Origin of the sequence: Chelativorans salis (assembly GCF_025336525.1) — a bacterium.
Taxonomy (GTDB): Bacteria; Pseudomonadota; Alphaproteobacteria; order Rhizobiales; family Rhizobiaceae; genus Chelativorans; species Chelativorans salis.
Window position 1 is genome coordinate 1 of record NZ_JAOCZP010000012.1, and the last position, 57,671, is coordinate 57,671.

A 57,671-nucleotide genomic window follows, 5' to 3' on the forward strand; every position below is an offset into this window, starting at 1 on the left:
CTTCTCGCGCACGGACATGGTAACGGAAGTGCTGAAGATGACGCCCGCCAGGACCGAAAGGGCCGAGGCGGGCCTGACACGCGGCGTGCCGATGCGGCGCCTGGCGGAGGTGGACGAGGTGGTGAAGGTCATCCTTTTCGCCGCCGAACCGGGCAACAGCTTCATGACCGGACAGGCGCTTGCCGTAGATGGGGGGATAACGGCGACCTGACGGCTGCTAAAGCAATTCCAGGAAAAGAGGAAACCGCTTGGCCTGCTCTCCCATTTCGAGCTGCACATCTATAGCGCCACAATGGCGGCGAACGGCAAGCCGGCGCCGGACCTTTTCCTCCACGCCTCAAACATGATGGGCGTGAAGCCGGCCAACTGCATTGTCGTTGAGGACAGCCCCGCCGGCCTCAAGGCCGCATTCGAAACGGGCCCGATCGCATCTTTGATAACATGCGCCACCTGCCCGCCCTGTCGGTGATGCGCGGAAGGGATGAGTGGCGCGCACGTTCCTACCCACCGCATCCTGAAGGACAAAAGCCACAATCATCAGAGAGCTGGCGCGGAGATCTCGCAGATTAGCGGCTCGATCCCAGGATTGGGGAAGACGAAGGGTGCGCCGTCGACGGATAACCCTCGCACATAATCGAGCGAAAGTGCCGCCCTGCCGGTGCGGGTGAGCGTCGCGCGCGTGGCGCCGGCGTCGAATGCGAGGGAGGTGCCCGCTAGGGTTCTTGCGACGGCAGAGGCGTCGGCACCCGGCGGCAGTTCTCCCACCAGCGCCGCCCAGGCGGCCCTCGTCCCATACGCACGGTACTCGCGCCCGGCACCCGGCCCCTCCCTCACCGGCTTGATCGGCGCAGAGGCGGTAAAGGCGGCGAAGCCGCGGCCGGCGCGGAGGATGAGCCAATTGTCTTTCAGAATACGTTCATCGAAGCCATCGTCGGGCGCATAAACGTGGCTAAAATTCACCCGCGGCGTCTCACCGAGGTCATAGAGCATGAGGGCTGCGTCCTCGTACTGTGCGACGCGTGGCATCACGCCATTGCCGGCCCAGTAGGAGGGGCGCTGGTGGCCCCAGGGATCATCCTCGCCGGGATGGTTGATCCAGGCGCGCGCGAAGGGATGATGCGCGAACAGGACGTCCAGCACGTGCTGCTGGTGTCCTTTGTGACCTGGCTGACCGTCGACCGAAATGGAAAGCTGCACGGAGGCGCGTTTGTAGAGGGCGAGTTTGGCTCCGCCATCGTAGCCTTGGACGTAGTGCGCCGTCAGCGCTGCGCCTTCCGGCGGCGAGACGTAGCGGGAAAGCCCCTCGGGCGGCGTATAGTCGCTCGCGGCGAACATCGGCAGCGCAGCGACGCCGTTGTTGAGCCAACCTTCACCGAAGACGACCGTGGCAAATGGGGAAAGTTCGGTGAGCGGGCCGGCGCGCAGCTCCTTGTCGTAGGCGCGGCCCATGGTGCCGGCCGACACACCGCCCAGCGTGTGCAGGGCGATCATAGTGAAGAGCCGGTCGAGAAGCTTCTCCGTGCGTGCCCTAAGCTCGCCGTCCGCCCAATACTGGAGTGCCATCAGGCCGATGAAGTCGATCGGATAGTAGGCGGCAGAATTCCATTCCGCGAGGCCGTGCGCCTCCACAGAATCGAACCATTTGCTGAGGCGCTCGGTGGCGAGTGCAGCCTGTTCACGGCCGGTGCGGCCGGAGGCGGTGAAGGTGTCGCCGGGGAAAAGTCGTCCCGCCATATATTGCGAAACGTGGAAGCACAGCACGTGGTTCTCGCTCCAGAACCACATGACGTCGTTGCCCGGCTCGTCCACCCAGTAGCGGTACTCTAGGACGGAGCGGCGAATGCGCTTGGCAAGCTCTGTCGGCAGCTGGTCGTTGTAGGCGCCATAGAGCCAAAGCAGCGGCACCATGACGAAATCGGAGCAGTCGCGCCGCTCCTCGATCATGGCCAACGTGTCGAGGATGATCGCTTCCAGAGTCTGATCGGACGCAGCACCGGTCGCCAACATTGCGAGCGCCCGCCCGGCGCGGAGATCGCCATGAGCGGCGGCGAAGGACAGTGCCTCGCGCTTGCGGGATTGCAGGTCGGGGGCGTGCGGTGGCGGTGTCGTCTGTCGCAGGAGAGCAAAACCGATATGCCGCTCCACACGCGCATCGCCGATTTCGAAGGTGAGGTCGAGCGGATGATAGGCATCGGGCAGCCCGTCGATGCCCGCGAGCGCCACGCGGTCGGTTCCCGCCTTCAGCACCGCCTCTGCCGTGAAGAGAGGCGGCTTGTGGCGCATATGGACGCTTTGCTGGACGCGACCGGTGATTGTCACGTCGGTCGTTGCCGGCTGGTCGAAGGCGAGCACCAATTCGCCGCCGGTGAAGAATTCGTGCTCGGGGCGGACGCTTTTGGCGAGGGCCATCAGGGTGGCCATGTCCGCCTCGCTCGCCCCGCCCGGCACGCTCGACTGGAGCGCCTCGCCTGAGAGCGATGTGAGCTCGACATACCAGTTGGTGTCGCGCTCGGCTAAATCCTCCGTCAGCATGACGACTTCGCTGCCACCCGGCTTTAGCGGCAGTGCGATCTCTATCGTATGTTCGGTGTTTCGGGTGAAGGGCTCGAACTTCGCCGCAAGTTTGCCGTCCACCCAGATGTGGATCCCGCCGCAGGTGGCAAGCCGGAACCGGTAGTCCCCGCCCTCGGGCGGGACCAGAAAGCTACGGCACCAGCGGGCAAGCCGCGTCGGGCGGTGCCAGAAGCCGGAAAATTCCAGCCGCCGGTTGAAGCCTGGGAGATTGATGCTTTCCACGGGCCAATCAGTCTCGAGCCTCACTTCGCGAACCTTCACCTCGGCCCACCAGGCGAGGCGGCAGGGCAGGTCTCCCACATCGACAAACCCGTTGATGAAGCGGTAATTGACGCGGTCGGCGGCGGGGGCGGCAGTGCCTGGATAGTAGGCCGCCTCGAGCGGCGAAACCTCCCAGGTGGTCACCGTCTCTCCGGGACCCACGGGGAAGGAGGCCATGCCGTCCCTGCCCTTCGCGAGCGCGCTCACGCTTCGGCTCCTCCAGCTTTGGGACGTTCCGCCAGAACTTCTTGCTGCATAGCCGCTTCGATCTCGTGAAGCAGGGGGGGGACGTCTGCCGGTGTGAAGACCGAAAAGTCGGGCCGCTCGCCGTCTTCGGCAGGCTCGTGCGTACGCCGGCGCGACCAGCCGAAGAAGATGCTGGTAATTCTGAAGGCGTTGGCACCCTTGATGTCGCGGGAGAGATTGTTGCCAATCATCACCGTCGATCCGGCTTGCGCCTTTTCGAGACCGAGCTGTTCGAAAGCGGCGGCGTACATTTTCGGCGACGGCTTCGGTTCGCCCACGTCACCGGAAATGATGTGCGCGTCGAAAAGGTCCCAGAGGCCAGCCGGCTTCAGGATGTTCTCGAAGGTTTCGCGCGGACCGTCGGCGACAAGCGCGAGGCGGTAGCCGGCTGCCGCCACCTGGCGCACCATTTCCCCTGCCCCAGGGATAAGCTCCGCACGCACCACTACCTCGCTGCCCGGCAGCTTCTCCTCGGTCGCTTCGTCGGCGATTGTATCGCCGCAATCGAACAGGACGGCACGGATGTGGGGGATGTCTTGCGGAAGCCGGACGATCAAGCTGGCGATCCGCGCTGGTATCCAGCGTTCAAGAATGCCCCACGGGACGAGAGAGACGCCCTGCCCTTGGTCACTGTTCCCGGTAAACGCAAAAGAGGGCTCGAAGGCGTCCGCCTTCATCTTGAGCTTGGCCAGCCTGTGGTCGAAGGCGGTGGGCGTGATCCTCCCACTTGTCGCGAAGACATTGCCGAGGTGCACGCCTTCCCATGCGGAGAGTTCGTTGCACAGCGCGGAGAGCAGCCGCCCGGTCTTTTCCTTCATCTCGGCGGGATCGACCCAATGAGCGTGCTTGCCGGCTTCGGCATAAAGCACCGGCCGCGATCCTTGCATGCGGCAGAGCCCGCCATCTATGGTCATTTCGAGGCGCTTGCCGTGGCGGGAGGCTTCCACCCGGATGACCTTGCCAATCTCGTCTAGATAGACCCACACATGCTCCAGGTCGTACATGTGCTGGATGTCCCAGTCATACCAGACGGCATATTCGATGGCCGGGCCGCCAAGCGGCCTGACCTGGAATTTCGAGGAGGGCGACTGGCCTGGCTCCCGGAATATCGTGTAGCCCATGGCGAGCGGCGGATAGGGCTCGGCCTGGTCGAGCATCAGGAGAGGCGTGTGAGCGCGCGCTATGGCGTGGTCGGCGCCGTGCGCGCCGGCGTCCAATTCCTCAAGCTCACCCTTGAAGGCGAGGGCCACCGTCATGCGCCTACCCCGGCAAGATCGAGCTCTTCGGCATAATGGCAGCGTACCTGACGGCCGCGCACGGGGCGAAGTTCGGGAACCTCCTTCTTGCAAAGGTCGGTGGCATAGGGGCAGCGCGGGTGGAAGGTGCAGCCCGTGGGTGGGTTGGCCGGGTCGGCGATCTCGCCTTTCAAGACGATGCGCCGGCCGCTTTCGCGGCGGCGCGGGTCCGGTTGCGGCACGGCTGAAAGCAGCGCTTCGGTGTAGGGGTGCAGCGGCTTTTCGAAGATTTCGGCTGTGTCGCCAAGCTCTACCAAGCGGCCCACATACATCACGCCGATGCGGTCGGAGATGTGCTCGACCATGCCGAGGTCATGGGTGATGAAGAGATAGGTGAGGCCGAACTTCTCCTGCAGATCCTGCAACAGATTGATGTTCTGCGCGGCCACGGAAACATCAAGCGCGGAGACCGCCTCGTCGGCTGCGATAAAGCTCGGGTTGAGGGCGAGCGCGCGGGCAATGCCGATGCGCTGGCGCTGGCCGCCGGAAAAGGCGTGCGGATAGCGCACGGCATACTCGGGCCTGAGGCCCACGAGCCCCAGAAGTTCGCCCACCCGGTCGCGGATTTCGCCCTTGGAGCCGACGCCGTGGATGACCAGTGGCTCCCCAACGATATCGAGCAGCGTCATGCGCGGGTCGAGCGAGGAATAGGGGTCCTGAAAGACCATCTGCATCTCGCGCCGGACCGGGCGCATCTCGCGGTCGGAGAGGTCCGACAGATCGACCACGCTGCCGTCGCCGCGGCGGAATTTGATGGAGCCGCCGGTGAGCATGTAGGCGCGGAGGATGAGGCGGGCGACAGTGGACTTGCCCGAGCCGCTCTCGCCCACAAGGCCGAAAGTTTCGCCGCGCCTGATGTTGAAGCTCACATCGTCGACGGCCTTGACCTCGCCCACCTGCCTTTGCAGCCAGCCGCGCGTGACGGGGAAGTATTTCTTGAGGCCCGAGACGGAAATCAGTGCATCTTCGGGCATGCTGGGCATTGTCTCGGTCCTGCTCATAGCACCACCTCCTCCGGCAGTTCTCCGGCAAGATGGCAGCGTGCGGACTGATCATCCGGGAACCGCTTCACGTCGGGCGCATAGACGTCGCAGCGCCCGGCGACCGAATAGGCGCAGCGCGGGTGGAATGAGCAGCCGCGCGGTGCGTTGAAGGGGTCCGGCACCATGCCGGGGATGGTTTTGAGCCGATGCACCGGCGCCTGGCCGAGCCGCGGGATCGATTGCAACAGCGCGCGCGTGTAGGGGTGCTTGGGCTGGTAGAAGATGTCGTCGACGCTGCCGGTCTCGACGATGCGCCCGAGATACATCACCGCCACGCGGTCCGCGATGTCGGCCACCACGCCGAAATTGTGGGTGATGAAGACGATGGCCATACCCATTTCCTCTTGAAGAGACTTCAGGAGTTCGAGGATCTGGGCTTCGGTGGTGACATCAAGCGCGGTGGTCGGCTCGTCGGCGATGAGCAATGCCGGGTCGCAGGAAAGCGCCAGCGCGATCATCGCCCGCTGACGCATGCCGCCGGAAAGCTGGTGCGGGTAGCGGTCGACCATCTCGGAGGGCTTCGGCAACTGCACTTTCTCCAGAAGCTCGATGGCGCGGGCGCGGGCGGCCTCCTTGCCGACGCGCTTGTGCAGCATCACCGTGCGCATGATCTGCGTGCCGATGGAGTGCACTGGTGAGAGCGCGGTCATCGGCTCCTGGAAGATCATGCCGATATGCCCGCCGCGCAGCTCGCGCATCTTGCGGCCGTCACGGGGGAGACTGGAAATCTCGACCTCCTTGCCCTGCTCGGGGCGGAAGCGGATGTGGCCGCTGGCCTGGATCGCGTTCTTGGCCAGAAGCCGCATGATGGCGCGGGCCGTCACCGACTTGCCAGAGCCCGACTCGCCGACGATGCCGAGCACTTCGCCTCGGTCGACATGATAGGAGACGCCGTTGACAGCCTTCACGAGCCCCTCGCGCATGGAGAAGTGCACGTGAACGTCATCGAGCTCGAGGAGGCGTTCGGGAGGCATGGGGGTTGTGTCTATCGTCATTGCTTGCCTCCTCACCGGCCGTAGGGGTCGGCTGCGTCGCGCAGGCCGTCGCCCATGAAGTTGAAGGCGAGCACGACGAGCACCACCGCGGCACCCGGCGCGAGCAGCCAGGGCGCGAGCGAAATGGTGCGCAGATTCTGCGCTTCCTGGAGAAGCACGCCCCAGCTCACGACGGGCGGGCGGAGCCCCAGGCCAAGGAAGGAAAGCGCCGTCTCGCCAAGGATCATCTCCGGGACGGCGAGCGTCATGGCGGCGATGATGTAGCTCGTCATGGCGGGCAGCATGTGTTTCGTGATGACGCGGTATTCGGAAGCGCCGGCAAGGCGCGCGGCGAGAACGTAGTCCTCCGTCTTCAACGAAAAGAAACGCCCGCGCACTACGCGTGCCAGATGCGTCCAGCCGATCAGCGACAGGATGATGGTGATCAGGACATAGACGAAGAGTGGATCCCACGCGATGGGGAGTGCGGCGGCAAGCCCCATCCACAGGGGGATGGTGGGGATCGAGCGGATGAACTCCATCAGGCGCTGGATTCCCGCGTCCAGCCAGCCGCCGTAATAGCCAGAGATGGCGCCCAGCGCTAGGCCGAGCACGAAGGAGAAGGCGACGCCGACGAGACCTGCGGAGAGGGTGACGCGGGCGCCGTAGAGCAGCCGCGTGAAGAGGTCGCGGCCGAGCGAATCCGTGCCGAGCAGGTTGACCCGCTGTCGCCGGTGCTCGACGCCGAACAGGTGCAGGTCCGTCGAGAAAAGTCCGAGGAGGTGATAGGTCTCGCCGCGTACGAACGAGCGGATCGGGAGGATTTCGTCATGGTCTGGCTCGTAGGTGACGCGTGCGGTCTCCGGGTCGCGTGTGCGCTTGAGCGCATAGACGAACGGCCCCTTGAACGCGCCCTCGTGGAAAAAATGGATCGCGCGCGGCGGCGAGAATGTGTTGAGCCGGTCGATTGAGGACGGTGTGTAGGGCGAGATGAAATCGGCGAAGATCGCCGCCACGCACAGAAGCACGAGGAAGATGAGCGAGGTGAGCGCCAGCTTGTGCTGGCGGAAGCGCCACCAGATCAGTGTCCAGGGTTTGGCGGTATAGAGCTGCTCCTCGCGGCCGGGCGCGGTCTCGGTGACGGGAGCTTCCAATGTCTCGATGGCCATGGGTCGATCCCTCACGAATACCGGATGCGCGGATCGGACCACGCCAGAAGAACGTCGGAGACCAGCGTGCCGACAATCGTGAACACGCTGAGGATGAGGATGAAGCTGCCGGCCAGATACATGTCCTGCATCTTGAGCGCCTGGAGCAGAAGCGGACCGGTGGTCGGCAGGTTGAGCACCACCGCCGTGATCACGTCGCCGGAGAAGAGCGCCGGCAGGGCCCACCCGACGGTGGAGATGAAGGGGTTCAGTGCCACGCGCACTGGGTAGCCCCAGACCACCTGGCGCTCGCTCAAGCCCTGTGCGTAGGCAGTCTCGACATAGGGCTTGCCCAGTTCGTCGAGCATGTTGGCGCGCATGACGCGGAGGAGGCCGGCCGCGCCGCCTGTGGCAAGGACCACCACCGGCACCCAGAGGTGGGAGAGGAGGTTGAGCACTTTGTCGATGGTCCAGGGTGCCGACTGATAGCGTGGCGACAAGAGCCCGCCGACATCCATGTTGAGCCAGGTGAAGCCGAGCCACATCAGGACGAGCGCCAGCAGGAAATCCGGTATGCCTTTGCCGAGGAAGCCGAAGATGGTGAAGATATAGTCGAAGAACGAATACTGCCGCGTTGCCGCATAGACGCCGATGGGAATGGCGATGATCCAGGTAAAGACCATGGAGAGCGTCGAGATGGCGAGCGTCAGGCCGAGGCGATCCCAGATGAGGGAGGAGACCGGCGCGTTCCATTCGAGCGAATGGCCGAAATCGCCGCGGAAGACAATATTCGTGATCCAGCGCAAGTACTGCACCAGCACCGGATCGTTGAGCCCGAACTGCTCCCGAAGTGCCGCCTCCTGTACTTCGGTCAGGTACTCGCCGCCATGGCGGAGTTGTGCTGCATAGGAGGTAACATAGTCGCCGGGCGGAAGCTGGATGATGACGAAGGCGATGAACGACACGAAGATGAGCGTCGGGATCGCCCAAAGGGTGCGTCTGACGATGTATCCGACCATATCCTTCGCTTCCCTCAATTATTTGTCAGCCGGAGAAACCGCAGCCAGAGCGTGGCACCTGATGGGCATGCATCCCGCCCTCGCCCTTCGAAAAGCTCAGCATGGGGGCTGGCGTTCGTGCCCGCTCTCGAACATCGAGGCTTGAACGATGCCGGGGTGGCTTTGCCGCCATGGTCGACCCTCCGGTAGGCTTAAGCCCACCATCAGGGCTGGCGTGAGAGCTCGACGTCGCAGGCTGTACAGCCCGGCCATGCCTCCGTTCTCATCGTGAGCTTGTCGAAGGACGAGGGCACGACCTTTCGGTTCCACCTGATATCTATCCCGTTTTGCTCCGGGAAAGACAGCCACGCCTCTCCCGGAGCGGGATTAAGCCTACTGCTTGATCCAGAACTGCTGCGGGCGGCTCAGGCCCACGCCGCGGGTCACGTCGTCTTCGACCTTGCCATTCTCGAAGTTCATGAAGTTGTTGGACAGAACGGCAAGTGCGGCCTGTTCGCCCACGAGGCCGATGACCCAGCCCTCCGTGACGAAGGTCTCGATCATCTCGTTGACGGCCGCGTCAGCTTCCTCGACCGTGCCTGCGGTCGACGCCTTGTCCCAGGCCGTCCACACCTGCCGGATCGGATGATCAGCCGGCGGCTCGATGCCGGATTCACCCTTGGTTCTGTACCAGACGTAGTACTGGTGGGCGTAGCTGTCGTTGCCCATCATGAGACGCGGGTCGGCCGGCACGATGGAAAGGCGGCTGAACGGATAATACTGGACCTGGAACTCGTTGTTGTCGCGGTTCGAATCCCACTGCGTGCGGTCGATGATGCGGGGAAGGAGCTCGATGCCCACGTCGCTGAGATTATCGGCGATCAGTTCGAGGACGGTCGAGTATGCCCCGTCATTCGCCTCGACCACAATCGCAAGGCGCTGCCCATCTGGTCGCAGACGAAAGCCGTCGCTGTCGCGCTCTGCAAGCCCTAGCCCATCAAGCAGCTCGTTGGCGATATCCGGGTCGTATTCAGTCCAGTGCGTCTCTAAATCTTCCCGGAAATAGGGCGACCCGGAAATGGGTGCGGCCTGACGCCCCTCTGCGAGGCCGGAGAAGCCCAGCTCGTTGATCAGTTCGCGATCGATTGCGATGCTGAGCGCCTGACGGAAGTCCTTCTCTTCGAAGAGCTTGCGCAGCACCTCGTCCTTCATGTTGTAGTTGGGCACGAGCGACCATGTCGTCGCGGCGATGCCGTTGCCCACGTGGTAGTTCCCCTTCTCTTCGTTCTCCTTGTAGAAGGTGAAATCCTGGGCTTCGGCATAGCGCATCTGCATGTCGATCTGTCCCTGGACGATCATGAGATTAAAGCTCTCCTGATCCTGGAACAGCTTATGCTCGATGCGGTCGATATAGGGGAGCTGATTGCCGTCCTGGTCGACGGCATAATAGTACGGGTTGCGCACCATTGTGACCGTCTCGCTGGGGGCCGGCTTCTCGATCTTCCAGGCGGTGATGACCGGCAGCTCCGGGTTCGACCACCAGGCCGTCACTGCGCCCTTGGAACCCCAGAGGTCCTGCCACTTGGAAACGCCGAACTTCTTGGCGGCCGCGTCAAGCTCTTCCTGCGAGGCGTACTTGTTGTTGAATTGGGCGAGGTAGTGCTTGGGGAACAGGAAGCTGGGCCGATCGAGGCTTGGCTCGCCGGTCGAATCCTTCGCCAGGATCTGCAGGAAATACACATAGGGCTCGGCGAACTTTACCTTAAAGGTCTGCTCATCGACGATCTCGACCTCCATCGGCTTGCCGCCGGGCGCGAAGGTGGGATCGATCGATGGGACGATCTCCGGATTGAGGAAGATGTCCTCGTACCAAAAGCGCACATCCTCGGTCGTCACCGGCTCACCGTCCGACCATTTCAGGCCCTTGAGCAGGGTAAAGGTGAATTCCGTCGAATCCTCGTTCACCTCGTAGGACTCGATATAGCCGGGCACCAGCCGGAGCACGCCATCCTCGCCCTGATGCCATTTGAGCACGCGCTCTTCCATCAGCTTCGTGGGGCCCCAGCGATCGCCCGGCCCCTTGTAGGCGCGCTGCCAGGTGCCGCCGTACTGTCCCACCTCCACGGCCTCGACGACGGTGGGATTCTCCGGCAGCCGCTCATCGACCGGCGGCAATTCGCCCGCCTCCACCTTCTCGGCGAGCATGGGGGCTTCCTGAAACGCATGGGCGGATGTCAAGAAGGACACCGAGGAGATCAGGCCCATCGCGAGCGCGGCAAGTGTGCGTTTGGCACTCATGTGCATTGCCTCACTAGTTTTGAGAAGAAGAACGCGCGTGTGCGCGGAAGCGCGGCGATCCGCCGGCGCTGGCTCTGCCCGATGTTCGGGCGGCAAACATAACGAAAAAATTTTCATGTCCTCCCTTTTGCTGCTTTCCTCTCCCGCAGTCGAAGCAGCCTTTCTGGCTTATCACCGCCTCATGCTGCGCCACTTGTTAGAGTATACAATTGCGACAATTTCGTTACGAATCAACAGAAAATACTTGCATGGAGGGTCCCGCACCAGCGCTGTAGCCGTCGCAGCGAAAGGACCGTAAAAGAGAGCGCAAATTTTTCAATTGATTAGCTGCTCCCTCACCCGCCAAGCGTGGCGACACTCCTGCGGATGACAAGTTTGCAACCGAGTTCGAGCCGATGCGCCGCGCGCTCGGTCGTGTTGGCGAGCACACGCTGTTCGAGAAGGTGCAGCGCCTCCGGGCCCATCTGGTTGAGCGGCACGTAGACGGTGGTCAGCGGCGGTGTCACCAGTTCGCCCAGCGCCACGCCGTCGAAGCCCATGACGGAGACATTCTCGGGGATGCGGATACCCGCCGCGTGGAGCGCCCGCATGGCGCCGAGGGCAAGGTTGTCGGCAGCACAGAAGATCGCCGTCACGCCGTCGAGCCCTCCGCTCTCGGCGAGCCAGCGGGCGATCGCCTTTTCGCCGAGCTTCGGCTCGTACCCGCCCGCGTGAAGCACGCGCGCGTCGGCGAGGGGCAAATCATTGGCCTTGAAGGCGTCGATGAAGCCATCGCGGCGGCGCCTGATGGTCGTGCGCCCTTCCCAGGTGAGGTGCAGGATCGTGCGGTGCCCCTGCGAGATCAGCCAGTTGGTCGCCAGTTGCGCGGCAAAGCGATTGCCGGGCGTGACGCTGTCAATCTTCATTTCCTGGTCTTCGCCGTTGATGAGCACCGCCGGAATGCCGGCGTTGCAGATCCCATGCAAAACCTCGCGCCGGTCGTCGTTGAGAAGCAGAACGCCATCGGCGGACTCCGCCTGGGCGGTCTCGACGATCTTGCGGGCGGTCAGCGACCCATTGCCGGTCAGCGGCACCAGCCGGACACCCCGGCGCTCGCACTCGCGCGTCAGTCCATTAAGCACAGTCCAGGAGAAGAGATTGATCTCGTTCTCCGGGATGGCATCGTCCGGAACGGCCAGCACCACCGTATCGAGCGCGGTGATCGTCGCCTTGGCCTGCCGCTCCGCCAGATAGCCGAGCCGACGCGCCGCATCGACCACCCGCGCCCGCACCTCGGCCGAGATCGGCGCCGTGCCGTTGAGCACATGCGAGACGGTGGAGATCGCCACCCCCGCCTCGCGCGAGATGTCCTTTATGCCGACCTTCTTCCGAACCGCCATGGGTCTTTCACCTAGGCCGTACTAAGCGGCATAAAACGGGTTGGTGAAAAGCCGCGGCTCCTCGCCATGCCAGACCTCGAAGCGCGCAAACCGTCCATCCACCCGCCCTTCTTTTATTATTTCCGTCTGCCCTGGCTCCACACGAGTGGCGTCGACCGTTCCCTTTTCGGTGACGACCCGCACCTCGTCACCCGCCGCAAGCCCCGAAAATCGCACTGCATAAGGCGCTCCGGCGGGAACGCGTTCGCCAAACGCAGCGGTTCTGTCCAGCGGTTCCGCCGTCGTCGTTTCCGGGCCGAAGCAAACGACGTTACGCCCAGCCCGGATGGCTTCGAGCACGTCCGCCACCGCCTCGCCGCAGGCCAGGAGCCTGTTCGACGGTCGGCCGTGCCGGCGCCGGTTCTTGAGGTGGAAATCACTGCCGCCGGTCGCCGGGACGATCCGGCCGGCGGTAAGCAATTCCTGCCAAAAGCGAAGGGCATCGGCGTTCAAGGGCGACCAGGGGCCGTTCCAGATTTCGATGGCGTCGAAATCGAGGTCGAGCCCGCACTGCCACTTGCCGCCGGCGGAGCGCTGAAAAGGGTGGTTGATGACGATGGTCGCCCCGTTCGCACGTGCCTCCGCCATGCGCTCGGCCACGTCCTCTGGCCGGCGGCAGCGCCAGTCCTCGACCGGATCGGCGACGCCCAGGAAATTTGTGTGGCCCCAGTAGCTGGTTAGCTCCATGCCGGGGATCACCAGCATACCCGGGTCGTCGGGCCGCACGCGGTTCTGGGCGGTGGTGTTGTGGTCGGTCAGAGCGACGAAGTCGAGGCGTGCCGTCCGCGCCCGGTGGATCGCGTCGCCCACGGGAACGCCGCCGTCGGAATGCTCGGTATGGGAATGGATGTCGCCGGTCAGCCAGCGGGTGCTGCGCGGGATCAATCTTATCGTCACGTCGACCCGGCAGTCCGGCCCGATCTTGACGATGCCCAGCACCACGTCCCAGCGCCCGGCAAGGGGGCCTGGATGATAACCCGGCGTCGCCCGGTCGGCGGCGATGGTGATGTGACCATACTCCGACCCGGTCCAGCCGCGCATCCGCCCTTCGTGCGCGATGCCGAGGTCGATCACACTGCCGCCGCTGCCTGCCGGAAAGAGGTAGGAGACCTCGATCCGCTCGATCTCCGGCCCAACGTGGAAGGGGATTTCGACGAAGGATTTTTCGCCGCCCGGAAAATCGGTGACGGTGTGCGAGAAATGATGTTCCTGGCTCTCCACGGTTAGCCTCTCTTCAGCCGGACGGTACGGATTTGAAACGGCGTAAAGCCGAGCCTCAGGCGACCGTCCGTCACAGGAAGTGCTTGAGGGTTGCGCTCCAGCAGATCGACCTCGGCGGCCTCGGCGAAGCCTGCCGGAAGGATGAGCGCGGCTTCCGTCTGGCGGCCATGCGTCTCCCACAGCCGCAAGACGATCTCCTCCCCTGCCTCCGCCTTTTTCACGCTCTCGACAGTGACGCCCTCCCCCTCAACCTCGAGCAGCGATATAGGATCTCCCGCACTACCATTGCCGCCTTCCAGAAGCCTCAGCGGCATGTTGAAGGCCTCGGCGGCCGCCGGCACCCCCTCGCCCGCAAAGGTGCCGTGATGAACGAGGAGCGCGTAGCGGAAGCGGTGCTGGCCCTGGTCCGCTTCGGTCCACGGCGAGGTCGGCGAGCGCAACAGCGTGAGCCGCAGGGTCGTGCCCTTCGCGTCATAGCCGTATTTGCAGTCGTTCAGGAGGGCTGCACCGAAATCGGGCTCCGAGACATCCAGCCAGCGGTGCATGGCGCATTCGAACCGCGCCCGATCCCACGACGTGTTGCGATGGGTGGGCCGCCGCACATGGCCGAACTGAATCTCGGCGTTCACCGCATCCGCGCGGATGTCCAGGGGGAATGCGGCCTTCACCAGCGTGTGGTTCTCGTGCCAGTCGACGAAGGTGTCTATGTCAAGCCGTGCCGACCCGGCTTCGAGGGCCGCCACCTGTACGATCCGTGAGCGCTCGTAGCGCCATTCGAAGCGAATTGCGGCGCGATAGGGCCCAGTCTCGACCACTTGCGCCGAGACAAGATCGTCGATCTCCCACGCCTGATCCTCGAAATCAGGATCGATCTCCCAGGCGTCGTAGGCGACGGGCAGGTCGCGGAAGGCCTGCAGCCGGTTCGCCCGCTCGCCGGGTTTCAGGACTTGGCGCCCGTTGCGCTTGTCGCGGATCGAGGTGATGCGCCCCTTCTCGTCGAAGGCAACGGCGAGCACCGCGTTCTCGATATGACGCTCCGAGACAGCCAGATCGCCCGATCCTTCGACGGTCGCACCGCCATCCTCAACGCGTACAATGCGCGTTCCGAGCGCCGGCACGGCGGCGACAGGTGCCACCTGCTCGAGCGCACCGTCCGCTCGGTGCATGGTCTGTGTCGGCAGTCTTTTGTCACCGTCCAAAATAGTCTTCGCCTCGGCACCCGGCAGCGCAACGAGCCCGGCGCGCGGCCGCCCGAGGGCGTTGAAGAGGAGATTCTCCCCCTGCCCCGCCAGAATACTTGCAAGCTCCGCCGTCAGCGCCGCTGCCTCTTCGAAGAAGGAGGCATAGTCGCGGTCGCTGTCCTCATAGACCCCACCGACTGAGGAGCCGGGCAGGATGTCGTGGAACTGGTTGAGGAGCACAATGCGCCAGAGCCGATGCAGGCGCTCTGACGGATAGGGATGGCCATGGGCCAGATTGGCGAGCACCGCCAGCGCCTCGATCTCCCTCAGCGCGATCTCCGCCAGCCGGTTGTTGCGCTTGTTCTTGGCGACTGAGGTGAGCGTGCCGCGGTGGAATTCGAGGTAGAGCTCGCCGACCCAAGTGGGAAAATCTTCGGGCGCGGCTTTCATCCTCGCTAGCAACCGATCGAAGAAGGGACGCATGTGCTCGTGCCGCACTTTGGGGCAGCCGGGTATGCCGCGCTCCATGCGCCTGACATTCTCCAGCATCTCGCGCGTCGGCCCGCCGCCGCCGTCGCCGTGCCCGTAGACGAGGAAGATTTCGTCGTTCACCGCCTGCTGCCCGTAGCGCCGCCACGCCCCCATCACGTGGGTCGGCTTCAGGTCAGCGTTGTAGGTCGTGCCGATGCTCTTGGAATCATAAGGCTGAGTGGTGAGGAAATAGGCCGCGACCCGTGTGCCGTCGATGCCCTGCCAGTGGAAGGTGTCGTAGGGCATGCGGTTTGTGTCGTTCCACGACAGCTTGTGCGTGACGAAGACGTCGAGGCCCGAGAGCCGCATGAGCTGCGGCAACGCGGCCGTATAGCCGAAAGTGTCGGGCAGCCAGACGATGCGCGGACGCACCCCAAATTTTTCTTCATGATAGTGCACACCGTGCAGGATGTGCCGCACGAAGGATTCGCCACCGGTGATGTTGGCATCCGGCTCCAGCCACAAGGCGCCTTCGATCTCGAAGCGGCCTTCGGAGACGCGGTCGGAAAGACGTGCGAAGAGTTCCGGATAATCCTCCTCCAGCCAGTCGAGAAGGACGCCTTGGTTGTACATGAAGCGGTAGTCCGGATACTCCTCCATCAGCTTTAACGCCGTCGCCATGGAGCGCGCCATCTTGCGCCGCGTGGCGGCCAACCGCCACAGCCAGGCGACATCGATATGAGTATGGCCGGTGGCAACGACCGTCGGCTTCTTCTCGAAATCCGTTGCCTCGTAGACGCGCGCCGCAATGGCCTCCGCCGCCGCAAGGCTCGCCGTGAAGCGCGCGGGATTGCCCGGCCTGAAATCGATCGCGGCCAGCGCCTCGTCTACGCAATTAAAAATCAGGTGCCGCCGCGTATCTTCGTCCGGCAGATGTCGTGCCACGTCCACCGGCACGCGCAGGTCGTAGTAGACCTTCTCCGCAACGGCATCGTGGACGAGGAGCGCAGCCGAAAACCCGAGCAGCCGCCGATCCTCGATCGTCTCCGCCTCGATGAAGATCTCGAAGCGCTCACCGGCGACGGCGTTTTCGGTCAGAAGCACCTCGCGGTGATTGCCGTCCACCCCCTGGGCGATTCGGTCACCGATCCAGACGAGGCACTGTGGATCGGTGCGTCCCATGGGGCGCCCGAACTCAGCCTCGATGCTCAGGTAGACCCTGTGCCCCGCCGCCGCCTCGGGGATCACCGCCGTCCCGGCAAATTCAAACCGCCTCTCCGGCCCGCCCCAGACAAGATCGTTCCGCATCTCCTGCCAGCCATCCTCCGGCGTGGCCGTATTGCCGCCATTGGGCTGCTGCCGGAATTGCAACGGCACGTTCACATTGAGCGGTTGAAAAATCCGCTCGCGGAGCACTCCGAGGAGATGGTCTATCTTGGTGATACGGTGCATCGGCTGTCACTGGGTAGGAGTTATCGGCAGGCGTTGCCTTCTCGACCGGCAAGTAGCTTTGCGGCTGTCCCATCGCCCAAGGGGCGGTCGAAACAGGCCAAGAGGAGGTGAAAGTTTTTCATGATTGGCCACATCTGAGCCGAAAAACTATCGCGCCATTGACCTCTTCACAAGCCTTAATTCGTGCCTCTCCAATGCCCCGGCTTCCACGCTGGGCCATGTGCGCCGACCGCAGCTAACGCGATTCTTCCTGAAAATAATTTCGTAACGGTGACGGCAGCACTCGCAGGGCCGCACGCGCATTTTCCTGTCGTCCAGCCCGGTGCTTGGCGCACGGAATTCAGGTATATCGTGGTTTGGTTGTGAGTGCGCAGCGTGCATAAATCGGGCAGCACTGCGAACAGTGTTTTCTCACGCTTCGGCAGCACCGTCAGCCTGTGGGGCTTGGTTTTCACCGCTAGCCAAAAGCCGAAGGGAAAGATCATAGACCGCACCGGCCCAAGGGCGCGGCGGTCTTGCTCGACTAGAAAGTGAGCGTAATGAACGGCACCCCCACGCCGCCGAGCAGGACTAGGACGAGAGCCGTGTACCAAAAAACGAACGCCGCGCGGTGCATGCCTCTAGCCCCTCGTCCCGCTGCCAACACTTGGTCACCTAGCGCAATCCGAAAGGAAACACCATGGACCGCACGGTGTCCAGCGGCTTGGCGATCCAGCTTGAATCCGCGTATCAGACGGCGGCAACCGCAACTCAGAGCCTCCCAAGCCGCTGACGCGGATGACGCTCGATGAGGTGCAGTGCGTTCTCGGTCAGTGACTGCCGCCCACGCCCTGGGCGATGCGGTCGCCGATCCAGAAGAGACACTGCGGCTCGGGCGCCCAAAGTCAGCCTCGATGCCCAGGTAGATTCTTTGCGCCGCCTTCGCCTCCGGGACCACCGCCGTCCCGGCAAACTGCAAGCGCCTCGACTCCGCATTCCCTTGCCAGATCCTCGAAGTTTCCCAGGAAGGGGAACCCCCTTGTTGACGTTGGATTCGGCTAGATCTGACCGTTCATTTTTTGTCATTTATCACCTCTTAAATTGGACGCTTTTTGCCCAATCCATAAAGACCTGGGACAGACACTGAATTCGGGAAATAACGATTTCCGCTGGAAAGTGACAACGCTCAACATCAGGAGAGGCAAAGCGAAAACGAGCTCTCTTCTGGCTTCAACGAATTTTACATCGCGGACTGCCACAGCATGAGGCTATTTAGTCACACTCCAACATCGATTCCTTGCATCAAGCGAGAAGCGCGAATAGAAAGCGGTTTGGGTAATTTCGGGGAAATCATCAGACATGGGGGGCTGCGTCGATAAGGCGAGCAGCGGCCAAACGAGGTTGATAGATTATGAAAGTATTGTCCGTCGTGGGGACGCGACCGGAAGCCATCAAGATGGCACCCTTGATATTGGCACTGCAAGCCGACCAACGGTTTTTATCCAGGCTCTGTGTGACTGCCCAGCATCGTCAGATGCTGGACCGGGCACTTGATCTTTTTGAGCTTACGCCAGACTTCGATCTCGACATCATGCGACCAGGGCAGGACCTTAACGATGTCACGGCTGCCATCTTGTTGCGGTTGAGGGGCGTGCTTTCCGAGTTTCGCCCGGACGTTGTGCTGGTGCACGGTGACACGGCCACGACCTTCGCTGCGACCCTAGCAGCCTACAACCAGAAGATCCCGGTGGGGCATGTCGAAGCTGGTCTCAGGACCGGCAATCTCTATTCGCCCTGGCCGGAAGAGGCGAACCGCAAGCTGACCGGAGCCTTGGCCTCGCTGCATTTCGCCCCCACCGAAACGGCCAGTCGCAACCTGATACGGGAGAGCGTCGATCCTGCCGCCATCCACGTGACCGGCAACACCGTGGTCGATGCGCTCTTCCACGTAGTCGACAAGCTGAATCGAGACACGACACTGCAGGAACGCTTTCAGCGGCAATTCGGATTTCTCGACCAGGAGAAGCGGATGGTGCTGGTCACTGGACACCGCCGGGAGAGTTTCGGCGGTGGATTTGAGCGGATCTGCACCGCCTTGATGGAGGCGGTCAACAGGTTTCCCGACATCGAGATTGTCTACCCCGTGCACCTCAACCCCAATGTGCAGGAGCCCGTGCGGCGGCGGCTGGGGGACAGCGAGCGCGTTCACCTGATCGAGCCGCTGGATTATCTACCCTTCGTCTATCTCATGGACCGCGCCCATCTCATCATCACCGATTCCGGCGGCGTACAGGAGGAAGCTCCGTCACTTGGCAAGCCGGTTCTGGTCATGCGCGATACCACGGAGCGCCCAGAGGCGGTGGAGGCCGGCACCGTCCGGCTGGTGGGAACAGACATCGATAAGATCGTTGGGGCGGTCACGGAGTTGCTCACCAATACCGCCGCTTATGACCGCATGGGCTTTGCCCACAATCCGTACGGCGACGGGAAGGCGTGCGAACGCATTCTCTCGGTGCTCACTACCTTCAGGAGAGACTGACTGCATGAGTTATGAAACGGTTTCGGTCATAGGTCTCGGCTATATCGGGCTTCCCACCGCGGCCGTGCTCGCTGCGCGCAAGAAGAAGGTGATCGGCGTCGACATTAATCCCCAGGCAGTGGAGACGATCAACCGCGGCGAGATCCATATCGTTGAGCCGGATCTCGATATCGTTGTGCATGCCGCAGTGAGCGAGGGCTGGCTGCGTGCCACGACTCAGCCGGAGCCAGCCGACGCCTTCTTGATCGCCGTCCCAACACCATTTATAGACGGGCACCAACCTGACCTGACCTATATCAAGGCAGCGAGCAAGGCGATCGCTCCGGTCCTAAAAAAGGGCGACTTAGTAATCCTGGAATCGACGTCGCCAGTAGGCGCTACAGAGGATCTGTCGGAGTGGCTAGCCGAGGCTCGTCCGGACCTTACCTTCCCGCAGAGCCACGGCGAAGCATCTGATATCCGCATAGCCCATTGTCCCGAACGCGTGCTGCCCGGTCATGTCCTGCGCGAACTGGTGCAGAATGACCGTGTCGTTGGCGGCATGACCCCGAGATGCTCGGAAGCGGCAGTTGCGCTCTATAAGACCTTCGTGGAAGGCGACTGCATCGTCACCAATGCACGGACAGCCGAGATGTGCAAGCTGACCGAGAACAGCTTTCGGGATGTCAACATCGCCTTCGCCAACGAGCTATCAATTATCTGCGACCGGTTGGCCATAAATGTCTGGGAACTCATCCGCCTGGCCAACCACCATCCCCGGGTTAATATACTGAAGCCAGGGCCTGGCGTTGGCGGGCATTGCATCGCCGTAGACCCCTGGTTCATCGTTGCCAAGACGCCCGAGGAGGCGCGCCTCATCCGCACCGCACGCGATGTCAACGACGGTAAGCCGCGCTGGGTACTCGACAAGGTTGACACAGCCGTAGGCAAATTTCTCAGCGAACATCCCTCCAAGACCGCTAAGGATGTAACGATCGCCTGCTTTGGCCTGGCATTCAAGCCAGACATAGATGACCTGCGAGAAAGCCCGGCTCTAGCCATTGCGCAGGAAATTGCCAGCACAAACCCAGGCCTGACCTTGGTTATAGAACCCAACATCGACGAACTGCCCGCAGCAAAGCTGGATCGATGCGAATTGGTTGAGACACAATACGCCCTCGAGAATGCAGACATAATCGTTATGCTAGTGGATCATAAACCGTTCAAGATCATTGCTCCCCAGCAGCTTCAAGGACGCTATCTCGTTGACAGCCGCGGGATCTGGACTGACTGAGGCGGAGACCGTTGAGGGGGCTGTGATGGCGGTGGAAAATCAAGAACGCGCACTGTGCGACTACCTTGATGAGCTTGGACTTCGGGGCCACTGCTGGTTTATTGGGGACGATAAGTCTCTCCTGCGGGCCTTGTCCAAACAATTTCCAGGCGAAGCAGTCCATACAGGTACTCCCGCGTCTCGGGACGCACTCGAGCAATGCAGTGTGCTGATACTGAGCCTCAGTGAAAACCGCTCGAACGAGGTGATCTTCGCGGGACTAGAAACTATCTCTGCACGCCCACTTATTGTTCTACTCGGCGACACCGGTTTGCCCGTTTCATACCAGGACAGACTGCTTGCGCTCGGCTATCGACTGCTGCCCAAGCAGCCAAAAGGACACCCCTTTCATGTGATCGAGCATGCCGAGATGGCTCACAAAAAGCATTTCGACGTTGCCCACTATTGGGAAAAGCGCTACGCCTCTGGCCACAGCAGCGGTGCAGGCTCCTATGGCCGTCTGGCGCAATTCAAGGCGCACTTTATCAACCATTTCGTCCAACAGCATAGAATCAAGTCGGTACTGGAACTTGGCTGTGGAGACGGTGCACAACTTGCCCTTGCCGAGTATCCGCAGTACCTCGGCTTGGATATCAGCCCGACAATCATTGAGCGCTGCCGCCGCATTTTCGCGCACGATTCATCAAAACAGTTCGAAGTTTACGATCCCGAGAACTTTAATCCCGAGTCCATGCAGGCGGAACTTGGGCTTTCCTTGGACGTGGTCTATCACCTGTCAAATGATAAGGTATATCACGCCTATCTGGATCATCTCTTCGCGGTCTCATCACGCTTTGTCATCATCTACAGCAACAGTGATAGGGAAAGCCTGGTTGGCGTAAACGAATCGGCTGCTTACGTCCGCTTCCGGGATGTCCTTGAAGACATCAAGCAATGGCAACCCAACTGGTCACTCATCTCGGCCAAGCCCAACCGCTTTCCCTACTCCACTCTCAACCCGTCCAACACGTCCGTTGCGGATTTCTTTGTGTTTGAAAAGCAGCAGAAGGGCAAAGCAAAAATCTTATCGGCTGCAGAGAAGGAATCCTTCCTCACCGAAAAAATCATCAACACCTTGATGATCTCCGACGAAAACGCCAAACACATTGCCGACAATGTCACCGCATCCGGCAAAAAAATTGATGCCCTAGTCAGCATCATCAAGAAATTGGACAACGCTCGGCAACAGAAAGCGGCAGAGGATGTCAGCGCCACTCAGGAGAAAATCGATGCGCTGGCAGAAAAGATTGAGAAGCTGGACAATGCACAACAACTGCAAGCGCTAGTAGCGCAGCAGCAGGTGTTGCAAGATGAACAAAAAGTACAGCGGGAGCAACTGCACTTGCAATTAGAGCATCTACGGTCGCAACTGGAGCGATCGAATGCAGAGAAACTGAAGATCAGTGCACGATTTAGTGACGTCTGCGCCAAATACCGCGCAGCCAACGCCAGATACCGTAGCGCGTGCCAGCAGATTGCAGCGTTGAAAGCCAGCCCAGCCTATAAAGCAGGTTCGTATGTACAAGCTGCCTCTCATTCAATGGCCGATGCAGCCAAGCTGCCCGTACGCTTGTGGCGCCTCAAGAAACCAAGGGACAAACCGCCCAGGCGAAACTTTAGCTTGCTGCAAGGGCTGCGTTACATCAAATGGAAGGCTGTGGTTCCCCTCGCCACACGGCTGGGTCTGCCATACAGTAGGGTTGCCCGCATTACGCTTCCCCAGTCAGTCAGGGGAGCTGTGCAACGCATTGGTCAAAAAACAACGGCAACGCCAAGTTCACAAAGTTCTCCCAACACAGCAGCCAAACCCCTGACGCAAAGGGCTGAGGTCTTCACGCCTCCGTCACCTGCCGCACAGGAAGTCAGCATTCTCGGCTGGCCCGCGCCGCTGGAGAACGGCAAGCCACTGGTACTGGCCGTAATGGACGAATTCACAGAGGGCTGCTTCGGTAGCGATCTACGTCTACTCCAACCCCGCCCGGACAACTGGTACGGCCTCGCGAAAAAACATCCCCCGGCCATGGTGTTCATCGAAAGTGCTTGGAAGGGTAACGGCGGCAGCTGGCAATACCGTGTAGGCACTTACAATATGAAACCGGGCCAAGAACTTGCGCAGATGACGAGATGGGCTCGACAGGAGGGGATTCCCTCGGTCTTCTGGAACAAGGAAGACCCCGTCCACCATGATAAATTCATGGAAGCTGCGGCGCTGGCGGATCACATTTTTACGACAGACCAGAACATGGTCGAGTCATACAAGCAACGTACCGGCAACCAATCTGTCTACGCTCTGCCCTTTGCCGCCCAGCCGGCCCTGCACAAACCGGCCGCACTGGCTGATCGGCTGCGCAAGTCCTGCTTTGCCGGAAGCTGGTACGGCAACCGGCACGCCGAGCGCGGCGAAGCCATGAAATGGCTTTTGAAAACCGCACACAAGCACGCTCTCGATATCTTCGACCGGAACTACGGCACCGGAATATTCCCCTTTCCCGAGGAATATCAGGACGGCATCCGCGGCAGCCTCCCCTATCTGGAACTCTGCAAGGAATACCGTCGCTATCGCATATTTCTCAACGTCAATTCCGTAACCGACTCGCCGACCATGTTCTCGCGCCGGGTTTTCGAACTGATGGCCTGCGGAACACCAGTGGTCAGCACATACGCGCGGGGTATTGAAGAAACATTCCAATCCGATGCTGTATGGCTGGTGCGGAACGAAGCAGAGGCCGACGCGGCCATTCAAACCCTGCTCAATGACGATCATGAGTGGCGTCGGCGCAGTCTTGCTGGTATCCGCGAGGTATTCTCTGGCCACACCTATGCCCATCGGCTCAATAGCGTTTTCAAGACTATTGGCCTGACAGAACGCATTGAGACCGAGCCGCAATTGCTGCTACTTGCGCGCGTTAAGCATCAGGCAGAAATGGAGCGTTTGCTGAGTTTTGCGGAGAACCAGCACTATGGACAGTTCCAGTTCTTGATCGAATGCGCATCCAGCGTCTCCGCTGGACGAGCCCCAGACAAGGTTCATTTAATCGCATCAGGCAAACTGCTCAATCGTGTCGCGGAATACAAGGATGGCAATTACGCCGGCATCGGATGGATTTCACCGAACCACATCTATGGCGCTCACTACCTTCAGGATCTCGCCAATGCGATGGCCTACCGGTCGGATGCGAGCGGTTGGGCAAAAGCCTGCGAAGAGGACGCCTTTTCTTTCGGCGCAGAAACTAGGTTGACTGCATCCATCTGGCGGCCGGAAACATTTCGCAAACTATGGCTGACGGTCGAAGATCAAACCGTGTCTAGCCACGATCTTTACTGCGCAGATACTGAAGAATTCACGCCGGCTAGGCAATGATACGGCAGGGGGATTCGCAGCATATGTCTAATCAGAAACGTGTCCTTATCTGCGCCAACCCCGATCTCAATTTTATTGACGGCTCGTCTATCTGGGCGCAAACTATTGCCCTGGTCATTGCCGAAACCGGTCTTGCAACAGTCGATTTTCTGGCAAAGAGCACGCTCCAACGGTACGAACTGTTCGGCCCTCTATGCAATCACCCCCGAATCGAAATCATTAACGGCGCGCGCAAAAAAGACATTGGAAACCTGCCCTTTGGCCGTCTCAGTGCTCAAAGCATGGCCGAGCTGTCGGTTGAACTGGATCGACTGCAGGACTACGATTTAATCCTTGTACGTGGCTATGAGATTGCTCAGGCCCTGCTCGAGACCCCTGATGCCCTGAGCAAAAGCTGGATCTATCTCACCAACATCCCACAAAAGGCCGAGGCTTATAGCGAAGCCGAACGTGAGGAAATCTCACGGATCGCCTTTGGCTGCGCCCATCTACTCTGCCAAACTTCCGGCTTCCGTAAGCTCTGGAAAACGCTTGTCCCGGATCTGCCCGACGGCAAGTGCACGCTCTATCCTCCCGTCATCCCGGATATCCAAGGTGAGCAAATACCCATCGCATCGCGCGAAAAGCTGGCTGTCTATGCCGGCAAATTCACGCCCCAATGGATGACGCTCGAAATGGCCGAAAACTGGCCCGAGCTTCAGCATCTCGATGCTACGTTGCGCATGATCGGCGACAAGATCCATGTGGATGCGCGAGGCTTTGAGCGGCGAATGCGAACGGCGCTGGAGAAAACCCCCAGGCTGGAATGGCTTGGCGCCATGTCGCGGGAGGAAGTCCAGGCGCAACTGCGCCAGGCACGTGTCGGTCTTTCCTGGCGCGCCGAATCCATGAACGACACTCTGGAATTTTCCACGAAGATTCTCGAGTACGGCGGAGCCGGTTGCGCAGCAATCTTGAACCGTAACCCGCTACACGAAGAGTTATTGGGCGAGGACTACCCGCTGTTCGCAAATACCCGGGAACAATACCTGCACTCCCTCGAAACGGCGCTCGTTGACGACGAGTTGTCCCAAACCGCCGCCGATCAGCTTATGGAAGTCTCAAAGGCCCATACCTTTAGCGCACGGGTTCAGGAAGTCAGCCAGTGGTTGAACGCCCTCCCTAGCAGGAAATCCAACGCCGGTCCGGCCTCCCAAAGAAAACTTCAGGTGCTGATCGCCGGACATGATTTGAAGTTTTTCAAGCCCCTGCAAAAGAAACTCGAAGAAACCGGCAAGTTCGCGTTTCTCATAGACAAGTGGAGCGGTCATAATGAGCATGACGAAAAACAAAGTCGGGAACTGCTTCCCAAAGCAGATGTCATCTTCTGCGAATGGTGCCTTGGTAATCTCAAGTGGTACTCTAAAAACCGTCTGCCTCACCAGAGGCTCATCGCACGCTTTCATGCGCAAGAACGCAAACTACCTTTCCTAAAGCAACTGGACCAGGATCACATTGACCACATCAGCTTTGTCAGCGAACCCATCCGTCGGGAAGGACAAAAAGTATTCCACTTTCCGGAAGAGAAAACATCCGTCATCGCCAACTACTTGGATCCTGGAAAATTTTTTCCAAAGAAAAAAATTGGCGACGCACGCTACACACTAGGTATGATTGGCTCAGCCCCGGCAAGCAAACGCCTGGACCGGGCCATTGATCTGCTCGAACGCCTGTTGGAACAAGACTCCCGCTATTGCCTCCGCGTCAAAGGTCGCCATCCGCTCGACTACGAATGGCTGCTCAAGCGCCCGGAAGAATGCGAGTACTACTGTAAGGCCTTCGAACGCATCAACAGCCACAAACTGCTGTCGACGCGGGTGATCTTCGACCCGCCCGGGGACGATGTGAATGACTGGCTCTCGATGGTGGGCTTTATACTGTCACCGTCGGACACTGAATCTTTCCACATGGCGATCGGGGAGGGCCTCCTGGCTGGCTGCCGCCCCATTATCTGGCCTTGGGAAGGTGCCGCCGAGACATGGGGTTCCAAACACGTCATCGACAACCTCGACGGAGCTGCTCAAGCCGTGCTCACACCCGCGGCCGATGAAGCTTTCGGGCTTCCCACGCATATGGAGCCGACAACGGTGGTTGCCAGATGGGAACGCCTTCTAACCGTGCCAACAGCTGAAACGAGCCATGCTGAGGGTGAACTTCAACAAGCTGCCCTCTCGTATACAACATGAAGTTCTTACGCGATCTCCTAACACTATCTCTCATAGCCCAGAAACAGAAGCCGCAGCAGCGCCAGAGATATCGCTGCAACTTTTGGAAGTCGGACACATTGACCTTCGATCCAGATCTCAATCGACTGGTAGAGCTGCGTAGTGCAAGTAGAGGTCTGCAATGAAGACTGTTATACATATCGGCCCAATGAAGACCGGAACAACGTATATCCAAAATATTTTGCAAAAGAGCAGAAGTGAGTTACTTAAGCTTGGCTGGGTATATCCCGGTCGGCTCCTAAATCAACAGCATGCTTGCTACGGAATATGCGGAGATGAAATCCCGTGGGTCACCAACGCGCTTTCAAGGAAAAATGAGAGGCTGGGTGAAGAGTTGATCAGGCAACTACAGACCAGAGAAACAAACGTCATCATATCTTCCGAAGCGCTTGCAAGCTTAACTCCCATAGGGGTCGAAAACTTTTTAGAAGCAATTGGCGGAGCTGACGAAGTTATAGCGACAATTAGACCGCTAGAAAAACTACTACCTTCGGCATGGCAACAACTTATCAAAGGGGGATCCACGAAATCTCTCGACGAGTTCTTTGAACATATGGCGATAAACAGAAACAGCAAGTCGGGATTGTGGAGAACTTATGCATATGGAGAAGCAGTTAAGATATGGAGCCACTTCCTTCCTGTCTCTGTGATTAGATTGAGCCAAACCAAAGATAGAGATTCTGCATGGGATCTATTTAGACAAGCAGCAAATTTGCCTGAAATACCGCCAACACACATAAAGGCGAAGGAATCTAATATATCGCTTAACCTGGAAGCCGCAGAGATCTTAAGGCATGTTAATATAACACTAAAAAAAGAAGGAATTGATAAGGATAAGGTGGAGGAATTCAGCCGCTTTTTTCTAAAGAAAATAATACACCCTCTGTCGGATATTTCTCGTGGAACACGAATCACATGCCGAAAAAGCGATATGGCGCGTATTGAGTTATGGGATTCCGAAGAAATGTCTCTCGTCCAAGAACATGCAAGCAAGATGCTTGGAGATAAATTCGGTGTCGAATATTCTATAAAAAAAGAGTCGAAATTAAATGAATCGAAGGTCTTGGAAGAAATGTCTCTACACTTGATTCAGCTGTGGGGAAAAACGGAAGCAGAAAGGCTCAAAAGATAACCCCCTCGTATGGGAGCAACCATACTGGGCACCTTAGTTGTGATGGGCACTCGGATATCATGCAGCGCCGGAGCGGCTGGCAGGGGTGATGCGGACGGTGAATTCTATCGTCGGAAGGCTGCTCGGATATTCGACAAAAACACGCTGTGCAGTTTGATAGACACCATACTCCATGGAAGTCGGTACGTTCTCATGCGCCCATTGCGTTTCTGGTGTTGCTGTAATTGAAACGCGCGTGCCTACCTTGAGCCAAGCTACCGCCTCTCCCTGGGTGGATTTGACCTCGGCATTCGCGCCAAGCAAAAAGGATGTTTGAGTCTGTGCATTGATCGGCTCCTTCCAGCGATCCCGAATGGTTATCCGGCCTTGACGAAGACACGAAAGATCAACTATCCGACAGAGCCGCCCCCCGTACATGCTGGTCTCCCCCTCGATCGTATCCCGATCTACCAGCCGTAGGGTTGGGAGTTGCGATAGGCGTTCTGGCTTTCGCGCCGCGGCTGTGCCGAGCGGGAAAACTGTCGTGTGCCCCTTGGGTGAGCGAACAGCAATGCGTTGCGCGTCTTTCTCGTCGTAGTGACCAAGGCCAGCGTCGCCGAAAACGATCTGGTCCTCAAAAGCCAGGTGGATGGAAAGATCGTCGTCGTGACGGTGGTAGTGAGAGAGATGGCCGCATTTGAAGGTGAGATGGTAGCGTTCACCCCAGATCGTCATGCCTCGGGCGATTACATAGCCAGAATCCGCGAGATCTACGACTTCGACGTCGGGCCACGCTTTGTCTTCTAGGCCAAGTTTTCGCGGTGTGTCACCAATCATGGGGAGAGTTCCGCTCGGGAGCGTCATCGCCCGCAGAACATTTCGCGCCCGTGAGTACAGGATCTCACCCGCTCGGCCGATCTCATTATCTCCGAGCGCCTTGAACGTGGAGAGTGACTTGAGACTTGCCGTCATACCTTTTTGGTAGCCGGGACTGTTTTCTTTATGCACGCCTTGGCTGGTGAATGCGAATTCTACTTCGCTATGGAGGCGGGACCGGAAAGTCTCGGAGAATGCCGCTACACGTGGAATTTTGGACCACATAAGGCATGTTTGATAGCCGATGAAGGCTTGATCAAAGCCATGGTTCGTGTGGCGGGAGTACTGCTTCTCGTCAGCCAAAAATGCGAGGTGACGTTCAACAAGATGTAGCCATTCAATATCATCGAGATCGAATTCACAGATTGCCGCGAGAGATAACCAGCGGACCAAGTTTCTTAGACGGAAGGCTGATGCATGGTCCTGCCACGTCAAAGGGGCTCGGTTTGTCTCCGCATTCTCCTGCCAATTTAGAAGGGCCCTCTTTCCGAAGTTGAAGCCCTGCCGCTTTTCGTTCGTCGTCGCGAGAAGACCATAAGCCCCAACAAACCAATCGAGGAATGGAAGCGCCTGAAGCTGCCACCACCAATTCCGATCACGCGTCAGGCCCGCCCAACGGAATTGTCGAAGATCGATCTCCTCGCTAGGGAAACCCTTCAACAGAACTTTCCCCCCGCAGACTGACCACCATTTCTGAGCAGCGACATTGGAAGGCTGAGAACAAATCAGCGACTTCGCCTCAGGGTGGAGAGATTTGAGGATTCCTTCGCGCGATGTTGGCTGGCGCCCAGAATAAGCCATTTCACTGGTACCCCATAATCTCAAAGGTGCTGTGGAAGTAGTCGCATATCTTCGCGAGTTGTAGTGGTGTCATGAGCTCGCGCGCCTAGTCCACAGAGTAGCGCCCATTTGATTTAAATTCAGGGAGACGTACCTCCGATGCATTTATCACAATTCTCTTCAGGCATTCACGCAAATCTTCTTGCAGGTTCTCATATCGGATGACGAAAATCGACTAATATATCCTCTTTATTATTCATATACATCCTCGAATTCACCAGTCATTAGGCAACTTACGAAGAAAAATGTCTACGCTATTCCGAATGTAGTTCACATTTTGACCATTGTACACACCCTTGTTATAAAGCGCAGCATCAAACATAGACGCAGATATGAAGTAGCTATATGATTGCCTATCAATAGTGAATTTCTATCCCATACTTCGCAACTACGCGCTGCTTTACTGCGGTCCGCATGTTATTTCTGGAGTTAGAATTTACACTTTGCAGATAGGATAGTGCCGCATCTAGTTTTCCTGCCATCCTTGGCGAAATTTCGCGGCTGTAGATTTCTCTCAATCAACTTCTTCTCGTCTATTGGCGTGATTGGGGTCACAACGTCGTCGGGGCCGCAAAATTCACGCAGCACACCCTCTACACTTGTCCCGGCTACTTTGCGTGCTTTTACAAAAATGAACCCAAATTTGTGAGATATGACTGTCATAACTCCTCCAGACTCAGTGCAAATAATGCACGATTCGCAGGTTCTAATAATAAAGCGCATAAGCGAAGGCAATTGACAATGCGAGAGCGGATAGAGCCGTGTCCAGAACAACAGCGTAATGCTTCTGTAATGGGCCTTTGCTCGTCAAGTCCCTTCGAGTGATCATCACGCCGCCAGGATCATGCTTCTGTCCGTGGTCAGCACCAAGACTGCCACATCATGCCATCAGATCCTCAAGCCGGCAGGTCAATCTAGGACGCGTGATTTGCCGAAGCTTTCACAGCATTACTCCCGACCTTGCCAAGCCCTCGTCCCGGCGACGGGACCTCGAAGGAGCAGAGCCTAAGCTGGTCTGCTCCGCTTCCCTTGTTTCTCCTTTACGCGGTCACGATCTCCTTGCTCCAGAGGAACACGCTGGCGTCCACCCACATGCGGTGGAGGACGGTGGCAAGCTTGCGGGCCAGCGCCACCTTCGCCCGTTTCATGCCGCGCCGCTTTGCCACGTCCATCGCCCAGCGTTTCAGGGCGGAGAACCTCGAGGCGCGCGGCAGCATGATATGCGCTGCTTCATAGAGCGCGGTGCGCACCATGGCATCGCCGACCCTGGTGATGCCGCCATCTATGTCGGTCTCGCCGGACTGGTATTTCTTGGGCGTCAGTCCGAAGTAAGCACCGACGGTTCGGGATTTCGCAAACCGCTCCGGATCGTCGACCGCCGAGCGATAGGTGAGCGCCACCAGAGCCCCGACGCCGGGCGCGCTCATCAGCCGCCGGCAGACAGGATCAGCGCGGGCGATCTTCAGCATCGCGCGGTGCAGCCGTGTAAACTCGTTCCACAATGCAGCCCGGGCCTGCAACATCGCGCTGATCACCATAACAAGCATGTCATGGCCTTCGATGAGTTCACGAATGCGGGCCTCGAAGCGCCCCCGGCTCACCTCGCCAACCTTGAGCCCGTAACCGCGCAGGATTCCGCGGATGCTGAGCTCAACATCGAGTAGCCGACCAGCAGCGCCCGCACCGCCTGGGCGTCCGCAGACTTGGCATGCACGGGACGGTACCAGCCCATGCGCAGCAACTGCGCGATCCCGCGAGCATCCTTGCGGTCCGTCTTCACGGTCATCGCCGACAGTGCCGCCTTCACATGCCGCGTTTTCCAGCAAGACAACCTCAAGGCCGGCGTCGACCAGGCCCTCGCGCAGCCACTGCGACAGAGGTCCCGCCTCAAGGCCGACCCTGACTATCGGCAGTCCTAGGCCGGCAAAATGCTGCAACAGCGCCTCTGGCTCGCTCGCCACTTTCGTCTCGCGCACGATCTTGCCCGATGAATCCACCACGCAAACGCTGCTCTGTTCCAGCGACACATCAATTGCTGCATAATAGTCCATGGTTGTCCCTCGCTTGATGCTTGGGGCCGACAATCGGACCCCGTTCAACATCGTCACTCTGAGGGACAGCCACCTTCATGGCTACCACAGGAGCGCCGGCCCATTACGGCACCTAGCTGCAAAAATGTACCCGAGGGCCGCACCGTCACAAGGAATAGCGTGCCTATCTATTCTGGTCTAAATCGCACCATCCGCCACTGCTCCCACGCCATGACGGCCGAGTGTCCAACGTTCCGGGTGAAGTTGGCTTGAACCGAAAACACTTCAAACTCGGTTAGAATGCATTTTCTCTACCCATGAGCGGCACGGGATGTTACATCGCCTCGAAATCCATGACAGCCATCCGTTGACCGGATCCTATATGCCTCTACTGGCGCCAAAGTTTGAGCTTGCCTCCATGGCTGCAGATTGTTGCCTTACAATTGCGCGTCGCTTCGGCGCATAGAGGCAGAAAGCGGGTTGCTGCACGCATGTGGCTTTATTCGGGAACCAAGAGCTACGCTGGCTGGGCGTATTCGATCTCCAACAAGATCAGGAGGATTGTCCCAGCTGCCATTCTGGCGATGGTGATTGCCACCCTCGTGTCGCAGCTCACCCTCCTGCTCGCCTCGCTCCTTCCATTGAAAATCATCCTGCTGATCGGCTCGCCGGGGGTGCCGCGTTATTTTCCGCAGTCCTTTGCCGCGTTCGACCGCGACGCGTTGGTTGTGGGGCTTGGGGCGGCCGCGGTGGGCTTTTATCTCATCCATCTCATGGCCGAGCGATTCATCGCGTTCAACAACGAGCGCGCCTCAGGCCGCGTTCTCGAGCGCGCCGGCAAGCTTACACTTTTCGCCAACCAGGAGGAGATGGCGCGCGGCGCCATCCGCAAGCTTGCGCGCGGAATGGCAAACGCGATCTTCGTCCTCGCCGCACTTGCGCTGATCGCCTTCATCCATCCCTCCGTCTCGCTCGTGCTCGTGGGGTGGTGTGCCCTGATTTTCGCGGGGACATCGATCGCCGGGGCGCTCAATCCTGCCTATCAGGAATGGCTGCAAGCCAACGCGAAATCCTTCATCGGCAGCATGGCGACGATCGGCATATTCGTCGTTGTAGCCTCCATCATCGCCGAATTCCTCCTCGGCGCCTCGTTCAACATTCTCTTCGCCGTCGTCAGCCTTATACTCTCCCGGCAGGTCCTGCAGCTTCTCGTAACGTCGATTAAGGAAGCGCTGACGCTGAACGCGCAAAAGCAACAGATCAACGCTCTTTTTTTCCAAGGTCACGCGCTGGCCGGCCAGGCGCCCGCGCGTGACGACGGTCTGTGGGACCTCTGCCGTGCCAAGAGGCTGGACGCATGGCTTGCGCCATATATCGCCGAGGTCACGGGTCGGCCGGCCGGCGGCATCCGCATGACGGATTGGCGCGAGACTGGGTTGACGGACATCCTCACATTCCGAGTGTCGGTCGCGGGAGCGGAGGGAGACGGCGCGGATTACCTGATCAAGCTCTACAGCAACCGCCGCCGAACGCTGGCCGCCCACGAGGCCACCCTACTTTCCGCCGTCCCGCCGGATAGCCTTCCCTGTCCGGCCTTCCTGGGGGCGCGGCGGGTCGGCGAGGCCAACTGCCACCTGTTCCGTTATTCTAGGGCAAGCCACCTGCGGCCCAAGGAAATCAAGGAGAAGAAACGGGCGTTCCTGCAAGCGTGCTGGCTCTACGAGCCGCCCGGCGATCTCGTTCGGCGCTACCGCCGTTCCCATCAGCTTCTTCCGCAGCAGCTTTCTGCGCAAATGGGCGAACGCCTGATGCAGGTGGCCCTGACGCCGCAAAACGAAAATGCCGTGCGCGACTTCATCAAAGCGGTCGGGCCGATTCGGGAACGGCTCGAGGCGTTACCCCTCTTCGTCCACTGTCTGGATTCCGGTGTCGGCACGCTTCTCGAAACGGAGGGCGGTCAGATCGTTGCGACGGAGTGGGGCCGCTGGACGCTCGAACCCGTGGGCGCGGGGTGGCCCACGGCGAAAGCCGCGCTGGCGGCGATTGGGCCTTGGCTCGAAGAAGCGCGAGGCAAGCGGCGGGCGCTGGCGAACGTGACGGCCGAGCAGACCCGGCTCGCCGCGCTTGCATTCGCCTTCCAACGCCTGTACGCACGCCAGCGCTACAATTCCGCCCTGCGCCTCTTGCCGGCCATGATTTCCTGTGCCGATGCGGCCGGTGTGACGGAGGCGGATCATGCCGCGCCGAAGCAGGCCGGGACGGCTCTGAGAAAGACGGGAAGCTGAGCGTGAACCGAATTTCCATGATCGTCTGGAACGACTTCCAGAACGATGCACGCGTGCGCAAGGAAGCCGAAACGCTTCAGGCGGCCGGCAACGCCGTCACCGTCTTTGCGCTCCACACGCCAGGCCAGACGCGCAAGGCCGACACTTTGCCATCCGGGGTAGAGGTGGTGCGCGTCACCCGCAGCCCGTTCTTGAACCTGCACAGGCGCACATCGGCAAGGGCCGGGCCAAGCGCCGGCGAGGAGGATCCGCCTGCGCGAAGGATTGGTCCGGTCGGGCAGGCGGTCCGTCTGCTCACGCGCGCATGGGCCCATGGCATTCTTCTGGCCCGCATGGTGGCCGCGCGACCGCACGTGGTGCACGCGCACGATGTCAACACGCTGCCAACGGCTTGGATAGCTGCGGTGCTGTCGCGCGCACCGCTCGTGTATGACGCCCACGAAGTCAGCACCGATCGCGAAGGCTACGCCGGCTTTCGCACGGCGGTGGCCTGGCTCGAACGGAGGCTGACGCCGCGGGCGGCGGCGATGATCACCACGACGGAAGCTCGCGCGAAGTTCTTCGCCCGCGCCTATGGCATACCGCGCCCGCTCGTCCTGCAGAACCGACCCCGCTTTGCCGCTCCGGGGCGCACCGAGAGGATCCGGCGCGAACTGCAATTACAAAAGCCCTGGCCGATCGTGCTCTACCAGGGAGGCCTGCAGCAGGGCCGTGGACTGGAGCGGCTTGTCGATGCGGCCGCGCGACTCGAAAAGGCCTATTTCGTCTTCATCGGCGGCGGGCGACTCTCGCCCGCGCTCGAGGACCAGGCGAAGAGCGCTGGCCTTACCGAGCGCGTGCGTTTCATGCCGACGGTGAGCCTCGATGTGTTGCCCTCCTACACGGCCTCGGCCGATATCGGCGTGCAGCCTCTCGAGAACACCTGCTTCAATCACTACACAACCGACTCTAACAAGCTTTTCGAGTACATGATGGCCGGCCTTCCGGTCGTCGCTTCGGACATGCCGGAGATTCGGCGCATTGTGGACGCCCATGGTTTCGGGATGATCGTCCCGCCGAGCGATACCACCGCGCTCGCCAACGCCATCGGGAAGCTGATTGAGAGTGAAGCCCTACGCCGCGTATATGCCGAGAAAGCGCGCCACGCTGCCTCGCGCCTGAACTGGGAGGAACAGGAGCAGAAGCTGGTCGCCCTCTATGATCGTCTCCTGAAGCACCCCGGGACGGCATATCGACCGGACCGAATGAAAGACGCGTTGGACGCGTAGCGGGACAATGCGTGCCGAGGGATCCGACCGTCCAGCAGCGTGGGCGCGCCAGCACACCGACCGTCCGATGAAGCATGTCTGGATTGTCAATCATTACGCGGAGGAGCCGGGGGGAGCGGGAGGAACACGCCACTTCTCACTTGCGAAATATCTCCGCGCCCATGGCTGGAAGGCAACGATCATCGGCGCGAGCACAGAGCATCTGTCCGGGCGGCAGCGGCTCGATGCGAAGGAAAGGGCGCGGCTGGAGCATCATTGCGGAATTCCCTTTCTATGGCTGAAGACGCCGCCCTATTCAGGCAACGGGCTAGACCGTATCCGCAACATGCTCACCTTCACCTGGCGTTTGTTGCTGCCCGCGAACGTCTCCTCGCTGGAGCCACCGGACCTCATCATCGGATCGAGCGTCCATCCTTTTGCTGCCTGGGCGGCTTTGCAGCTTGCCCGACGTCACCGAGTGCCTTTCGTCTTTGAAGTGAGGGATCTCTGGCCGCAGGCCCTGATTGATATGGGACGACTCACGGAGAAAAGCGTGACGACATTTCTCATGCGCGCGCTCGAAAAACATCTTTATCGTTCTGCGGAAACGATCGTCGTCGCCTGGCCCAATGCGGGATCCTATATTCAGGGGCTCGGGATCGAGGCCGACAAGGTCGTCTGGGTTTCGAACGGGATCGATCTGGCCGAATGGTCGAGCGACATACCGCTGCGAGACAGCAGCTATTTCACGCTTATGTATTTCGGGGCGCATGGCGGCGCTAACAGCCTGGACAACGTGATCCGTGCCATGAGGCTCGTTGAAATGGATTCTCGGGGGGAGAACATCCGCCTCAGACTAATCGGACACGGCCCTCAGAAACCAGCGCTGCGCGAACTCGCGCGGGAGCTTGGGCTTGCGAGGATCAGCTTTGAGGACCCCGTCCCCAACAGTGCCATTCCAGGCCTTGCCGCAGAGGCGGATGCCTTCGTCTTCAGTTTGATCGACGCGCCGATGTTCAAGTACGGCATCAGCCCGCGAAAGCTGTACGATTTCATGGCAGCCCGCCGCCCCGTCGTCTTTTGTTGCGGCGCCGCAAACAATCCCGTTGATGAATGCGGCGGAGGGGTGACCGTCCCGCCGGGCAATCCCGAACTCTTGGCCGAAGCGATATTGAAACTGGCAGAACTATCACCCTCTGCGCGCGCGACAATGGGTGCGGCAGCAAGGCAGCATGTCGAAGTGCACTACTCATATCAAATGCTGGCGCAAAAACTGTCAATGACATTAGACCAGCACTTGCCCACGGCGGCCGGCAAGAAGTGATCTCCGGAACAGGAAGTGACTTACGGAAGAGTACTTGCACGGAATAAAAGTAGGGAGGGCGTGTGCTATCGGCGCGCCTCGCGCTCGACTTCTCCCGCCTGGTAAGCCCACGGATATCATGCTTGGCGGCAGGCCCTTCAAACATGAGGACGACACGGCCCAGTTGCCGAGCGCCGACACCGAGACCGTCAGGGTGCCGGAAAGATTGACCGCTGCTGGCGTCGCGGTCGATGCGGCTGCTGTTCCACTGGCGAACGCTGAGGTCTGCGGGTCTGCGGTCTGCGGTCTGCGGTCTGCGGTCTGCGGTCTGCGGTCTGCGGTCTGAGGAATTCTATATAAAATTCGAAGGGAAATACTATCACGTTCCCGGTACCGGAACGCAATCCTTCAAATTGGAACTGTCAACGAAGATCAATTCCTGATTACTTCCTCCAACAAAACCATAAGCGCTTTAGGTGCATTCATCGGAGGGGCAGTCGTTGAAGGGGACCCCCGGAAATGGCCGGTCAGGCGCTCGCGCTCTAGCTGGTCGGTGCGCCTGTTGGAGGGGCGACTACATTAGTCGTCCTCTTCACCTTCATCGAAATCTTCAGCGAGAAGATGGGCTGGGACGCCCACTCCCATCTTCTCCAGCAACGCCAAGGCCATCGGGAGCGGCACCTCAACTGAGAGAGCATCCTTTCTGTTTGCAGCCAAAGTTAGCTGTTGCATAAGATGGGCGGGTCTTCACCGCGAAGGAATCTATTCAGGATTTCGCCGAACGTTTCGAACTCCAAGAGTTCGCCGCCCTTCGATGTTTCTCAGACATTCCTATTCCTCCTCTGATCAAAGCGAACACAGATCATAAGCGAATTGCTCGCTCAATTGGAACGGAAGGATGCGTTGTCAAAATGGCAATTATGCGTAGCCAAACTTTGCCCTGATTTCGGATAGATCGGCTCGCGCTTTTTCAATCAGCTCCGTCGGGGGCGAGACCGCACATCCGGTATAAAGATTGCCAGCGCGGCCATCCTTAGCCAATCGCTCCGCGGTATGGCTTTCAGCAACGGCTGCTATTTTCTCATCGAGCACGTCAAGTCCAACGACGTCTGCTAGGCATCGAAGAGTAGACGCTGGATTGCTCTTCAAGTCTTCGTAGCGAATCTCTGTATCGAATGAATCGCGATCCACCCTTCTGAAAAAGTTGTGAACGAACTTTATGTTGAACTGCATGTAGTCAGCGTCAGACGATTTGGCATAGCCAATGGCGGCGCGATACTTCTGCTTCCGAAAGGTGCGGGATATTACGATTTCCACTGGGTCGCGGATGAGAAGAATGAGGCACGCGCACCGGTCGTGAGATGCCATCATGCCTGGTTTCGGCCTGTGGGCCGTATTCACGGCTGGAGCTGTTCGAAGCTCAGGGATGTCTCTCCAGCCATGAATTGCGTAGTAGGTCTGCATGAATGCTGCGCGTTCCTGGTGCGGAAGCTCAGACAGTCGGTCCAAAACAGGAGTTGGGAAGTACACTTCCCCGCATGGAAGCATTGGGGCAAGCGCCGACAGCATGCTCTGCGCCCAGTGGGATCCGGAGCTTCCCACATTGGCAAGGTAGATTGTAGGGTTTGCTTTTTCTGCGCGCTCACGCCCGACATGCGCCGCACGTTGCAGTGCTTCGGATCTGCTCAAATGGATGGCCGAGAGCCGCTCGTGCAGTTTCGTTGCCTGACGTTCATTCACTCCGGCCGATGCGGGATCGTGGACGATTTCTTCAAGCAGGGCTTCGGAATGCATTCTATCCTCGCAACTCATGCGCGCCTTAGATCGCATCATACAGCAAGGACATCAATACCGTAGAAGCCGCGATCAGGACTCTCGGTGCGCTCTTGCGCCATTGGTGTCTTTAGCAGGGGCACTTGAGAGAAGGGGCCGCCGCTCAGTGGCCATTCAAGCCATATACGTTCCAACCTTCGAATGGATGGTCTTCGGGCCAATTAAGCGCCTCGGTCAGGAACTCGTGTGGGCGCGGCAATTGGATGATATCTGCGACAAACGTCACGGGCGCTTTCGTCCAAGAATCAAGGGCGACGGCGGGCCTCACTTCAGATCCGTAGACAACTTCGGTTTCTGACCGGTGCCACTCCCCAAGTCCATCTGCCAGGATATACAGTGTATTTGCACCGTCGGAGATGGAAACAGTTCGATCATTGATCGAGGCATAGACTTGCGGGCCGAGGATGAACCTTTGCCTAGAAGTAGTCTCAGGGAGGACGCGATCAATTAGGACCAAGTTTCCGGCAGATGTACGCCCCATGAATCGCTCGACCGTGAACATAGCTATACGGGTGTGGCGGCACCAGGCACCTTGAACGTCAGGTTGTGATACGACAGCTCGAATAGAGCTCCCGCCTTCCGAGCAGTTACCCTTCCCCAGCCATCGCGCGCCCTCTACGGTGATGGTCGAATGGCCATCGACCGATTTTGCGATGGGCGCTTGGCTGATGCCTGGATGGCCAGCGTCGTCAATGAAGGTTTTGCCATTTATGATGATCGACGTCGCGAGGTCATCATCCTGCTTGTGCACGTAGGAATGCCAGCTTGCAGTGATGGCTGCATGGATAGCGCCGCTACGAATGAAGCAGAAGCCACCATGTGGGGCCACCATCATCCCATCCTGGCTGCTGAATGGTGCCAGCGAGGACCTAGGATTCGCACTGCCGAAGATGCGCTTGAGCCTTTTGGACTTCGGTTCGCGCGGCGTGTCGCCAAGGGGGATGTATGCGCCTGCGGCAGTTAAAGCGTATCCGAGAACGACTTTTGACGCATCGATGACACGCTCTACCCTCTCCGCTAAGGAATTGTCCTGGAGCGGTGAATCGTCGATGGCCGCAAGCAGGTCCTTGGCCAGAACTGCATTGAACTCCTGATAACCAATCGAGTGCTCTCGCGTCACGCCACCCGCATCGAAGATGTGCGAAAACTGCGTCATCGCACGGTCGGCGGCGAAGCGCATGCCATCGCTGAATATCTCTCTCAAACGCCGATGCTTGAATGCCCGCAACAGAGCGATGTCCACCGACAAGCCATGATTGTTGTTCGCCTTATATGTCTCGCCACTCAACATGGAGCGAATGGTTTTCACCGCTTCTTGAACGAAAGCGTTCTTCTGTCGCGAGTTTGCGCTTGATCTCTCCAGATCAAGAAGGACACCCAAACGAATAGAGGCGGTGTGATCTGCAGCGCGACCAAGATACAAGGGGCTGACGTGGTCGGCGCTGTTGTGGAAGCGAATGAAATCTTCTGCGAGGACATGTCTTTGGCGGGAGGGAAAGCCTCCAAGCCACCGGAGACTTAGGAGGTGATGGCGAACATTCCGGGGCAGATCGCCCTCGAAGTGCCAATCGTTCTTCTCATAAAGATCAATGTCGAAACCGCGATAGCTAACGGTTCCGATTCTGCCGCGGTCCTGCATGGCCTCCTCTGGCGTGAAGCACTCACCTCGGCCCAAGTCACATAGAGCGCAACCGCACAATCAGCCACAAATATCGATGTTGGCAGGCCCACGAGACGGCTCTTGTGCCCTGCAATAAACGGCGTCGGTTCTCCTGCAATAGGCGACACCGTCTAAACAGCCTCAACAGTGCGGGTGGAGACCTCGAACTACCGTCGTTTTTTGATGCCGAAACCACCAAAGCGGACCCGAGCCACCGAGTTCGGTTGTTTGGCGTAGGTTTTGCGCCCCTTATTCGGCTCATGATTGGTCGATTTCAGCGTATCGGCAGTGTTTTCCGCCGGTGCCACCGTTATGCGGACGCGCTTCTCCCTTCGTGCCTGACATAGCGGGTCAGATTGTAGGCGAGATTGGCCATGCCGATCTTGGTGCGGGCGCGGGCGATACCGATCGTGCGTACGAACAGGCTCATGCGGGATTTCTGTCGCGCGAAGACGTGTTCGACCAAGGCCCGGATCTTTGAGCGCCGGCCATTGGCGCGCGCCATCGCCTCACTAATCGGCCGACCCTTCGGCTTCTTATGGTGGATGTCGGAGCGGTATCCATTCTTCTCCAGCCACGCCTCGTGATGCAGCAACCTTGGGCAAGAGTATCTTTGAAAGAGGCGGTCCTAGAAAGCGGTGCGCTCCAAAGTGAGAAAGATGATCATCGTCGCGATAAATTGGCTTGCCGCGATATACCACTTTGCATTTAGGGCTACAGAAAATCGGTGCCAGATCTATAAGATGCACATCGAATCGTACTGCGATTTCCAGCATGACATCTTCAGCAGAGGAATTTCTATCTCTGAAATCCGACAAGCTGGGTACTCTTGGCGGCTTCATGCCCTTATTAGCGGCGCGCGCAAGCGACTTGGGCACGTGCCAGCCAATTTCTGGGACGCCTCCAAGGATGACTACATCGATGTCATATTCGTTCAGTTTTGAAACCGTTCTCTCAAGGCCGTAGCGGAAAACGTCGACACTTGAACGACGCTGAGAAGACGAAACAATTTTGAGGGGGGCCGGTCGGCTATTCTCTCCTACCGAGCCCTTGCCCGTAGCGGCTAGCGCCCAACGGGCAGATAAGACAACCGTTGATATTTGGTCACGATTCTTCCGAATATAGTCGATGGCGCGAATCGCAAGAGCCGCGCAGTTCTTCCATTTGTCACCAACGTCCGACCGATGCACATCCAGCAACGGCGCGCACGCCGCATCAGCGAATACGATGCCTCCCAAGTCTTCCTGTCTGGCCACAAAATCTAGCGCTGGCGTTAGGGCATTGGCATGGCTATCACCCCATAAGACGACGGAAGGAGGTGCTTCCTCCACTCCAAAGGGACACCCCTCGGCGCAGCGCCCCCCGACAATATCCGCAGTGTTCAGCTCAAGGAACGAAGTAACGTTTCGATCATATCGCACTGGGAAGCCATTAGTTGCGCTTACGGAGGTAGACGCGGCTATAACCACAATGCACCCCATCCCGCTGAGTTGAAACACCTTGCGCCTTGACACAGCTGTCCGCACTCTGAATGGCCGCTCAATATAGTTCCATGAGATGTAAGCTGCAGCAAAGGAGGCCACAGTCGCACTCAACGAGAGGAAGATGGGGAGGTGAACGCTTCCCTGGTCTATCCTGAGAAATGAAAGAATTGGCCAGTGCCAAAGGTACAGGGAATAGGAAATTAGACCGATCCAGACGAGCGGTTTTGTCGAGAGCACCTTCGCAGCCAGGCTGGATCGCCCGCAATAAATTATGAGCATTGTACCTATACAAGGAGGGATCGCTGCGAGCCCTGGAAAGGGTGTCGCAGAAGTATACGTCAGCATTGGCACGAGTATCAAAGCAACTCCTGCCAATGATAGGCTGGATCGAATCCTGGGCGAGCTAATCGAGGGGACGACGTGTGTGGCTAGAAGAGCACCGCACATCAATTCCCATGCTCTTGTCGGTAGCAGGTAGAAAGCACCCTCGGGAAAGTGCTTAACTGCGTATATGCTTAGAACGAGAGATCCAAGCAGTACTATCGATATTATAATGCGCTGTGTGGCTTGTCTCCTGCCCTGAGATATAACCAAAGCCAAAGGAAATAGCAGATAGAACTGCTCTTCAACAGCAAGGCTCCAAGTGTGGAGTAGCGGGTGGAACTCGGATGCGTCTGAAAAATAGCCTAAACTATTCCAAAAAAACAAATTCGATGAGAAAAAGAGCGTTGCCGTAGCAGAATGTGAAAGATCAGAGAATTCTGATGGTATTAATAAAAACCATCCCGCAATGAAAGATGTGATGAGGACAGCAAATAGAGCCGGAAGAAGTCTTCTCGCACGCCTTTCGTAAAAGTGAATCACCGAAAAGTCGCCGCGCTCAATCTCCCCGGTAATGATACCGGTTATCAGAAAGCCAGAGATTACGAAGAAAACATCAACACCAACAAAGCCGCCGCTGAATGGCCCGAGGCCAGCGTGGTAAAGAACCACCGGCACGACCGCCAACGCGCGCAGCCCATCTATGTCCTCACGGTAACTGTGGCCCGCGCGGATATCAGAATATTTTCGCTGCAACATAGCGAGCCCCCGAGATCAAAATCGAATGTCTCTACCCGACAAGAGTAGGTGACACAACCGGCGGCTGTGCCGATTCTTATGCTTCCCACAGAGCCGTGATGTTCGACGACCGCCACCCGCACGATGCGCAAGGCTTTGGCCAGAGATCTAACCCCTCGTGCGCCCATCTCCGCAGATCTGATCAACACTGAAGAATGGACCGTACCGAGCCCAAGGGCGCGGCGCTTCTGGTCCCGCTGACGCTCATCTTCGGCTGAAACAATCCCACATCGAAAGGATAGTGCTGCACTACAGCGCGGCCTATGAAGATCAGAACCTCACGGTCAGGGACATCGACAAGATGCACCGCGCCCGTGCCTGGAAGATGGTCCGCTATCACTGGGTCATCCGCCGTGACGGTGTGGTGGAGTAGGGCCGGCCCGAAAGCATGACAGGCGCCCACATCGGCGGCCAGAACAGCGGCAAGATCGGTATCTGCTGCATCGGCGGTCTGAACCGGGCAACGGGGGCGAACGTCGGTGTGGACAATCGAACGCCAGCGCAGATCAAAGCGCAGATCAAATTAATTCGGGAATGCCTGAAACGCTACCCTGGCGCCCAGATCGTCGGTCACCGCGACCTCGCGGCCACGCAATGCCCTGGCTTTGACGTGAGGACTTGGTGGGCACGCGTCCAGAACAATAAGATTTCCGCACCAACGCCAGTTGACCCCAAAGCGCCTGTCAAGACGCCCGGTTTACACGAGGGCGATCGCTCGACGGGCAAGACAGGCGCCAAAGCTGGGCCAAAGGCTTGCGGAAAACATCCCACGGCACGACTGCGTTCAGCTTTTCCAGAGGATCGCCCACTTCGCTCAATCGGCCATACCGCTCGTCAATGTCCCAGAACCCGCCCTGTCCCCGCATCCGCTACCTCCGCGCAGATAACCGCGACAGTGAATCAAAATCCAGTGCCGAAGGCGAGGTTTTTAGAGACCTCCAGTTGGCGTGAATCCAGTCGACCTAGTCCGACAGGCCGAATGGATTTTCAGGGCCGGGGAAATTATATCCGGCCACTAAAAGAAGGACTGGCGCGCTCTCGCGGCGTTAGCCCTTAATTGACGCTTTTGGGGCGATACGTCGAGACCGACCCCCGTCCGCAGAACGGAGCTCTTCAGTGCAACGCCACGACAGCTTTTCGCCTGCCGTTCGCGCCTTCGGCCGGGGCATCCTCGTCGCTGCCTTCTTTTCGCTCGCCCTCAATATGCTGATGCTCAGCGTGCCGCTCTATATGATGTCGGTCTATGACCGCGTGCTGACGAGCAGGAGCATCGAGACGCTCTTCATGCTCACGGTCATCGCGGTCGGTGCCCTGGTGGTGGTCGGCGTACTCGAGGCCGTGCGGCAGCTAGCGCTGACGCGCGCTGGCGCGCGACTGGAGACGGTGCTGGGTGCACCGATCCTGGCCGCTTCGCTGCAGAACAGCCAGCGTGCCGGCCCTGATATCCAAGGCCTTCGCGATCTAGCCCAATTGCGCCAGTTCGTCGCCTCGCCGCTCGCGAGCGCGCTCTTCGACGTGCCGATGACGCCGCTCTACCTGGCGCTCGTTTATCTGATCCACCCTCAGCTTGGCTGGGTCTCCCTTGCGGCCGCTCTCCTGATCCTGCTGATTGCCGGAATTAACCAGCTGCTTACGGAAAATCCACTCGAGGAGGCTTCCCGGCACGGCGCGACCGCCCTCCAGAAGGCGCAGGCGCAGGCGCACAACGCGGAGGTGATCCGCGCCATGGGCATGTTTTCGCAATGTGTCGAGTCGTGGGGCGGCGACAACGCCAGGGCGATGGCCGCTTCCGATACGGCGGCGCGGCGCAATGCCTTCACCAACGGCATCAGCTATTTCTTGCGCCTCTTCCTGCAGGTCGCCATTCTCGGCTATGGCGCCTATCTCGTGCTGTCGGACCACAGCTTGAGCGCCGGCATCATCTTTGCCGCCTCGATGATCTCCGCGCGCGCCCTCGCGCCGCTCAATCATGCAATCGGCGGCTGGAAGGCTGTCTTCTCGGCCCGTCAAGCCTGGCGGCGCATCGGCACCCTCCTATGGGCCGAACGCGCGGCGGCGCCGATGGCGCTTCCTGCTCCCGCGGCCACGCTTTCGGCCGAGCAACTGGTTTTCCAGTCCGGTGCCGGTACAGAGCCGGTTCTGAAGGGGCTTACCTTTGCGATCGAGCCTGGCGAGGTCGTCGGCATCATCGGCCCGAGCGGTGCCGGAAAATCGACGCTCGCGCGGCTGCTCGTCGGGGCAGTGTCCCCGACGGCGGGCGTTGTGCGCATCGGCGGCGACGATCTCGCCAACTGGCGACCGGAGGCGCTAGGGCCCTTCATCGGCTACGTGCCGCAGGATGTCGAGTTGTTCCCCACCACGGTGGCACAGAACATCGCTCGCATGAGCGTCATGCCCGACCCTGAGAAGGTTGTTGCCGCGGCGCGGCTTGCCAATTGCCACGAATTCATCCAGCGGCTCCCGCAGGGCTACGACACGCTCCTCGGTCCGGAAGGGCATGTGCTTTCGGGCGGCCAGCGTCAGCGCGTGGCGCTTGCCCGCGCCTTCTATGGAGATCCGAAGGTGGTTGTGCTCGACGAGCCGAATGCTTCGCTCGACAGCGAAGGCGAGCAGGCCCTGATTGGAGCGCTGCACCAGGCGCGAACGGCCGGCATCACCTGTGTCGTCATCACGCAGCGGACCAGTGTCATGCCGGCGCTGACAAAGATTATGCTGCTGCGCGAGGGGTGCATCGATGCTTTCGGCCCGAAGGAAGAGATCCTGCATCGGCAGATCCGGCCGGCACGTCCCACCGATCAACAGGCACCCGGAAATCCCGCGGTTACTGCGCGGTTCGGCTGAACAATGTGACGAGAGAGGCAAGCAAAAGAGATGGCATGGCATGATGGCGTCAGGACCGGCCTAACCGGACCGGTCTTAGCGGGTCTGATCGCGTTGGTGGGCGGCTTCGGTGGCTTTGCCGCCTGGGCCGTGCTGGCGCCGATGTCGGGCGCGGTGATCGCGCCCGCGAAGATCACCGTGGAAGGCCACAATAAGATCGTCCAGCACCTGGAGGGCGGCATCGTGAGGGAGATCCTCGTCGAGGACGGGCAGAAAGTCGACGCCGGGCAACCAGTACTCGTGCTCGACGGAACGGCGGCGAGGTCAGAGGCGAACCGCCTCAAGGCGCAACTTGCCGCCATAGAGGCGGTCGAGGCGCGTACGCTCGCCGAGCGCGACGGAGCTGCCGAGCCGAGCTTTCCGGCATGGCTTCTTACTGCTGACGACGCGGAGACCGTGCGCCTGCTGGACGACCAGCGGGCGGAATTCGATGTGCGCCTACGCATGCACAAAGCCGAGATCGCCGTTCTCGAGCAGCAGATCGCCGCGCTTGAGGAGCAGATTGCCGGCCATGAAGTCCAGGAGGGCGAGACCGCACGGCAGATGGCTTTCCTCGCCGAGGAGCGCCAGGACCTCGAGACCCTGCTTGCCCAGGGGCTGACCCGCAAGAGCCAGGTGCTGGCACTGAAGCGCGCCGAAGCCGAGCTGAAGGGCCGACAGGGGCAGCTCACGGCGGCAGTCGCCGAGAGCAAGCAGTCGATCGCGGAAATCCGCGAGCGCATCGAGCAGGCGCGCTCGGCCCGCATCAGCGAGACTTCAGCCCAACTCGCCGAGCTGCGTTTCAAGCGCACAGAGATCCTCGAGAAGCTGCGCGCGGCTCAGGATGTGAGCGGACGTTTGGTCGTGCGGGCGCCTGCGTCCGGAATTGTCATCGACTTGGCCAAGCACAACACTGGCGCTGTGATCACGCCCGGCCAGGAGCTGATGACCATCGTGCCTGAAGGCACTGGCCTCGTGGTCGAGGCGCGCGTGAGACCGCAGGACATCGACGAGTTGCATATGGGGCAGGAAGCCTGGCTCAACTTCTCGGCCTTCGATACGCGCCAGACGCCGCCCGTCGCCGCGCGGGTCGTCTACATGTCGGCCGACCGTCTCGAGAACGAGCGCACTGGCGAGCCCTACTATCTCGCGCGGCTCGAGATCTCGGCCGATCCGGCATCGGGATTCGACCCCTCGCGGGTTGGCCCCGGTCACGACGTCGAGGTCTTCATCACGACAGGTGAACGCACCTTCTTCGAGTATATCGCGGCGCCGCTGACGAAAACCCTCGCCCGTTCGTTCCGGGAGAGCTAGTGGATCGGCGGCTCTGCCGCACAGGCAACACCGCTGTCGCAGCGTCAACAGCAGAATGATTGATTGGATTAATCGATGCCCGCAACCACAACCTACGCTTTGAGCGGAGACGCCTATATCGACAGCCTTCTCGGCGGTATCAAATGGGCGACCCTCGACTTAACTTACAGTTTCCCGGCAATTGCCTCCTATTACGGCGCGGGCTACGGCTATGGCGAACCGGACAACAATTTCGGGGCATTGAATGCAGCGCAACAGGCTGCTGCACGAGCTACCTTCGGTCTTTTCTCCTCGGTTTCCAGGGTTACCTTGACCGAGATCACGGAGACCTCCACTCAGCACGGCGACCTGCGGCTTGCCATGTCGGACGCGCCGGGCACCGCCTGGGCCTACTATCCCACCACTCTCGCCGAGGGCGGTGACATGTGGTTCAACAAGTCCAGGGGCTACTACGACAATCCGCAGAAGGGCAATTACGCCTTCACCACCTTCCTGCATGAGGCGGGACATGCGCTGGGCCTGGAACACGCGCATGAAGACAACGTCATGCCCGTTGAACGCGACTCCATGGAATACACCGTGATGAGCTACCGCTCCTATGTGGGGGCCTCGACCACGAGCGGCTACACAAACGAGCAATGGGGCTACGCCCAATCGCTGATGATGTACGACATCGCCGCCCTGCAGCACATGTACGGCGCCGACTACAGCAGCAACGCGGGCAGCACCACCTATTCCTGGAGCCCGACCACCGGCGAGATGTTCATCGACGGTGTTGGCCAGGGCGCACCGGGGGCAAACCGCGTCTTCCTCACCGTCTGGGACGGTGGGGGCAGCGATACCTACGACTTTTCGACATACTCCAACGGCGTGAAGATCGATCTCAGGCCAGGTCAGTGGACCACGTCCTCGTCCACGCAGCTTGCCAAGCTTCACTACGATGGCTCAAAGGTGGCGGTCGGTAACATCGCTAACGCGCTGCTCTATAACAACGACATGCGCTCGCTGATCGAGAACGCCACGGGCGGCGCCGGCAACGACATGATCGTCGGCAACACGGCCACCAATAGGCTTTGGGGCAATGCCGGCAAGGACAGCCTCTATGGCGGCGACGGCAACGATGTGCTGGTAGGCGGCGCAGGGGCCGACAAGCTTAATGGCGGCGCTGGCTTCGACTATGCAAGCTATGCTGGCGCGGCGGCGGGCGTGACGGCGCGGCTCAACAAGCCGGCGCTGAACACCGGCGACGCACTAGGCGACAGCTATGTCTATATCGAAGGCCTGATCGGCAGCGGTCATGCAGACAAGCTGGTGGGCAATGCGGCCGCCAACCGCGTCAATGGCGGTGCGGGCAACGACCGCCTGTATGGTGTCGGCGGCAACGACACGCTGATTGGCGGTCTGGGAAATGACCGGCTCTATGGCAGTGCCGGCAAGGACAGCCTCTCCGGCGGCGACGGCAACGATGTGCTGGTTGGCGGCACAGGGGCCGACAAGCTCAATGGTGGCGCTGGCTTCGACTATGCAAGCTATGCTGGCGCGGCGGCGGGCGTGACGGCGCGGCTCGACAAGCCGTCGCTGAATACCGGCGACGCACTGGGCGACAGCTATGCCTATATCGAAGGCCTGATCGGCAGCGGCCACGCCGACCTGCTGGTGGGCAACGCGGCCGCTAACCGCATCAATGGCGATGCGGGCAACGACCGCCTGTATGGTATCGGCGGCAACGACACGCTGATTGGCGGTCTGGGAAATGACCGGCTCTATGGCAGTGCAGGTAAAGACACGCTTTCCGGCGGCGACGGCAACGATGTGCTGGTTGGCGGCGCAGGGGCCGACAACCTCAATGGTGGCGCTGGCTTCGACTATGCAAGCTATGCTGGCGCGGCGGCGGGCGTGACGGCGCGGCTCGACAAGCCGGCGCTGAACACCGGCGACGCACTGGGCGACAGCTATGCCTATATCGAAGGCCTGATTGGCAGCGGTCATGCAGACAAGCTGGTGGGCAATGCGGCCGCCAACCGCATCAACGGCGGTGCGGGCAACGACAGGCTCTACGGCGTCGGCGGCAACGACACACTGATTGGCGGTCTGGGAAGTGACCGGCTCTACGGCAGTGCAGGTAAAGACACGCTTTCCGGCGGCGACGGCAACGATGTGCTGGTCGGCGGCGCAGGGGCCGACAAGCTTAATGGCGGCGCTGGCTTCGACTATGCAAGCTATGCTGGCGCGGCGGCGGGCGTGACGGCGCGGCTCGACAAGCCGGCGCTGAATACCGGCGACGCACTGGGCGACAGCTATGCCTATATCGAAGGCCTGATCGGCAGCGGTCATGCAGACAAGCTGGTGGGCAATGCGGCCGCCAACCGCATCAATGGCGGTGCGGGCAACGACAGGCTCTACGGCGTCGGCGGCAACGACACACTGATTGGCGGTCTGGGAAGTGACCGGCTCTACGGCAGTGCAGGTAAAGACACGCTTTCCGGCGGCGACGGCAACGATGTGCTGGTCGGCGGCGCAGGGGCCGACAAGCTTAATGGCGGCGCTGGCTTCGACTATGCAAGCTATGCTGGCGCGGCGGCGGGCGTGACGGCGCGGCTCGACAAGCCGGCGCTGAATACCGGCGACGCACTGGGCGACAGCTATGCCTATATCGAAGGCCTGATCGGCAGCGGTCATGCAGACAAGCTGGTGGGCAATGCGGCCGCCAACCGCATCAATGGCGGTGCGGGCAACGACCGCCTGTATGGTGCCGGCGGCAACGATAAGCTGATCGGTGGTTCTGGTGCGGACCGCCTGGTCGGCGGCGCCGGCACAGACATTTTTGTCTTCCAGAAGGAAAGCGACTCGCTGCCCTCCGCCCGCGACAAGATCAACGACTTCGTCTCAGGCCTTGATAAAATCGATCTGAGGGGCATTGATGCGGACAGCACTGCCGGCGGCAATCAGACTTTCTCCTTTATCGGGGGGAAGGCCTTCGGTGGCAAGGCCGGTGAGCTCAATTTCGTCAACGGCGTTTTGTCGGGAGATTCGGATGGTAACGGCATCGGTGACTTTCAGGTCGATGTCCTGAACGTCTCCGTCCTTGTCGACAGCGATTTCTACCTTTGAGGCGGAGAAGCAGGCTTATGGGTGAATGGATCGACTTCGACCGCTGGCCCGAATGCGCTGGCATGGAACGGCCGGGTATCGTGTTCGAGGTTCAGAACGAAGAGCGGCAGACGATGACGACCGGTTGCGTCATCCCCCTGCCGCTTCCATTCGACTGGACATCGGGCCCGGTGCGGTTCCGCATCGTCGAACAGGAAACGCCGCGCCATTCAGAGCCGCTGCCGCCGCCGAGCTCTGCCAATTAGCCGGTCCGGTTAGCTGTGGCATGCGTCATTGGTTCGACGAGACTGATTTCCGTCGCCCACTAGTGTGAAATCAAAAGGCTGCATTAATTTCATATCCATGCGAGACGTCATGTCGCGTGAGCATGCGGATGTTGGCAACAAGGATCCAAGCTTCAGCGGCGGCGATCGATCATTCGAAATCCTTGGCGAGCCTGCGGCAGCCACCCAGCCATGCAAAAGTGCGCTCAACCAGAAAACTTGGCCTGACGCTCAAGATGGCCGGTGCCGCCGATACCTCCCCGGGGAAACCAACCAAACCGTCTCCGCGGCGCCATTTGAATGAGTCGGCAGCGACCAATTGCTGGCCTCACCATGACCCATGGCCCATGGTGAGGCCGGACTAGTGGGTGCTTACAACAGGCGCGACCAGCGGCGTGATGCGACGGATTGCGACGCGTCGGTTCTCCCGTTCGCGTTGCTGCGTGTGGACCTTCAGGTACTGTTCGCCGTAGCCTTGGACTTCGAGGTTCTCCGGGGGTATGTCGAACACGCTTGTGAGCGCCACCGCCACGGCCTCGGCACGCTGGTCGGACAGGGCTAGGTTGGCGAGGTCTGAGCCGACTGCATCGGTATGGCCCTCGATGAAGAAGACCTCGCCAGGATTTTCCTCGAGCAGCCGCAGCATGGCATCGGCGACGCCTTCGAGCTTGTAGATCTCACTCTCCTCGATCTCGGACGAGCCGAATGCGAAGTTGATCACATCGAGGTCGATGCGCCTGACCTTGTCACGGATACGTGCTGAGCGCCGTACTTCGTCGAGCGAATAGGTACGCTCCACCACCTCCACGGGGGGTTGTTCGAGAAAGTCGTAATAGGCGTAAGGATCTTCCACCAATGCTGCGTTCAGAATGTACTCCTCTGCGGGTATCGTCAGCAGCAGCGGCGGTAGGTCAGCGCCCGGATCGCGCCATTCCAAAACGTCATCGTAATAGCGATCGTCCACATAAACGAGCACAACCTCCCGACCGTCAGGCTGGATCTTTACGCGGCGAACAACATCGCCATAGCGGTTGTAGACGGTGATGATGCGCGTTCCATCGGGCCGGATCACCACTTCGCGCTGCAGGTCATGCGGGAGTTCTTCGTAGTAGACGTCACGCGCGCCAAAGCTGAGGCGCTCGTCGCGTTGACGCTCCACGATATAGGTGTCGTTGAACTCGATGATGGTGCGATTTTCCACCTTGCGGACGATCTTCGCACCCTCCGGCACCCTGTCACGCATTGGGCGCGGCCGTTCGAGCCGCCGACCCTCCTGGGAGATCAATGACTTCACCTCGCGGCGGTCGACCTCGACCCCGGCCTGGGCGGCGGCATCGCTTTCGGGCGGCAGAGCCTCGGCGGGATCGGCCTTCCTGCCAGGCCGCTGGCGCTCCTCTTTTGCGCTATCGAGCACCGGAGTAGCGGCGTCGGAGCGCTCGCGTTTGTCGGCGGCCTCACGCTCGCGGCGGGGTTCCTGACGCCGGTCGGCTGCTCTCGGGGCTTTGGGCTCGGCTTTCCGCTGCCGGACGGCCTCGCGCTTGCGACGTGGTTCCTCGCGGCGGTCGGCTGCCTTGGGCGTTTTGGGCGCGGCCCCCCGCTGCTGGACAGCCTCGCCCTTGCGGGAAGGTTCCTCGCGCCGTTCCGTTGCCTTGGGCGCTTTGGGCGCACCCTCCCGCTGCTTGACAGCCTCACGCTTGCGGCGCGGCTCCTCACGCTGTTCGGTTGCCTTAGGCGCTTTGGGTCCGGCGTCCCCTGACCGGACAGCCTCGCGCTCGCGGCGCGGTTTCTTGTGCTCTTTGGCGGCCTTGGTTGTCTTACGCCGATCGCCTTGCGACCGGGCGGCCTCACCCTCGCGACCCTTCTTTTTCAGCTTGCGCAGCTCATCCGGGGCGCGTTCCGCCTGCACCAGTACAAGCGGGCCGACGTTGTGGTCGATGTCTGCTCTGGAAAAGCCTACCCATCCCCCCACGACTTTGTACGGAAATGGCAGTGCTGCAAGCGTTGAAGCGGTCATCAGAAGACTGAGGACGGTCGCCACCACTACCTGGAAACAGCGGTTCATCGAGACCACCTCGCCAGTCCCACTGCTCTGCGAATGTCCATCGATAGCGCTCCACTGTGACCCGAATAACCGCCAAATAGGAGAGGCGTTCGGTCAGAACGTGGCCCGGCAAGTCAAGTTTCTGCGGCCGTTGAATCCTTCCGTGAGCCGCCAACAGCCACTCACTGACGGGCTTATCTCGCCCACCGCGCGTCAGTCCCAGAACTGATTTCGAACCGAAGTATCCATCCGAGTTACTCAGGCAGGGCACGGCAAGATCGGCGGTGATGGTTCATGTTTGCGAGAGGAAGCCTGCCGACGCGGCCAATGTCTTGGAGCCTGCAAATCTGGGACTGTTTGCAGTGTGGTGTTGATCTGAGGCGCACTTAGATCGCCATCCGAACGGCGCAACAGATGCGTCACCGATCCACCTTGCTGAGATGTCAAAGGATTCGGAAAACCTGCCCGCTGCCGGCGTCGCGGTAGAGGTCAATGCGGTTGCCATTCCAGTGGTAGTCGAGGTGCCGCCCCTGTACGGGGCTTGCAGCACAATCGGGATAGAAAAGGCCGGCACATTCGCCGCCAGCGTGACGTACGCTCGGATAGGCGATGCCGTTTGAGCCCTCGGCGTGGAGTGCGGCGCCCAGCGCCTGGGCGGCGCGGTAGTCGTCCGGATTGAGCGCCGCCGCCCACTGTCTGGCTTCACCGCGCAAGTCATGCAGGCTCGCGTCGACGTCGAGCACGATTTCGCGAAACTGCGAGGTCCAACCGGACGGCTCGCTGGTCGCCGCCATAAAGCGGCCGTGGTGGTGGATTGTCTCGAACAGAGCGGTCTCGAAGTATCGGCCCGCATAAAGCACGCCGAAGCGGCCGGCGCTGAAGCGACTCGGGCGATCGGGGCTGACATGGGTGAAGGGTGCCATCAGGTAGGACGCACCGGGGCCGGCGACGCGGCGGGCCGGCGGCACGAGGTCGAGATTGCCGATCGTTTCCATCAGACGCGGGTTCGTCTTCTGCTCGGCCGAGAGAATGAGCGGCCAGTCGGCCGGATCGGCGATATCCTCGAACAGGTCGATTGGCGGAAAGACGCTGCGGATGATCCGCACCGCCCCTTTCCAGGAAATGTGAGAGACGGGCGGAAGCGCCGCCGCGCTCACCAGCCGCCCCGTTCGGCGTCGAGGTAGCGATGCACGCGCATCAGATCGGTCAACTCGCCGCCCAGCATGACATCGAGTGCGGAGCGGCCGCCGAAGGCGGCATTCGGCTTGTCCACCCATTGATAGGCGCGCTGCGGTTCGCGGAAGATGATGCGCAGCGCCTTGTGGATGGCCATCAGATTCGACAGCCGTGCCCTCGTGTCACGGTCGATGCGGCCGATCTCGCCAGCCTTCCAGCGCCGGTAGGTGCGCACCGAGAGGTCGAGCAGCAGGCTCGCCTCCTCGTCGCTCAGTCTCCACCGGGCGAACAGGTTAACCGCGGCCCGGAACATTGCGGCCGCCTCCGCGTCGGTAATCGGCGCGGGGACGAACTCCGGCGCAACGGTGTCGATCGGTTGCAACACAGCCATCTCGCTCTCCTTCAAAGGCATATATAGGCGATTTAATGCCATTTGGCAAAAATTATCGATATCTGGGCAGAATGGCAACTCGCGGAGTATCAGCCTGTGGAACGCAGACCCGAGAGCGTGACCGCAACGAGCCGAAGCACCGCGGCATTGGACCGCAGGCCGCCGGCCGCCGTGAGGGCCTGTAGGCAGTAGGCCGCGAGTTCTCCAGGCGGGACGTCGGTCCTCAACTCGCCGGCCGTCGCGCCCTCTTTCACCAGCTCTTCGATCATATCGCGCAATTGCCGCCGCGCCTGCGCCACCTTCTCGTCCCGGTGCAGGAAGGCGACGAGCTCGCTGTCGTGGTGACCCTGCCTTTGGTGGGTCTCGTGGACGATGAAGGCGAATGCCTCAAGCACGGCTGCAAGCCGCTCGCCGGAGCCGCCGGGCCGGTCCCGCACCTCGATGAGACGCCCAAGATGCTCCAAGACCCGGCGTGCATGCCAAGCGCGCAGGATCGCCTCCACGTCGGGAAAGTACTTGTAGAGCGTCGCCCGCCCAATTCCCGCCTTCTCGGCGATCTCCGACATCGTCACGGCCCGCAGACCGCGCTCGGCCACCAGCGCAGCGGCGGTGTCGGTGATCGCCTTATGCACCGCGCGACGGTGCGTCTCGATCGTATCGTTCCAAAGCTTGGGCATGCTTTCACTATAGGCGAGAAGACGGGAGCGCGACACATGCGACTGGCTATATACATCGTGTATTGATAAAGGACATCGCGTATCGTAAAATTTCCTCGCGAACGCTCATGCGCAGACGGAGATTGCACCCGTGGCCGACCCAACCCCCGATACCAACGGCGGCATGCCTCTCTGGGTAAAGGTACAGGGCGTCTTCGTCGTCCTCCTCGTCCTGATCGTCGTCGGCATGTTCAGCGGCGTCGTCAACGAACTGTTGGGGAGCGGAGGTCACGGAATGCCCGTGGCTGGCCACTGATGACCATGGCGCCGCGCCCCCGCAAGACGCTGATAACCGCCCACGTCGTTTTCTCGCTCGGGTGGGTCGGTGCTCTCACCGGCTTCCTGGTGCTTGCCGTTGCCGGCCTGACGAGCCCGGATGGTCAGACGGTGCGAGCCGCCTATATCGCCAATGGGCTGATCACCTGGTATGCCATCGTTCCGCTGGCCTTCGCGTCTCTGCTGACGGGAATTGTCCAGGCGCTAGCGACGCCGTGGGGCCTCCTGCGCAACTACTGGGTTGTCTTCAAACTCGTCATCGTCGTCACCGCCACCGCCATGTTGATGGGCAAAACGAGCGGGATCGGCTACGTGGCCCAGCTGGCGGCAGAGAGGGCGCTGTCCGGTGAGGATCTCCTCGGTCTGAGATACTCGATCGCCGGCCACGCCCTAGGCGGGCTCGCAGTGCTGGTCTGGGCCGCCGCGCTCGGCGTGTTCAAACCCCGAGGACTAACCCGGCTGGGCCGCCGCAAGCAGGCCGGAGAGCCCCCGCCTTCGTGAGCGCTCGGCGACGTCGCCTGTCCCAAACGATCTTCACACATCGATGCCGGAGGGCCTAAGATGCCAACAAGCAGGACAAAATCATGGCGAATAGCACGGCAGAACGAGAGCGGACTCCAGCTCGCGCGTTATCAAGGCACGCCGGAAGCCATCTATCGGGCATTCCTGAATCCGGAAGCGGTGGCGTCGTGGCGGCCACCGGAAGGGCAAAACCCGCGTCTACGCCTTTGATCCGCACGAGGGGCGGTACATTCCGAATGTCCTTCACTTATGTGAACGCAGTGAATTCCAATTTGCATGAGTTAGTTCTCCTTAGGGGATGTGTCGCGTACAGCAGCCGACGACGCGTTCGGAGAATCGCCGGCGCGGGGTGAATGGGGCCGGCCGACCCTCTCGTTGATTTCGATGCCTCGCACGCCCTCCCTACGCGCCTTGGCAAAGGCCCGATCGCTTTCCAAGAACGCCTCAAGCATGAAAGGAACCAGTTCAGCGGCGGTTTCAGATTCGCCATAGGTTTCGCGGTAGATCACAGCGTAATCCCGGAGCATCTGGTTCAACTGTGCGCTCACAGTGATGGTGATCTTCGCCGGCGTGCGGTCGGGGAGCTTCCCAAGCTTCAGGTCGGCCATGATCGGTTCTTCCTCCTTCGTCGCAAGTCGGTGGGCAGGTGTCAGCCTTGATACGGCTGCAAAATGAGGTCCTTGTGAACGATGACACGCAGAGGCCATCCAGGGCGGACGGTGATCGTTGGCTGGACGTTGAGGTTCTTTTCGTTGATGCGCTGGCCTGCACGGTTGACGTTCTGCTGTGTGGAGTCGCGGATGGCGCGGACCAGGTCGCCTTCGTCTTCACCGAGGCTCAGCTCGGTGCCGACACCGACCAATGTAGCGAGCGCAACACCCTTGATCAGCCGCCAAGTGTGGAAATCCACCTCGTCCTCCAGACCGGCATAGCCGGCAGTGTCGGTCGCTGGCAGGTTGTCGATCTCAATCGATGAGCCATCAGGCAGCAGGATACGCTGCCAGACGAGCAATGCGCGTCTCTGGCCAAAGGCAACGACACTGTCATATGTCCCGATCACGCGAGCGCCTTGCGGGATGAGCAGCACAGTGCCGGTCATCGTGTCGTAGATGTTTTCCGTGATCTGCGCGACGACGAGGCCTGGCAGGTCGGAATTTATACCGGTAATCAAGCTAGCCGCGATTACGCTGCCAGCCATCAGCTGATATGGCGAGGCCGGCGTCTGCACCCCATACGGATTGTAGACCCCGCCGGTGTCGCGCTGGCTGATAAAGTCAAGCTTGCGCTGCTGGTCGTTCCGATCGCCTTCGGTTGCAGCAATGAAAGCCAGCGCACGGCCGTTTTTGGACTGCGGTCCAAGCGTTTGAAAATGCGTTGGCGCACCCTGCTTGCTTCCGACGACATCAGTCGCGCTGGCGATGTTCTCGAGCCGGAAGAAGACTTCCGACTCGCGGGCCTGGATCGCCTGCTGGGCGAGGCGCTGCTCCTCGGCGGAAACGTCCTGCCCTGGCGCAATGCCGAGCTGGCGCTGTCGTTCGAGAATGGGACCGCCAAGATCGCCGGGAAGCGGCGGTCCGAGCGGGACCTCCGGCTCAACCTCGGAGTAGTCGACAGGAAGCGTTTCGAGCCCCTCGGCAGTCGGCTTGTGTTCGGTATCATATAGTTCCTCTGCGTGCTCCTTCACGCGCAGTGCCGGTCCCTGCAGCGCCATCATGGTGACGCCGAGTATGGCACCGGAGCCAAGAGCAGCGATCGCGATCACGAGGCCGCGTTTGAAGCGCACGGCGCGGCGGGGTGAGGCGCGCAGCTGCAAGCTCTCGGGATCGACTTTAGGAGGAGCAGGTGACGCGGATGTCTCGGCCATGGTTCCTCCCCCTCACCTGTTCGAACGTCCGAAAACGGACGTGCGACGCGATGGCCTGCCGTCGGTCCTCGTGATTCGCACAACCTGCTGCGGCTTGGTGCCGAGGCGCAGTTCGGCCGCAGCGAAGAGGCGATCGACGATGTAGTAGTTGCCGCGCATGCGGTAATTGACGAGTTCGTTGCCGCCGTCAGCACCGACAATGAAGAGTGGCGGCGCCTCCCCTTGATTGATGCGGCGCGGGAATTCGATGTAGACCTTGTGGCTATCATCGAACGCGCGCACCGGGCGCCAGGGCGGCGTGTCGCCGGTGATCGTGTACCTGAAACGAATATTTTTCAGTGCGACATTTGATGCCACCGGCATAGAGGCTTCGGCTCGGGCGTTGCGCCTGCGTAGCGCAATGATCTGGTCTTCGCTGTAGGTCCAGGAGATCGCCGCCATGGCCGTCTTTTCGGTGCTTTCGATCTGCAAATGGTACGACCGCCGGTCCGTGTTAATGACGAGATTGCTCTTCAGCCCTGGCGCAAAAGGCTTGATCAGCACATGGGTACGCTGGCTGTCGCCGGAACCGCTCACGGTGTCGCCGACGGCCCAGCGCACCGTATCTCCGGCCGACACGGATGAGAGCTTCTCGCCCGGCTGCAAGGCGATGTCGGTGACGCGCTCGGGTGCTGCATAGAGCCGGTAGAGAGCACCTTCGGCGTAAGGATAGACCTGCACCGCGTTGACGTATCCATGCTTGGTCGGCTCTTGCGTAGCGGCCTCGTTGGCATCCTCGACCCGTGCCTTGGGCGGCCGCTTGTCGTCGATAACCTTGCCCGGCTCTGGCTGAAGCTGACCAGGCAGCGGCAGGGGCTTCGGGATCTCAACTACCCTGACCGGCTTCTCCGGTGCCTTCTCGATTGCCGCCGGTTTGAAATCCACACTGTCATAGGAGATCTCGGGCGGCGGCGCTGGCTTTGATGCACAGGCGGAAAGAACCGCCATCGACGCCGAAACGACCAGTACGACACGGACCGGTGAGATTTTATTCTTCATTGACAGACTCCTTCGGGGAAACGGCTGTCGGCGCGGCGCTGTCAAGTTCGCGCGACCAGTGAACCGCGTCGACGAAGACGCCGAGCGGGTTCTTGCGGAGTTGATCGGCGTTCCTCGGCGGCCGGATCACGACTGTGAGAATCGCGGTCCAGCGCGAGACGCTGGCGAGACTGCCGCGCTCATAGACCTGCTCGGTCCATTTGACCTGAAACGAGCTGTCGGAGGCCCTGACCACGCTGGTCACTTGCACCGACACGCTGCGCATACCGATCTGACC

Annotated in this window: 39 protein-coding genes and 3 pseudogenes (1 of these 42 running past the window's edge); 18 read left to right on the forward strand and 24 right to left on the reverse strand. The window is 60.2% G+C overall.

Annotated features, from left to right (window positions below; all coding sequences use genetic code 11):
- Both N5A92_RS24580 and N5A92_RS24585 read left to right on the forward strand, forming a co-directional pair.
- On the forward strand, nucleotides 1–211 hold a 211-nt coding region (locus N5A92_RS24580), incomplete at its 5' end, for an SDR family oxidoreductase (RefSeq protein WP_260907048.1).
- Between the two features lie 39 nt (nucleotides 212–250).
- Nucleotides 251–421 (forward strand): annotated as a pseudogene (locus N5A92_RS24585) (HAD-IA family hydrolase); the annotation flags it as partial.
- A 116-nt stretch (nucleotides 422–537) separates the two neighbouring features.
- On the opposite strand, the gene N5A92_RS24590 reads toward N5A92_RS24585, so the two are convergent.
- The 10 genes from N5A92_RS24590 to N5A92_RS24635 all read right to left on the reverse strand — a co-directional run bounded on the left by N5A92_RS24590 (nucleotide 538) and on the right by N5A92_RS24635 (nucleotide 16,580).
- Nucleotides 538–3,042, reverse strand: coding sequence for a hypothetical protein (locus tag N5A92_RS24590; RefSeq protein ID WP_260907049.1), 2,505 nt, complete (start codon nucleotides 3,040–3,042; stop codon nucleotides 538–540).
- Nucleotides 3,039–4,337, reverse strand: coding sequence for an HAD family hydrolase (locus tag N5A92_RS24595; protein ID WP_260907051.1), 1,299 nt, complete (start codon nucleotides 4,335–4,337; stop codon nucleotides 3,039–3,041). Before N5A92_RS24595 ends, N5A92_RS24590 begins: the two co-directional genes overlap by 4 nt.
- Nucleotides 4,334–5,377, reverse strand: coding sequence for an ABC transporter ATP-binding protein (locus tag N5A92_RS24600; protein WP_313958457.1), 1,044 nt, complete (start codon nucleotides 5,375–5,377; stop codon nucleotides 4,334–4,336). Before N5A92_RS24600 ends, N5A92_RS24595 begins: the two co-directional genes overlap by 4 nt.
- Entirely contained in the window at nucleotides 5,374–6,414 is a 1,041-nt protein-coding gene (locus N5A92_RS24605) for an ABC transporter ATP-binding protein (protein WP_260907052.1), read from the reverse strand. The genes N5A92_RS24600 and N5A92_RS24605 overlap by 4 nt, the downstream gene beginning before the upstream one ends.
- A gap of 11 nt (nucleotides 6,415–6,425) precedes the next feature.
- The gene (locus N5A92_RS24610; RefSeq protein ID WP_260907053.1) at nucleotides 6,426–7,562 is read right to left on the reverse strand and encodes an ABC transporter permease; all 1,137 of its coding nucleotides are present in this window, start codon (nucleotides 7,560–7,562) and stop codon (nucleotides 6,426–6,428) included.
- A gap of 11 nt (nucleotides 7,563–7,573) precedes the next feature.
- Nucleotides 7,574–8,560, reverse strand: coding sequence for an ABC transporter permease (locus N5A92_RS24615; RefSeq protein WP_260907054.1), 987 nt, complete (start codon nucleotides 8,558–8,560; stop codon nucleotides 7,574–7,576).
- A gap of 372 nt (nucleotides 8,561–8,932) precedes the next feature.
- Nucleotides 8,933–10,837, reverse strand: coding sequence for an ABC transporter substrate-binding protein (locus N5A92_RS24620; protein WP_260907055.1), 1,905 nt, complete (start codon nucleotides 10,835–10,837; stop codon nucleotides 8,933–8,935).
- 335 nt (nucleotides 10,838–11,172) lie between these two features.
- A complete protein-coding gene (locus N5A92_RS24625) occupies nucleotides 11,173–12,216 on the reverse strand; it encodes a LacI family DNA-binding transcriptional regulator (RefSeq protein WP_260907056.1) in 1,044 nt (347 codons plus the stop codon).
- Between the two features lie 21 nt (nucleotides 12,217–12,237).
- Complete coding sequence (locus N5A92_RS24630; RefSeq protein WP_260907057.1) at nucleotides 12,238–13,476, reverse strand: CehA/McbA family metallohydrolase; 1,239 nt, start codon at nucleotides 13,474–13,476, stop codon at nucleotides 12,238–12,240.
- A 2-nt stretch (nucleotides 13,477–13,478) separates the two neighbouring features.
- Complete coding sequence (locus N5A92_RS24635) at nucleotides 13,479–16,580, reverse strand: alpha-mannosidase (RefSeq protein ID WP_260907058.1); 3,102 nt, start codon at nucleotides 16,578–16,580, stop codon at nucleotides 13,479–13,481.
- 1,390 nt (nucleotides 16,581–17,970) lie between these two features.
- On the opposite strand from N5A92_RS24635, the gene wecB reads away from it, so the two are divergent.
- The 5 genes from wecB (at nucleotide 17,971) to N5A92_RS24660 (ending at nucleotide 27,167) form a co-directional block, all read left to right on the forward strand.
- On the forward strand, nucleotides 17,971–19,098 hold the full coding sequence (wecB, locus tag N5A92_RS24640) for a non-hydrolyzing UDP-N-acetylglucosamine 2-epimerase (protein WP_260907059.1): 1,128 nt from the start codon (nucleotides 17,971–17,973) through the stop codon (nucleotides 19,096–19,098).
- A 4-nt stretch (nucleotides 19,099–19,102) separates the two neighbouring features.
- Entirely contained in the window at nucleotides 19,103–20,371 is a 1,269-nt protein-coding gene (gene wecC, locus N5A92_RS24645; protein ID WP_260907060.1) for a UDP-N-acetyl-D-mannosamine dehydrogenase, read from the forward strand.
- Between the two features lie 25 nt (nucleotides 20,372–20,396).
- Nucleotides 20,397–23,771: a glycosyltransferase family protein gene (locus N5A92_RS24650; protein WP_260907062.1), complete on the forward strand. Its 3,375-nt coding sequence runs from the start codon at nucleotides 20,397–20,399 to the stop codon at nucleotides 23,769–23,771.
- A 23-nt stretch (nucleotides 23,772–23,794) separates the two neighbouring features.
- On the forward strand, nucleotides 23,795–25,996 hold the full coding sequence (locus N5A92_RS24655; RefSeq protein WP_260907064.1) for a glycosyltransferase family protein: 2,202 nt from the start codon (nucleotides 23,795–23,797) through the stop codon (nucleotides 25,994–25,996).
- Nucleotides 25,997–26,156: 160 nt separating this feature from the next.
- The gene (locus N5A92_RS24660) at nucleotides 26,157–27,167 is read left to right on the forward strand and encodes a hypothetical protein (protein WP_260907066.1); all 1,011 of its coding nucleotides are present in this window, start codon (nucleotides 26,157–26,159) and stop codon (nucleotides 27,165–27,167) included.
- A 57-nt stretch (nucleotides 27,168–27,224) separates the two neighbouring features.
- On the opposite strand, the gene N5A92_RS24665 is transcribed toward N5A92_RS24660, so the two are convergent.
- Both N5A92_RS24665 and N5A92_RS24670 read right to left on the reverse strand, forming a co-directional pair.
- Nucleotides 27,225–28,682 carry a heparinase II/III domain-containing protein gene (locus tag N5A92_RS24665; RefSeq protein ID WP_260907068.1) on the reverse strand — a complete coding sequence of 486 codons (1,458 nt, stop codon included), beginning with the start codon at nucleotides 28,680–28,682 and terminating at the stop codon, nucleotides 27,225–27,227.
- Between the two features lie 1,220 nt (nucleotides 28,683–29,902).
- Nucleotides 29,903–30,913: pseudogene (locus N5A92_RS24670) on the reverse strand (IS110 family RNA-guided transposase).
- A gap of 470 nt (nucleotides 30,914–31,383) precedes the next feature.
- Between N5A92_RS24670 and N5A92_RS24675 the strand changes: the two are divergent.
- From N5A92_RS24675 to N5A92_RS24685, 3 genes are all read left to right on the forward strand, one after another.
- Nucleotides 31,384–33,177, forward strand: a complete 1,794-nt coding sequence (locus tag N5A92_RS24675) for a hypothetical protein (protein WP_260907070.1) — start codon at nucleotides 31,384–31,386, stop codon at nucleotides 33,175–33,177.
- A 2-nt stretch (nucleotides 33,178–33,179) separates the two neighbouring features.
- On the forward strand, nucleotides 33,180–34,445 hold the full coding sequence (locus N5A92_RS24680) for a glycosyltransferase family 4 protein (RefSeq protein WP_260907071.1): 1,266 nt from the start codon (nucleotides 33,180–33,182) through the stop codon (nucleotides 34,443–34,445).
- 67 nt (nucleotides 34,446–34,512) lie between these two features.
- A complete protein-coding gene (locus tag N5A92_RS24685) occupies nucleotides 34,513–35,748 on the forward strand; it encodes a glycosyltransferase family 4 protein (protein ID WP_260907072.1) in 1,236 nt (411 codons plus the stop codon).
- Between the two features lie 897 nt (nucleotides 35,749–36,645).
- On the opposite strand, the gene N5A92_RS24690 is transcribed toward N5A92_RS24685, so the two are convergent.
- From N5A92_RS24690 to N5A92_RS24705, 4 genes and pseudogenes are all read right to left on the reverse strand, one after another.
- Nucleotides 36,646–37,521: a sulfotransferase gene (locus N5A92_RS24690; RefSeq protein WP_260907073.1), complete on the reverse strand. Its 876-nt coding sequence runs from the start codon at nucleotides 37,519–37,521 to the stop codon at nucleotides 36,646–36,648.
- Nucleotides 37,522–37,663: 142 nt separating this feature from the next.
- Nucleotides 37,664–39,199, reverse strand: coding sequence for a heparinase II/III domain-containing protein (locus N5A92_RS24695; protein WP_260907074.1), 1,536 nt, complete (start codon nucleotides 39,197–39,199; stop codon nucleotides 37,664–37,666).
- 331 nt (nucleotides 39,200–39,530) lie between these two features.
- Nucleotides 39,531–39,806: pseudogene (locus tag N5A92_RS24700) on the reverse strand (transposase); the annotation flags it as partial.
- On the reverse strand, nucleotides 39,757–41,784 hold the full coding sequence (locus N5A92_RS24705) for an acyltransferase family protein (RefSeq protein ID WP_260907075.1): 2,028 nt from the start codon (nucleotides 41,782–41,784) through the stop codon (nucleotides 39,757–39,759). The gene N5A92_RS24705 and the pseudogene N5A92_RS24700, both read right to left, overlap by 50 nt.
- A gap of 280 nt (nucleotides 41,785–42,064) precedes the next feature.
- On the opposite strand from N5A92_RS24705, the gene N5A92_RS27320 reads away from it, so the two are divergent.
- From N5A92_RS27320 to N5A92_RS24730, 6 genes are all read left to right on the forward strand, one after another.
- Complete coding sequence (locus tag N5A92_RS27320; protein WP_313958458.1) at nucleotides 42,065–42,196, forward strand: peptidoglycan recognition protein family protein; 132 nt, start codon at nucleotides 42,065–42,067, stop codon at nucleotides 42,194–42,196.
- 15 nt (nucleotides 42,197–42,211) lie between these two features.
- Nucleotides 42,212–42,880, forward strand: a complete 669-nt coding sequence (locus N5A92_RS27580) for an N-acetylmuramoyl-L-alanine amidase (protein ID WP_425248640.1) — start codon at nucleotides 42,212–42,214, stop codon at nucleotides 42,878–42,880.
- A gap of 59 nt (nucleotides 42,881–42,939) precedes the next feature.
- Nucleotides 42,940–44,664 (forward strand): type I secretion system permease/ATPase, encoded by a 1,725-nt coding sequence (locus N5A92_RS24715; RefSeq protein WP_260907076.1) that lies wholly within the window; start codon nucleotides 42,940–42,942, stop codon nucleotides 44,662–44,664.
- Nucleotides 44,665–44,694: 30 nt separating this feature from the next.
- Nucleotides 44,695–45,996, forward strand: a complete 1,302-nt coding sequence (locus tag N5A92_RS24720; protein ID WP_260907078.1) for an HlyD family type I secretion periplasmic adaptor subunit — start codon at nucleotides 44,695–44,697, stop codon at nucleotides 45,994–45,996.
- Nucleotides 45,997–46,071: 75 nt separating this feature from the next.
- The gene (locus tag N5A92_RS24725) at nucleotides 46,072–49,107 is read left to right on the forward strand and encodes a M10 family metallopeptidase C-terminal domain-containing protein (protein WP_260907079.1); all 3,036 of its coding nucleotides are present in this window, start codon (nucleotides 46,072–46,074) and stop codon (nucleotides 49,105–49,107) included.
- 17 nt (nucleotides 49,108–49,124) lie between these two features.
- Nucleotides 49,125–49,352, forward strand: a complete 228-nt coding sequence (locus N5A92_RS24730; protein ID WP_260907080.1) for a hypothetical protein — start codon at nucleotides 49,125–49,127, stop codon at nucleotides 49,350–49,352.
- 379 nt (nucleotides 49,353–49,731) lie between these two features.
- On the opposite strand, the gene N5A92_RS24735 is transcribed toward N5A92_RS24730, so the two are convergent.
- The 4 genes from N5A92_RS24735 to N5A92_RS24750 all read right to left on the reverse strand — a co-directional run bounded on the left by N5A92_RS24735 (nucleotide 49,732) and on the right by N5A92_RS24750 (nucleotide 53,655).
- Complete coding sequence (locus N5A92_RS24735; RefSeq protein ID WP_260907081.1) at nucleotides 49,732–51,432, reverse strand: OmpA family protein; 1,701 nt, start codon at nucleotides 51,430–51,432, stop codon at nucleotides 49,732–49,734.
- Between the two features lie 422 nt (nucleotides 51,433–51,854).
- Nucleotides 51,855–52,568 (reverse strand): RES family NAD+ phosphorylase, encoded by a 714-nt coding sequence (locus N5A92_RS24740; RefSeq protein WP_260907082.1) that lies wholly within the window; start codon nucleotides 52,566–52,568, stop codon nucleotides 51,855–51,857.
- Entirely contained in the window at nucleotides 52,565–52,978 is a 414-nt protein-coding gene (locus N5A92_RS24745) for an antitoxin Xre/MbcA/ParS toxin-binding domain-containing protein (protein WP_260907083.1), read from the reverse strand. Before N5A92_RS24745 ends, N5A92_RS24740 begins: the two co-directional genes overlap by 4 nt.
- Nucleotides 52,979–53,067: 89 nt before the next feature.
- Entirely contained in the window at nucleotides 53,068–53,655 is a 588-nt protein-coding gene (locus tag N5A92_RS24750; protein ID WP_260907084.1) for a TetR/AcrR family transcriptional regulator, read from the reverse strand.
- Nucleotides 53,656–53,785: 130 nt separating this feature from the next.
- Between N5A92_RS24750 and N5A92_RS24755 the strand changes: the two genes are divergently transcribed.
- Both N5A92_RS24755 and N5A92_RS24760 read left to right on the forward strand, forming a co-directional pair.
- Nucleotides 53,786–53,950 carry a hypothetical protein gene (locus N5A92_RS24755; protein ID WP_260907085.1) on the forward strand — a complete coding sequence of 55 codons (165 nt, stop codon included), beginning with the start codon at nucleotides 53,786–53,788 and terminating at the stop codon, nucleotides 53,948–53,950.
- A complete protein-coding gene (locus N5A92_RS24760; RefSeq protein ID WP_260907086.1) occupies nucleotides 53,950–54,471 on the forward strand; it encodes a hypothetical protein in 522 nt (173 codons plus the stop codon). The genes N5A92_RS24755 and N5A92_RS24760 overlap by 1 nt, the downstream gene beginning before the upstream one ends.
- A 302-nt stretch (nucleotides 54,472–54,773) precedes the next feature.
- Here N5A92_RS24760 and N5A92_RS24765 read toward each other — a convergent pair whose 3' ends face one another.
- The 4 genes in view from N5A92_RS24765 to trbF are tightly spaced (at most 41 nt apart) and all read right to left on the reverse strand, a layout consistent with a single transcriptional unit that may run on beyond the window.
- Nucleotides 54,774–55,100, reverse strand: a complete 327-nt coding sequence (locus tag N5A92_RS24765) for a DUF2274 domain-containing protein (RefSeq protein ID WP_260907087.1) — start codon at nucleotides 55,098–55,100, stop codon at nucleotides 54,774–54,776.
- Between the two features lie 41 nt (nucleotides 55,101–55,141).
- The gene (locus tag N5A92_RS24770; RefSeq protein ID WP_260907089.1) at nucleotides 55,142–56,356 is read right to left on the reverse strand and encodes a TraB/TrbI/VirB10 family type IV secretion system protein; all 1,215 of its coding nucleotides are present in this window, start codon (nucleotides 56,354–56,356) and stop codon (nucleotides 55,142–55,144) included.
- Between the two features lie 12 nt (nucleotides 56,357–56,368).
- A complete protein-coding gene (gene trbG / locus N5A92_RS24775) occupies nucleotides 56,369–57,394 on the reverse strand; it encodes a P-type conjugative transfer protein TrbG (protein WP_260907091.1) in 1,026 nt (341 codons plus the stop codon).
- Nucleotides 57,384–57,671, reverse strand: the final stretch of a protein-coding gene (gene trbF, locus N5A92_RS24780; RefSeq protein WP_260907093.1) for a conjugal transfer protein TrbF. 444 nt of this gene lie beyond the right edge of the window; 288 of the gene's 732 nt are visible here — the last part of the coding sequence; its start codon lies off the right edge, out of view — the gene reads right to left on this strand; it ends in the stop codon at nucleotides 57,384–57,386. The genes trbG and trbF overlap by 11 nt, the downstream gene beginning before the upstream one ends.

Excerpts from the sequence above, each read along its gene's own strand:
- N5A92_RS27580 (WP_425248640.1), top strand. The coding sequence starts at position 42,212 with ATGACAGGCGCCCACATCGGCGGCCAGAACAGCGGCAAGATCGGTATC.
- N5A92_RS24705 (WP_260907075.1), bottom strand. The coding sequence starts at position 41,784 with ATGTTGCAGCGAAAATATTCTGATATCCGCGCGGGCCACAGTTACCGT.
- N5A92_RS24735 (WP_260907081.1), bottom strand. The coding sequence starts at position 51,432 with ATGAACCGCTGTTTCCAGGTAGTGGTGGCGACCGTCCTCAGTCTTCTG.
- N5A92_RS24675 (WP_260907070.1), top strand. The coding sequence starts at position 31,384 with ATGTGGCTTTATTCGGGAACCAAGAGCTACGCTGGCTGGGCGTATTCG.
- N5A92_RS24650 (WP_260907062.1), top strand. The coding sequence starts at position 20,397 with ATGGCGGTGGAAAATCAAGAACGCGCACTGTGCGACTACCTTGATGAG.
- N5A92_RS24760 (WP_260907086.1), top strand. The coding sequence starts at position 53,950 with ATGACCATGGCGCCGCGCCCCCGCAAGACGCTGATAACCGCCCACGTC.
- N5A92_RS24685 (WP_260907072.1), top strand. The coding sequence starts at position 34,513 with ATGAAGCATGTCTGGATTGTCAATCATTACGCGGAGGAGCCGGGGGGA.
- N5A92_RS24695 (WP_260907074.1), bottom strand. The coding sequence starts at position 39,199 with ATGCAGGACCGCGGCAGAATCGGAACCGTTAGCTATCGCGGTTTCGAC.
- N5A92_RS24595 (WP_260907051.1), bottom strand. The coding sequence starts at position 4,337 with ATGACGGTGGCCCTCGCCTTCAAGGGTGAGCTTGAGGAATTGGACGCC.
- N5A92_RS24660 (WP_260907066.1), top strand. The coding sequence starts at position 26,157 with ATGAAGACTGTTATACATATCGGCCCAATGAAGACCGGAACAACGTAT.
- N5A92_RS24745 (WP_260907083.1), bottom strand. The coding sequence starts at position 52,978 with ATGGCTGTGTTGCAACCGATCGACACCGTTGCGCCGGAGTTCGTCCCC.
- N5A92_RS24690 (WP_260907073.1), bottom strand. The coding sequence starts at position 37,521 with ATGCATTCCGAAGCCCTGCTTGAAGAAATCGTCCACGATCCCGCATCG.
- trbG (WP_260907091.1), bottom strand. The coding sequence starts at position 57,394 with ATGAAGAATAAAATCTCACCGGTCCGTGTCGTACTGGTCGTTTCGGCG.
- N5A92_RS24605 (WP_260907052.1), bottom strand. The coding sequence starts at position 6,414 with ATGACGATAGACACAACCCCCATGCCTCCCGAACGCCTCCTCGAGCTC.
- N5A92_RS24600 (WP_313958457.1), bottom strand. The coding sequence starts at position 5,377 with ATGAGCAGGACCGAGACAATGCCCAGCATGCCCGAAGATGCACTGATT.
- N5A92_RS24770 (WP_260907089.1), bottom strand. The coding sequence starts at position 56,356 with ATGGCCGAGACATCCGCGTCACCTGCTCCTCCTAAAGTCGATCCCGAG.
- N5A92_RS24615 (WP_260907054.1), bottom strand. The coding sequence starts at position 8,560 with ATGGTCGGATACATCGTCAGACGCACCCTTTGGGCGATCCCGACGCTC.
- N5A92_RS24725 (WP_260907079.1), top strand. The coding sequence starts at position 46,072 with ATGCCCGCAACCACAACCTACGCTTTGAGCGGAGACGCCTATATCGAC.
- wecB (WP_260907059.1), top strand. The coding sequence starts at position 17,971 with ATGAAAGTATTGTCCGTCGTGGGGACGCGACCGGAAGCCATCAAGATG.
- N5A92_RS24730 (WP_260907080.1), top strand. The coding sequence starts at position 49,125 with ATGGGTGAATGGATCGACTTCGACCGCTGGCCCGAATGCGCTGGCATG.
- N5A92_RS24635 (WP_260907058.1), bottom strand. The coding sequence starts at position 16,580 with ATGCACCGTATCACCAAGATAGACCATCTCCTCGGAGTGCTCCGCGAG.
- wecC (WP_260907060.1), top strand. The coding sequence starts at position 19,103 with ATGAGTTATGAAACGGTTTCGGTCATAGGTCTCGGCTATATCGGGCTT.
- N5A92_RS24625 (WP_260907056.1), bottom strand. The coding sequence starts at position 12,216 with ATGGCGGTTCGGAAGAAGGTCGGCATAAAGGACATCTCGCGCGAGGCG.
- N5A92_RS24750 (WP_260907084.1), bottom strand. The coding sequence starts at position 53,655 with ATGCCCAAGCTTTGGAACGATACGATCGAGACGCACCGTCGCGCGGTG.
- N5A92_RS24620 (WP_260907055.1), bottom strand. The coding sequence starts at position 10,837 with ATGAGTGCCAAACGCACACTTGCCGCGCTCGCGATGGGCCTGATCTCC.
- N5A92_RS24610 (WP_260907053.1), bottom strand. The coding sequence starts at position 7,562 with ATGGCCATCGAGACATTGGAAGCTCCCGTCACCGAGACCGCGCCCGGC.
- N5A92_RS24655 (WP_260907064.1), top strand. The coding sequence starts at position 23,795 with ATGTCTAATCAGAAACGTGTCCTTATCTGCGCCAACCCCGATCTCAAT.
- N5A92_RS24720 (WP_260907078.1), top strand. The coding sequence starts at position 44,695 with ATGGCATGGCATGATGGCGTCAGGACCGGCCTAACCGGACCGGTCTTA.
- N5A92_RS24765 (WP_260907087.1), bottom strand. The coding sequence starts at position 55,100 with ATGGCCGACCTGAAGCTTGGGAAGCTCCCCGACCGCACGCCGGCGAAG.